48 protein-coding genes and 2 riboswitches (2 of these 50 only partly in view) are annotated in these 57,671 nt (G+C 70.2%); of the genes, 23 read left to right on the top strand and 25 right to left on the bottom strand.

Annotated features, from left to right (window positions below):
* The 3 genes from V6V47_RS01000 to V6V47_RS00990 all read right to left on the bottom strand — a co-directional run.
* Positions 1–1,138: the 5' end (the start) of a glycoside hydrolase family 97 catalytic domain-containing protein gene (locus V6V47_RS01000; protein ID WP_334625986.1), read on the bottom strand. 2,129 nt of this gene lie to the left of the window's left edge; the window shows 1,138 of its 3,267 coding nt (coding positions 1–1,138); it begins with the start codon at positions 1,136–1,138; its stop codon lies beyond the left edge, outside the window.
* A 176-nt stretch (positions 1,139–1,314) separates the two neighbouring features.
* A complete protein-coding gene (locus V6V47_RS00995; RefSeq protein WP_334625985.1) occupies positions 1,315–2,676 on the bottom strand; it encodes a carbohydrate-binding domain-containing protein in 1,362 nt (453 codons plus the stop codon).
* 111 nt (positions 2,677–2,787) lie between these two features.
* Positions 2,788–3,552, bottom strand: coding sequence for a FadR/GntR family transcriptional regulator (locus V6V47_RS00990; RefSeq protein WP_334625984.1), 765 nt, complete (start codon positions 3,550–3,552; stop codon positions 2,788–2,790).
* Positions 3,553–3,690: 138 nt separating this feature from the next.
* On the opposite strand from V6V47_RS00990, the gene V6V47_RS00985 reads away from it, so the two are divergent.
* The 10 genes from V6V47_RS00985 to V6V47_RS00940 all read left to right on the top strand — a co-directional run bounded on the left by V6V47_RS00985 (position 3,691) and on the right by V6V47_RS00940 (position 12,737).
* Entirely contained in the window at positions 3,691–4,980 is a 1,290-nt protein-coding gene (locus tag V6V47_RS00985; RefSeq protein ID WP_334625983.1) for an ABC transporter substrate-binding protein, read from the top strand.
* Between the two features lie 72 nt (positions 4,981–5,052).
* On the top strand, positions 5,053–6,003 hold the full coding sequence (locus V6V47_RS00980; RefSeq protein ID WP_334625982.1) for a carbohydrate ABC transporter permease: 951 nt from the start codon (positions 5,053–5,055) through the stop codon (positions 6,001–6,003).
* Complete coding sequence (locus tag V6V47_RS00975) at positions 6,000–6,815, top strand: carbohydrate ABC transporter permease (RefSeq protein WP_334625981.1); 816 nt, start codon at positions 6,000–6,002, stop codon at positions 6,813–6,815. The genes V6V47_RS00980 and V6V47_RS00975 overlap by 4 nt, the downstream gene beginning before the upstream one ends.
* A gap of 1 nt (position 6,816) precedes the next feature.
* Positions 6,817–7,965: a galactonate dehydratase gene (dgoD, locus tag V6V47_RS00970; RefSeq protein ID WP_334625980.1), complete on the top strand. Its 1,149-nt coding sequence runs from the start codon at positions 6,817–6,819 to the stop codon at positions 7,963–7,965.
* A gap of 47 nt (positions 7,966–8,012) precedes the next feature.
* Positions 8,013–9,242 carry a D-mannonate dehydratase ManD gene (gene manD, locus V6V47_RS00965; protein WP_334625979.1) on the top strand — a complete coding sequence of 410 codons (1,230 nt, stop codon included), beginning with the start codon at positions 8,013–8,015 and terminating at the stop codon, positions 9,240–9,242.
* Positions 9,232–9,771: a gluconokinase gene (locus V6V47_RS00960; protein WP_334625978.1), complete on the top strand. Its 540-nt coding sequence runs from the start codon at positions 9,232–9,234 to the stop codon at positions 9,769–9,771. Before manD ends, V6V47_RS00960 begins: the two co-directional genes overlap by 11 nt.
* Positions 9,772–10,448: 677 nt before the next feature.
* Entirely contained in the window at positions 10,449–10,880 is a 432-nt protein-coding gene (locus tag V6V47_RS00955; RefSeq protein ID WP_334625977.1) for a hypothetical protein, read from the top strand.
* 47 nt (positions 10,881–10,927) lie between these two features.
* A complete protein-coding gene (locus V6V47_RS00950; protein WP_334625976.1) occupies positions 10,928–11,278 on the top strand; it encodes a hypothetical protein in 351 nt (116 codons plus the stop codon).
* Positions 11,279–11,297: 19 nt separating this feature from the next.
* Positions 11,298–11,693 (top strand): hypothetical protein, encoded by a 396-nt coding sequence (locus V6V47_RS00945; RefSeq protein WP_334625975.1) that lies wholly within the window; start codon positions 11,298–11,300, stop codon positions 11,691–11,693.
* Between the two features lie 108 nt (positions 11,694–11,801).
* Positions 11,802–12,737: a hypothetical protein gene (locus V6V47_RS00940; RefSeq protein ID WP_334625974.1), complete on the top strand. Its 936-nt coding sequence runs from the start codon at positions 11,802–11,804 to the stop codon at positions 12,735–12,737.
* A 48-nt stretch (positions 12,738–12,785) separates the two neighbouring features.
* On the opposite strand, the gene V6V47_RS00935 is transcribed toward V6V47_RS00940, so the two are convergent.
* From V6V47_RS00935 to V6V47_RS00925, 3 genes are all read right to left on the bottom strand, one after another.
* Positions 12,786–14,732 carry a S8 family peptidase gene (locus V6V47_RS00935; protein WP_334625973.1) on the bottom strand — a complete coding sequence of 649 codons (1,947 nt, stop codon included), beginning with the start codon at positions 14,730–14,732 and terminating at the stop codon, positions 12,786–12,788.
* 151 nt (positions 14,733–14,883) lie between these two features.
* Positions 14,884–15,309 (bottom strand): nucleoside deaminase, encoded by a 426-nt coding sequence (locus tag V6V47_RS00930; RefSeq protein ID WP_334625972.1) that lies wholly within the window; start codon positions 15,307–15,309, stop codon positions 14,884–14,886.
* The gene (locus V6V47_RS00925; RefSeq protein WP_334625971.1) at positions 15,306–16,157 is read right to left on the bottom strand and encodes an LLM class flavin-dependent oxidoreductase; all 852 of its coding nucleotides are present in this window, start codon (positions 16,155–16,157) and stop codon (positions 15,306–15,308) included. Before V6V47_RS00925 ends, V6V47_RS00930 begins: the two co-directional genes overlap by 4 nt.
* 93 nt (positions 16,158–16,250) lie before the next feature.
* Between V6V47_RS00925 and V6V47_RS00920 the strand changes: the two genes are divergently transcribed.
* The 3 genes from V6V47_RS00920 (at position 16,251) to V6V47_RS00910 (ending at position 21,138) form a co-directional block, all read left to right on the top strand.
* The gene (locus V6V47_RS00920; protein ID WP_334625970.1) at positions 16,251–16,700 is read left to right on the top strand and encodes an Lrp/AsnC family transcriptional regulator; all 450 of its coding nucleotides are present in this window, start codon (positions 16,251–16,253) and stop codon (positions 16,698–16,700) included.
* 75 nt (positions 16,701–16,775) lie between these two features.
* Positions 16,776–20,549: an nSTAND1 domain-containing NTPase gene (locus V6V47_RS00915; RefSeq protein ID WP_334625969.1), complete on the top strand. Its 3,774-nt coding sequence runs from the start codon at positions 16,776–16,778 to the stop codon at positions 20,547–20,549.
* A gap of 22 nt (positions 20,550–20,571) precedes the next feature.
* Positions 20,572–21,138, top strand: a complete 567-nt coding sequence (locus tag V6V47_RS00910) for a hypothetical protein (protein WP_334625968.1) — start codon at positions 20,572–20,574, stop codon at positions 21,136–21,138.
* 25 nt (positions 21,139–21,163) lie between these two features.
* On the opposite strand, the gene V6V47_RS00905 is transcribed toward V6V47_RS00910, so the two are convergent.
* Positions 21,164–21,718 carry a VanZ family protein gene (locus V6V47_RS00905; RefSeq protein ID WP_334625967.1) on the bottom strand — a complete coding sequence of 185 codons (555 nt, stop codon included), beginning with the start codon at positions 21,716–21,718 and terminating at the stop codon, positions 21,164–21,166.
* Between the two features lie 126 nt (positions 21,719–21,844).
* Here V6V47_RS00905 and V6V47_RS00900 point away from each other — a divergent pair, with 126 nt between their 5' ends.
* Positions 21,845–22,810 (top strand): hypothetical protein, encoded by a 966-nt coding sequence (locus V6V47_RS00900; RefSeq protein WP_334625966.1) that lies wholly within the window; start codon positions 21,845–21,847, stop codon positions 22,808–22,810.
* Between the two features lie 60 nt (positions 22,811–22,870).
* On the opposite strand, the gene V6V47_RS00895 is transcribed toward V6V47_RS00900, so the two are convergent.
* The 8 genes from V6V47_RS00895 to V6V47_RS00860 all read right to left on the bottom strand — a co-directional run bounded on the left by V6V47_RS00895 (position 22,871) and on the right by V6V47_RS00860 (position 36,916).
* Positions 22,871–28,336, bottom strand: coding sequence for an ATP-binding protein (locus V6V47_RS00895; protein ID WP_334625965.1), 5,466 nt, complete (start codon positions 28,334–28,336; stop codon positions 22,871–22,873).
* A gap of 671 nt (positions 28,337–29,007) precedes the next feature.
* A complete protein-coding gene (locus V6V47_RS00890) occupies positions 29,008–29,349 on the bottom strand; it encodes a hypothetical protein (protein WP_334625964.1) in 342 nt (113 codons plus the stop codon).
* Positions 29,346–30,539, bottom strand: a complete 1,194-nt coding sequence (locus V6V47_RS00885) for a WXG100-like domain-containing protein (RefSeq protein WP_334625963.1) — start codon at positions 30,537–30,539, stop codon at positions 29,346–29,348. Before V6V47_RS00885 ends, V6V47_RS00890 begins: the two co-directional genes overlap by 4 nt.
* Positions 30,536–30,877: a type VII secretion target gene (locus V6V47_RS00880; protein WP_334625962.1), complete on the bottom strand. Its 342-nt coding sequence runs from the start codon at positions 30,875–30,877 to the stop codon at positions 30,536–30,538. The genes V6V47_RS00885 and V6V47_RS00880 overlap by 4 nt, the downstream gene beginning before the upstream one ends.
* 166 nt (positions 30,878–31,043) lie before the next feature.
* Positions 31,044–31,895 (bottom strand): carbohydrate ABC transporter permease, encoded by an 852-nt coding sequence (locus V6V47_RS00875; RefSeq protein WP_334625961.1) that lies wholly within the window; start codon positions 31,893–31,895, stop codon positions 31,044–31,046.
* Positions 31,892–32,818 carry a carbohydrate ABC transporter permease gene (locus tag V6V47_RS00870; protein WP_334625960.1) on the bottom strand — a complete coding sequence of 309 codons (927 nt, stop codon included), beginning with the start codon at positions 32,816–32,818 and terminating at the stop codon, positions 31,892–31,894. Before V6V47_RS00870 ends, V6V47_RS00875 begins: the two co-directional genes overlap by 4 nt.
* A gap of 5 nt (positions 32,819–32,823) precedes the next feature.
* Positions 32,824–34,134 (bottom strand): ABC transporter substrate-binding protein, encoded by a 1,311-nt coding sequence (locus tag V6V47_RS00865; RefSeq protein WP_334625959.1) that lies wholly within the window; start codon positions 34,132–34,134, stop codon positions 32,824–32,826.
* 28 nt (positions 34,135–34,162) lie between these two features.
* Entirely contained in the window at positions 34,163–36,916 is a 2,754-nt protein-coding gene (locus V6V47_RS00860) for a family 78 glycoside hydrolase catalytic domain (protein ID WP_334625958.1), read from the bottom strand.
* A gap of 180 nt (positions 36,917–37,096) precedes the next feature.
* On the opposite strand from V6V47_RS00860, the gene V6V47_RS00855 reads away from it, so the two are divergent.
* Positions 37,097–38,110 (top strand): AraC family transcriptional regulator, encoded by a 1,014-nt coding sequence (locus tag V6V47_RS00855; RefSeq protein WP_334625957.1) that lies wholly within the window; start codon positions 37,097–37,099, stop codon positions 38,108–38,110.
* Here V6V47_RS00855 and V6V47_RS00850 read toward each other — a convergent pair.
* Both V6V47_RS00850 and V6V47_RS00845 read right to left on the bottom strand, forming a co-directional pair.
* Positions 38,107–39,261, bottom strand: a complete 1,155-nt coding sequence (locus V6V47_RS00850; RefSeq protein ID WP_334625956.1) for a S8 family serine peptidase — start codon at positions 39,259–39,261, stop codon at positions 38,107–38,109. The genes V6V47_RS00855 and V6V47_RS00850 overlap by 4 nt on opposite strands.
* A gap of 17 nt (positions 39,262–39,278) precedes the next feature.
* Positions 39,279–39,968, bottom strand: a complete 690-nt coding sequence (locus V6V47_RS00845) for a hypothetical protein (protein ID WP_334625955.1) — start codon at positions 39,966–39,968, stop codon at positions 39,279–39,281.
* Positions 39,969–40,256: 288 nt separating this feature from the next.
* On the opposite strand from V6V47_RS00845, the gene V6V47_RS00840 reads away from it, so the two are divergent.
* Both V6V47_RS00840 and V6V47_RS00835 read left to right on the top strand, forming a co-directional pair.
* Positions 40,257–43,103: an AfsR/SARP family transcriptional regulator gene (locus V6V47_RS00840; protein WP_334625954.1), complete on the top strand. Its 2,847-nt coding sequence runs from the start codon at positions 40,257–40,259 to the stop codon at positions 43,101–43,103.
* A 132-nt stretch (positions 43,104–43,235) separates the two neighbouring features.
* Positions 43,236–44,126 (top strand): peptidoglycan DD-metalloendopeptidase family protein, encoded by an 891-nt coding sequence (locus V6V47_RS00835; protein ID WP_334625953.1) that lies wholly within the window; start codon positions 43,236–43,238, stop codon positions 44,124–44,126.
* Between the two features lie 12 nt (positions 44,127–44,138).
* On the opposite strand, the gene V6V47_RS00830 is transcribed toward V6V47_RS00835, so the two are convergent.
* From V6V47_RS00830 to V6V47_RS00820, 3 genes are read right to left on the bottom strand one after another with little or no spacing between them, the layout of a single operon-like run.
* A complete protein-coding gene (locus V6V47_RS00830) occupies positions 44,139–44,717 on the bottom strand; it encodes a histidine phosphatase family protein (RefSeq protein ID WP_334625952.1) in 579 nt (192 codons plus the stop codon).
* On the bottom strand, positions 44,714–45,523 hold the full coding sequence (locus V6V47_RS00825) for a CbtA family protein (protein WP_334625951.1): 810 nt from the start codon (positions 45,521–45,523) through the stop codon (positions 44,714–44,716). The genes V6V47_RS00830 and V6V47_RS00825 overlap by 4 nt, the downstream gene beginning before the upstream one ends.
* Positions 45,514–45,717: a CbtB domain-containing protein gene (locus tag V6V47_RS00820; protein ID WP_334625950.1), complete on the bottom strand. Its 204-nt coding sequence runs from the start codon at positions 45,715–45,717 to the stop codon at positions 45,514–45,516. The genes V6V47_RS00825 and V6V47_RS00820 overlap by 10 nt, the downstream gene beginning before the upstream one ends.
* A gap of 32 nt (positions 45,718–45,749) precedes the next feature.
* Positions 45,750–45,887: riboswitch (cobalamin riboswitch) on the bottom strand.
* 96 nt (positions 45,888–45,983) lie between these two features.
* Positions 45,984–46,200, top strand: a riboswitch (cobalamin riboswitch).
* Between the two features lie 137 nt (positions 46,201–46,337).
* On the opposite strand from V6V47_RS00820, the gene V6V47_RS00815 reads away from it, so the two are divergent.
* Positions 46,338–48,728 carry a ribonucleoside-diphosphate reductase subunit alpha gene (locus V6V47_RS00815; RefSeq protein ID WP_442934171.1) on the top strand — a complete coding sequence of 797 codons (2,391 nt, stop codon included), beginning with the start codon at positions 46,338–46,340 and terminating at the stop codon, positions 48,726–48,728.
* A gap of 38 nt (positions 48,729–48,766) precedes the next feature.
* Entirely contained in the window at positions 48,767–49,762 is a 996-nt protein-coding gene (locus V6V47_RS00810; RefSeq protein WP_334626230.1) for a ribonucleotide-diphosphate reductase subunit beta, read from the top strand.
* Here V6V47_RS00810 and V6V47_RS00805 read toward each other — a convergent pair.
* Positions 49,759–51,174 (bottom strand): PepSY-associated TM helix domain-containing protein, encoded by a 1,416-nt coding sequence (locus V6V47_RS00805; RefSeq protein ID WP_334625948.1) that lies wholly within the window; start codon positions 51,172–51,174, stop codon positions 49,759–49,761. The genes V6V47_RS00810 and V6V47_RS00805 overlap by 4 nt on opposite strands.
* Before the next feature lie 207 nt (positions 51,175–51,381).
* On the opposite strand from V6V47_RS00805, the gene V6V47_RS00800 reads away from it, so the two are divergent.
* Both V6V47_RS00800 and V6V47_RS00795 read left to right on the top strand, forming a co-directional pair.
* Positions 51,382–52,080, top strand: a complete 699-nt coding sequence (locus V6V47_RS00800; RefSeq protein ID WP_334625947.1) for a YcnI family protein — start codon at positions 51,382–51,384, stop codon at positions 52,078–52,080.
* Positions 52,081–52,087: 7 nt separating this feature from the next.
* Complete coding sequence (locus V6V47_RS00795) at positions 52,088–52,663, top strand: sigma-70 family RNA polymerase sigma factor (RefSeq protein ID WP_334626229.1); 576 nt, start codon at positions 52,088–52,090, stop codon at positions 52,661–52,663.
* 12 nt (positions 52,664–52,675) lie between these two features.
* Here the strand turns inward: V6V47_RS00795 and V6V47_RS00790 are convergent, their stop codons facing one another.
* Positions 52,676–53,473 (bottom strand): siderophore-interacting protein, encoded by a 798-nt coding sequence (locus tag V6V47_RS00790; protein ID WP_334625946.1) that lies wholly within the window; start codon positions 53,471–53,473, stop codon positions 52,676–52,678.
* Positions 53,474–53,567: 94 nt separating this feature from the next.
* Between V6V47_RS00790 and V6V47_RS00785 the strand changes: the two genes are divergently transcribed.
* Positions 53,568–54,368, top strand: coding sequence for a TIGR02452 family protein (locus V6V47_RS00785; protein WP_334625945.1), 801 nt, complete (start codon positions 53,568–53,570; stop codon positions 54,366–54,368).
* A gap of 23 nt (positions 54,369–54,391) precedes the next feature.
* Here V6V47_RS00785 and V6V47_RS00780 read toward each other — a convergent pair whose 3' ends face one another.
* Positions 54,392–55,207 (bottom strand): alpha/beta fold hydrolase, encoded by an 816-nt coding sequence (locus tag V6V47_RS00780; RefSeq protein WP_334625944.1) that lies wholly within the window; start codon positions 55,205–55,207, stop codon positions 54,392–54,394.
* A gap of 29 nt (positions 55,208–55,236) precedes the next feature.
* Positions 55,237–55,899 (bottom strand): DUF4097 family beta strand repeat-containing protein, encoded by a 663-nt coding sequence (locus V6V47_RS00775; RefSeq protein WP_334625943.1) that lies wholly within the window; start codon positions 55,897–55,899, stop codon positions 55,237–55,239.
* Between the two features lie 234 nt (positions 55,900–56,133).
* Here V6V47_RS00775 and V6V47_RS32655 point away from each other — a divergent pair, with 234 nt between their 5' ends.
* Positions 56,134–56,850 (top strand): helix-turn-helix domain-containing protein, encoded by a 717-nt coding sequence (locus tag V6V47_RS32655; RefSeq protein ID WP_442934170.1) that lies wholly within the window; start codon positions 56,134–56,136, stop codon positions 56,848–56,850.
* A 26-nt stretch (positions 56,851–56,876) separates the two neighbouring features.
* Here V6V47_RS32655 and V6V47_RS00760 read toward each other — a convergent pair whose 3' ends face one another.
* Positions 56,877–57,671 carry the 3' portion of an ABC transporter ATP-binding protein gene (locus tag V6V47_RS00760; protein WP_334625942.1) on the bottom strand. The gene runs 282 nt beyond the window's last position, so only the last 795 of its 1,077 coding nucleotides appear in the window; the start codon falls outside the window, past its right edge — the gene reads right to left on this strand; it ends in the stop codon at positions 56,877–56,879.

Here is a 57,671-nt window from a genome sequence, read left to right as displayed (position 1 = left end):
GCACTGCGGGGAGGTCGAAGTCGGGCTGCGGGGTGAGGAAGTCCTGGTTCGCCCAGGCGCCGCCGGAGTTCGTGTTCCAACCCTCGGCCAGCACGAACTTCGAGCCCGCCTTCTTCGCCAGGTCGATGTACTGCTTCAGGCGAGCGGTGGTGGCGCCGTGGTTGGGCCCGGACGTCCAGGTCGTCTGGCGACGCTGAAGCTCCCACCACACGCCGACGTACGTGGCCGGCTTGATCCACGACGTGCCGCCCGCGCAGATCGCGCACGGGTCGTTGAGGTTCTCGATCAGGTGGGACTCGGCCAGGTCGCCGGGCCGCTCGCCGACGGTGAGGGTGCGCCACGGGGTGGAGAACTCGCCGCGCAGCTTCGCCTTCGTGCCGTCCGGCAGGCTGATCAGATCGCTGGAGAACCGCCCCGGCTGACCCGCCACGGCCTTCAGCCGCATGCTCGGGTAGTCGGTCAGGTCGGCCTCGTGCACGACGACGTAGCTCTTGCCGGTCGCCAACGTCATGGGCGTCTGTGCCGTCGGCACGGCCGAGAGGGGCAGGTCGCGGTAGTGCTGCTCGTCGGCGTTCCAGTCGGTGCCCGACGAGATGGACCAGCTCCTCGACGCCGGGTCCAGGGTGAACTCGGTACGCTCCGCGGTCACCGTGTAGGCGTCCAGGCCCGGCTGGGTCGGGATGTGGTAGCGAATCCCGACGCCGTCGTCGAAGACCCGGACGACGACGTCGAGTCGGAACCCGGTGTCCGCCTGCACGGCGTGGACCGTGAGCTCGGAGGCGTGGTTGCGGACCGTGCTGTCGGTGCCCCAGACCGGCTTCCACGTCTCGTCGATGGTGCGGCGCTGGACGGACTCGATGCTCATCGCCTCGGTCAGGCTGGGCTGTCCCGCCAGGTCGAGACCGAGCCCGGAGGCGCCGACGACCACCGTGCCGCGGTTCGTGAGGGAGTACGTGAGCCGACCGCCGTCGGCGTTGACCGTGACGCGCAGCGAGCCGTCGGGGGACTTCACGAGCTGCCCGCCGGTCTCGGGCACCGCGGCCAGCGCGGTGTTCGTCGGCCGAGCCACCGGCTCGCTGGCCTGGGCCGGTGCCACGAAGAGGCCGGTGGAGATCGCGAGGGCTGCGGTTGTCAGCACTCCGATCCTCAGCGTCAGTCTTCGACCATCACTGTTCATCGTTCGTCCCATCCTTGCCCGGTGCGGCCGTAACCCGGCCGAAACACGTCAGGCACCCTAGGGACGGGGTGCGACTTTGGTCAAGATCCAAAAGCCGGGGTGTGCGACCACCCGAGTGGTCGCACACCCCGCTGGGCTCAGCGGACCACGCCGATGCCGGTGAACGACCGGTCGTACTCGGTGAACGACTGGTTGTTGTACGGCCCGTAGATCCAGGTCCGCAGCGAGTTGGCGGCGGTGTCGATCTCGACGAGGCGTACCGGGTTGGTGGTGTTGGAGTGGAATGTCTGGAGGAACGAGTAGATCTTGTTCCCGTTGACGCCGGTGTCCACCCGGTTCGCGGCGATGCCGACGTGACCGGAGAAGACGAACCGGATGTTCGCGTACTGCTTGACCAGGTTGTCGAACAGGTACTGCGGGCTGGTCGCGCCGTACGAGGCGCTCTGCTCGATGTTGCCGCTGCCGTCGATGTAGTCGTGCGTGACGACGATGACGTTGTGCCGGGGGTTGGCGGCGACGACGTTCTTGGCCCAGTTCACGGCCGCGACCCGCGGCCACAGCTCCAGGGTCAGCACCAGCCACTGCGCGCCGCCGGCCTCGAAGGTGGAGTACGAGTTGTCGACCTTGCCGGCCTCGAACTGTCCCCGGACCGCGCGGTACTGGCCGGCGGTGAAGTACTGGTTGAAGACGGTCGTGTCGCGGACGAGTTCCCGGGTGTGGGCGGGATCGCGGGCCGACCCGCCGACGCCGGTGGCCTGGGTGTCGTGGTTGCCGATCGCCAGCGAGTACGGGATGGCGGCGTTCTCGATCGGGCGCATCGCGTTGCGGGCGATGACGTACTGCGAGTGGTCGGGGGTGTCCCAGTTGACCACGTCACCCGAGGAGGCCACGAAGCGGAGATCCAGCGCGGACCGGTTCTGCACCAGCCAGTTGGTGCGGTTGAGGAACCGCGTGTCGCTGCTGTTCAGCACCTCCTGCTGGGTGTCCGGCAGGACGGCGAAGCTGAACTTCGTGTCGGTCGCGCCGGTGGTCTCCATCCGCGCGGACGCGATGTGCACGTTGCGGTCGCAGGCGTCCGACCGGAAGTCGTTGATGAACTGGATCTGCACGGCGTGCTGACCGGCGCCGACCGCCGTGCCGACCGGGTACGAGCCGTAGTTGGTGGCGCTGACGATGGTGGTCTGGCCGACGTTGACCCCGTCGACCGTCACCCGTACGGTCGGCCAGCCCTCGCAGTTGTCGCCGATGGCGCCGATCACCACCCGGCCGGAGCCGGCGATGCTGGTCGTGGCGTAACTGGTGTTGCCCCAGAGCGACGCGTGCGTCCCGGAGGCGGGTACGGGAGTGCCGGTCGCCGTCCGGATCGCCCCACCGACGACGGTGAACTGCGAAGGCTCCGCGGCGTTCGCCGTACCGCCGACGAGCATGCCCCCGGTCACCGCGACGACCGCGGTCACGGCCACCGCGACGAACGCGGATCTGGATCTTCTGTTACGCACGCTGATCCTCCCTTGACGACAATTGCCCATCAGCCGGGCAGATGCATCGTAAGGACGATCAGTGTGAAAGATGTGAATGCCTGAAGGACACTTCGGGTACCCGGGCTGTACTCAACTCACCATCTCGGGTGACCCGGTCTGCTCCCACAGCGACTTCATCTCGTCGAACGCCTGCTCCATGAGCTGCACCATCGCCCGGTGGGCGCCCACGCCGTCGTGTCGCTGAATGGCTTGGGCGACTTCCGCGTGCAGTTGAAGGGCCTGCTCGTGCGGGTGGTGCGGCATGAGGTGGTGCTTGTGTCGGCCGGTGAGCACCTCGGCGACCAGATTCTGCAGTCGGACGAACATCTCGTTGCCGGAGGCGAGCAGCACCCGCCGATGGAACTCGATGTCGAGGTGCAGGAAGCGGTCCTCGTCACCGGCTTTGCCGGCGGCCCACATCTTCGCCGCGAGCCCGACGAGGTCGCTCGCCTCTTCGTGCCCGGCCCGCGTCGCGGCCAGCAGGGCCGCGTGCGGCTCGACGGCGGTACGTAGCTCGGTGATCGACCTGAGCTGGGCCGTGCGACCGGCCGACGCGAGACGCCAGCGGATCACCTGCGGGTCGAAGACGTTCCAGGCGCTCGCCGGTCGGATCATCACGCCCACCCGGCGCCGGGTCTCGATGAACCCGATCGACGCCAGGACCCGCAGGACCTCGCGGATGACGGATCGGGAGACCGCGTACCGCTCGACCAGCTCGTCGATGTTGAGGACCGACCCGGGAGCCGGTTCACCAGCGCAGATGGCAGTGCCGAGGTGTTCGAGGACGCGCGCGTGCAGCCCGGTCTCCACAGGGGTGGCCCGCGCGGCTGCGTCCCCTGGGGAGGATCGTTCCACGCGTCGGATCATATCAGTTAGATCAAACCCTTGAATAAATCCGCTTATTCGGCCTAGCATCCCGTCGTTAAGCGGATGTAACAACGACGTAGCGCCTTCCCGTCCGGGACGGCGACCGCGACAGAAGGAGAGACACGCGTGCGACGTCGATCGATAATCGGCACTTCTCTGGCCGTGGTCACCGCCCTCGGGCTGGCCGCCTGCGGCGGCGGCGAGGACGGCGACAGCGGGTCCAAGACCCTCCGGGTGACGCTGGTCAACCACGTCTGGACGGAGAACATCAAGAAGGCCCTGCCCGAGTTCGAGAAGCAGTCCGGCCTCAAGATCGAGGTCACTCAGCTCGGCGAGGACCAGCTCTCCGACCAGTACAACGTCAAGTTGAACGCCGGGTCCAGCGACCTCGACGTGATGATGTACCGGCCCCTGCAGGAGGGGAAGCTGTTCGCCAAGAACAAGTACCTCGCCGACCTGAGCAAGAAGGCCAAGTCGGACAGCGCGTTCGAGCTCAGCGACTTCCAGGCCGGTCCGGTGCAGGCCACCACCTACGACGACAAGGTCGTCGGGGTGCCGATCATCACCGAGCAGGAGGTCCTCTACTACCGTAAGGACCTGCTGCAGAAGTCCGGCTTCACCGCACCGCCGAAGACCCTCGACGAGCTCAAGGCGCAGGCCGCGAAGGTCGAGGCCGACAACCCCGGGGTCGCCGGGTTCGTCGCCCGCACCGGCAAGGCCGCGGCCGTCACCCAGTTCTCCAGCTTCCTGTTCAGCTTCGGCGGCGACTTCGTGGACACCAGCGGAAAGGCCACGGTCAACAGCGAGCAGGCCAAGCAGGCGTACGCCTACTACGGCGGGCTGCTCCGCGACCACGGCCCGGAGAACATCAGCACCGACATGAGCTGGTCCGAGGCCATGGCGATCTTCACCCAGGGCAAGGCGGCCTTCTACACCGAGGCCAACTCGCTCTACAAGAACGCCACCGACCCGACCAAGTCCAAGGTCGTCGACACCGTCGGCTTCGCGGCCTTCCCGGCCGGCCCGGCCGGTTCGAAGCCGTACAACATCCCGTCCTGGGCGCTCGGCGTGAACGACGGCTCGGAGAACAAGGACAACGCCTGGAAGTTCATCCAGTGGGCCGCCGGCAAGGAGCAGGCGCTGGCGCAGCAGAAGGCCGGCGTACCCGGTGCCCGTGCCTCGGTCTGGGCGAACCCGGAGAGCACCTCGACCCTGCCGAAGGACCTCGCCGAAGCCAACACGGTCAGCGCCACCAACGGCGTCGGCCACGACCGGCCGCTGGTGGAGAAGGTGGCCCAGGCGCGGGAGATCGTCGGCCAGCCGATCGTCGACACGATCACCGGCAAGGACGCCGCCGGCTCGGCCGACGCGGCCAACGAGGCGTTCCAGAAGTTCCTCGACGACGAAGCGAAGTAACCCGAACCGCTGGGCGGCGGCGCCGACGGCTCCGCCGCCCGCTGGGACCTGGCCCCCGAACCCGGAGATCTCATGTCAGCCGTCACCACACCAGTCACCAGAGGGCCGAAGACCCCCGCGGCGTACGCGGAGACGTCGGCCTGGTCGCGCTGGGCCAACGAGCACCGCAAGTGGCTCTTCGCGGCCCCCGCCATGGCGTTCGTCGCCGTGCTGATCATTTTTCCGGTGGCGTGGACCGGATACCTCAGCCTCACCGACGCCGAGGGCTCGGTACGCGCCGAGTCCGAGTTCATCGGCTTCCAGAACTACCTCGACGTGCTCACCGACACCGACCGGTTCTGGCCGGCGGCCGGGCGTACGGTGCTCTTCACCGGCGTCGTCCTGTTCTTCGAGGTCGTCCTCGGCATGGCGATGGCCCTGCTGCTGTGGCGGCCCTTCCGCGGTGAGAAATGGGTCCGCGTCGCCATCCTGTTGCCGCTGGTGGCGACCCCGGTCGCGGTCGGCATGATGTGGCGCCTGATCTTCGACCCCAACATCGGGATGGCGAACCAGCTGCTCGGCTGGATCGGAATCGGTCCCCAACCCTGGCTGGCCGGTGAGAGCTCGGCCCTGCCGACGACGATGTTCATCGACATCTGGCAGTGGACGCCGATGGTCGTGCTGATCCTGCTCGCCGGGCTCACCTCGCTCTCCGACGAGCCCCAGGAGGCGGCCCGGATCGACGGCGCCAGCAGCTGGCAGCGGTTCCGGCACGTCACCCTGCCGCTGCTGATGCCCACGGTGATCGTCGCCATCCTGCTGCGCGGCATCGACGCGCTCAAGACCTTCGACATCCTCTACGCCACCAAGGGGCGCGGCGGTGGGTCCTTCCACGAGGTGGAGACCCTCAACGTGTACGCCTACGGCCTCAGCTTCGACTACAACGAGTACGGCGTCTCGTCGACCGTGCTCATCCTCTTCTTCCTGATCATCATCGGGGTGATGTGGGCCCTCACCTACCGCAAGAAGGGGCTGGACCGATGAAGCCGAGCAAGCCGTACCAGGTGTTCCGGGCGGTGGCTCTCGTCGCCGTGGTGGTCGCCCTGATGGGCCCGCTGCTCTGGATGATCGCCGCGTCGTTCAAGACCAATGTCGACATCTACGACACCGCCAAGTCTTTCGTCTTCTCGCCAACCCTGAAGAACTACGACACGGTCTTCCAGCAGGCGAACTACGTCCAGTTCATCGGCAACAGCCTCTGGGTGGCGTTCGCGGCCACGGTGCTCTCGCTCATCCTCGGGGTGCCCGCCGCGTACTCGATGAGCCGTTTCACCATGAAGAAGTCCGCGCTCGTCGTGCTCATGGCCCGGGTGATCCCCGGCGTCTCGCTGCTGGTGCCCTGGTACTACGTCTTCTCGAACCTGAAGATGGTCGGCGGGTTCAGCGTGCTGATCCTGAGTCACATGTTCGTGTCGCTGCCGCTCATCGTCTACATCATGATGGGCTACTTCGACGGCCTACCGGCCGAGCTGGAAGAGGCCGCTCTCGTCGACGGGCTGACCCACATCGGCGCCTTCCGGCGGATCACCCTGCCGCTGTCGGTGCCCGGCCTCGCCACCGCCGGCATCCTCTCGTTCATCTTCTCCTGGAACAACTTCATGTTCGCCCTGGTGCTGTCCGGGGCCGACACGAAGACGCTCCCCGTGGCCATCTTCGACTTCGTCGGCTACGCCAGCATCGACTGGGGTGGCCTGATGGCCGCCGCCACCGTGGTCACCCTGCCGATCATGCTGATCGCCCTGTTCGTGCAGAAGTACGTCGTCTCCGGCCTCACCGCCGGCGCCACGAAGGGCTGACATGACCACGATCGCACGGGTGGAGACCTTCCTCGTCGCACCGCGCTGGCTCTTCGTCCGGATCGAGACCGAGTCCGGCATCGTCGGCTGGGGCGAGGCGAGCTGCGAGGGCCGTTCCGAGACCGTCCGCACCGCCGTCGAGCAGCTCAGCGAGCTGCTGATCGGCCGGGACGCGCTGCGCATCGAGGACCACTGGCAGGTGATGACCAAGGGCTCCTTCTACCGGGGCGGCCCGATCCTGGGCAGCGCGGTGTCCGGCCTCGACCAGGCGCTCTGGGACATCGCCGGCAAGCACTACGGAGCGCCGGTGCACCAACTGCTCGGCGGGCCCGTCCGGGACCGGATCCGGGTCTACGGCTGGGTCGGTGGCGACGAGCCCGCCGAGATCCGCGACCACATCAGCGCGCAGGTCGAGGCGGGCCTGACCGCGGTGAAGATGAACGCCTCCGGGCGGATGGGCCCGATCGCGTCGGTCGCCGACCTCGACGGGGTGGTCCAACGGGTCGCCGCCGCCCGCGAGGTGCTCGGCGCCGACCGGGACGTCGCGGTCGACTTCCACGGTCGGTTCACCCTCGCCAACGCCCGCCGGGTCGCCCCGCTGCTGGAGCCGTACCGGCCGTTCTTCCTCGAAGAGCCGGTGGTGCCGGAGAACTCGCACCTGATCGGTGAGTTCGTCCGCTGCACGACCACCCCGGTGTCGACCGGCGAGCGGCTCTACAGCCGGCAGGAGTTCCTGCCCGTGCTGCAGGCCGGCATCGCCGTTGCGCAGCCGGACCTGTCGCACGCCGGCGGCATCACCGAGGTCCGCAAGATCGCCACCCTGGCCGAGGTCTACGACGTGCAACTCGCCCCGCACTGTCCGCTCGGGCCGATCGCCCTCGCCGCCTGCCTCCAGGTCGGCTTCGCCACACCCAACTACCTGATCCAGGAACAGAGCATCGGGATCCACTACAACCTCGGCGCCGAGGTGCTCGACTACTGCCTCGACCGGACGCCACTCACCTTCGTGGACGGGTACGTGTCCCGGCTCACCGCGCCCGGGCTCGGCATCGAGATCGACGAGCACGCGGTGCGGACCGCCGACAAGCGGGGGCACGCCTGGCGCAGTCCGACCTGGCGGCACCCCGACGGCTCCTACGCGGAGTGGTGAAAAGCCCGCGAACCGCCCCGCGCTCCGGAAAAGTAAGGAAACCCCTCGTGAAGATCGTCGCAGCGGACGTCATCGTGTCCAGCCCCGACCGGAACTTCGTCACCCTGAAGATCACCACCGATGAGGGCCTCACCGGCCTGGGCGACGCCACGCTCAACGGTCGTGAGCTGTCCGTCGCCTCGTACCTGCGCGACCACGTCGCCGCGCTGCTGATCGGGCGCGACCCGCACCGCATCGAGGACACCTGGCAGTTCCTCTACCGCTCGGCGTACTGGCGGCGCGGGCCGGTCACCATGGCGGCCATCGCCGCGGTGGACGTCGCGCTGTGGGACATCAAGGCCAAAGCCGCCGGCATGCCGCTGTACCAACTGCTGGGCGGCGCGTCGCGCACCGGCATCATGGCGTACGGCCACGCCTCGGGCCGGGACATCCCGGAGCTGTTCGACTCGATCCGCCGACACCTCGACGAGGGCTTCCGGTCGATCCGCGTGCAGACCTCGGTGCCCGGCATCAACGCCGTGTACGGCGTGGCCGCGCAGCCCAGCGCCGACGGCAAGCGGTACGACTACGAACCCGCGCAGCGCACCCCGCTGCCAGCCGAGGAGGACTGGGACACCCGCGCGTACCTTCGCCACCTGCCCGAGGTCTTCGAGGCGGTCCGTGGTGAGTTCGGCCCGGAGCTGCCGCTGCTGCACGACGGTCACCACCGGATGACCCCGATCCAGGCCGCCAAGCTCGGCAAGGCCCTCGAACCGTACGACCTGTTCTGGCTGGAGGACTGCACCCCGGCCGAGAACCAGGAGGCGCTGCGGCTGGTCCGGCACCACACGACCACCCCGCTGGCCATCGGCGAGGTCTTCAACACGGTCTGGGACTACCAGACCCTGATCCGGGAACAGCTGATCGACTACGTCCGGTCCGCGGTCACCCACACCGGCGGCATCACCGCCATGCGCAAGCTGCTCGACTTCGCCGCCCAATACCAGATCAAGTCCGGCATCCACGGCCCGACCGACATCTCCCCGGTCGGGATGGCCGCGGCGCTGCACCTGGACCTGGCGATCCACAACTTCGGGATCCAGGAGTACATGAAGCACAGCCCCCTGGCCAACGAGGTGTTCCAGCAGTCGTTCACCTTCACCGACGGCTACCTGCACCCGGGCGACCAGCCGGGGCTCGGGGTGGAGCTCGACGAGAAGGCCGCGGCCCGGTTCCCGTACGAGGCGGCCTACCTGCCGTTCAACCGGCTCAAGGACGGCACGGTCCATGACTGGTGAGCGGCGTACCCGGCACGTCGTGGTGATGGGCGTCTCCGGCGCGGGCAAGACCACGGTGGCGCGCGGGATCGGCGCGGCGACCGGGCTGACGTTCGCCGAGGCGGACGAGTTCCACTCGACCGAGAACGTGGAGCGGATGCGCTCCGGCGTACCGCTGGACGACACCATGCGCTGGCCCTGGCTGCGGGACATCGCCGCCTGGATGGCCGACCGTGCCGCCGAGGGCCGGTCGACGGTGCTGGCCTGTTCGGCGTTGAAGCGGTCGTACCGGGACGTGCTGCGGCAGGGGCCGCCGTCGGTGGACTTCGTGCACCTGGACGGGTCGGCCGAGGTCATCCGGGCCCGGCTGGCCCTCCGTACGGGGCACTACATGCCGGCCAGCCTGCTCGAATCGCAGATCGCCACGCTGGAACCGCCCGAGCCGGACGAGTCGGTGCTCGTACTCGACGTGGCACTCGCCCCGGACGACCTCGTCGCCGCGGCCCTCGACGGCCTCGGCCTGCCCGCCACGGCGGCGACGCGCCGCTAGCGGCGGCCCGTCGTCAACACGACAACGCACGCAGGTTGATCCACTCCAGATCGCCGATGTCGGGGTATCCAACCGCGAGGACACCCCAACATCGCTGACCTGGAGTGGATCAACCTGCCCCCGCCGGCCCCGCCCGCGCCGGCCCCGCCCGCGCTGGCCCCTGCCGCGCCGGCCCCGCCGGCCCCGCCGCGCCGATCTTGCACTTTCGGTCGCCGAAATGCGCGAGATGTTCTCTATGTCGAGGCCGCAAGTGCAAGATCGCGGAGGTGAGGGCGGATCGAGAAACTCAACCCCGTCGATCTTGGGGTTGTGGTGTCCACTTTGGTTCTGCCTAGTCATTTTATCCCCCGGAGCAACCCCATGATCGACGAGGCAGGACAGGCCAGGGGACGGGACGAGGCGGGACAGGCCAGGGGACGGGACGAGGCGGGACAGGCCAGAGGACGGGACGAGGCGGGACAGGCCAGGGGACGGGGCTTCGAACGGATGCGGCGGACTCCGGAGTCGGAGACCCGTCGGCAGGTAGGGCGGGGATTGATCGACGCTGCAAGCGGGTTGCAGGGGACCTGCAGGACGGCCGTCGGATAGTCGGTGTCCTGGCGAGCGACTGCTCGTCGGTACACCGCGTCAGGCTTGGCGCGGGTGATCGATGGGGGGAAGTTGTGAAGCTTCGGCGGATGGCCACGGTGCTCATGGCCGTCACCATGGCGCTTTTCGGAACGGTCATGGTTGCCAGCCCAGCGCAGGCGTATGCCGGTCCGCACTACTGGATGTACACCAATGACGGGACGCCGGGCGGACGTGTCGACTTCTGGCCCGACGGCGACATCGTCCAGGTGTGCGACATCCAGGCGGACGGCGCGCACGTGAAGGTGGTGCTGACGCACATCTTCACGGGTACCGGCTTCAGTGCCCAGGCGTCCGGAAACGGCAACTGCACCACGCGCCGGGCAAGCATGGGTGGCGAGTACGACCTCGTCGAGCGTGGGTCTGCTAAGGGCTGCTACCGGTTCAACATCAGGCTGTGGGACGACATCCACTATGTCCAGGGCAGTGAGGACATTGCCGCGTGGTGGAACGACAACAACACAAAGGTCACGGACTGTTGAGGAGTGTGTTGAGAACAAAGCGCTGGCTCGCCGCGGCGGGCATGTCGATGGCACTGGTCACCGGGTCGGTCCTCTTTGCCACACCGGCAATGGCGGACACCTTCATCAGTACCTCGGACGACGACCCCGGCGGCAACCTGCTGTTCGAGGCATACGGCGACATCGTCGAGATCTGTGACGTCCAGGCCGACGGATTCTATGCCGATGGCCGGGTGTACTACGGCACGAAGTTGATCTACACGGTTCAGGCCCACGGGAACGACAACTGCACGATGGCGCGGGCCAGCCAGGGCGGGTCACATGACCTCGTCGAAGGCCGGGAGTACCGGATCGTGGTGTGTCTCGACAACGCCGACGGTGGGCTGCGGTTCTGCCGCAGCGTCAACCAGACCGCGTAGGTCGAGGAGAGGAGTGCAGATGAGATTGCGTCGTACCCTGACCAGCCTCGGCATGTCCGGTGCCGCCGTCCTGGCGGTACTGGCGGTGGCGGTGCCCGCCCAGGCGAGCTTCGGTCCGATCTGGACGCGGAACGGCGACGGCGGCTCGATGACCTTCACCAGCAACGGGGACGTGCTCACCGTCTGCGATGAGGAGGCGGACGGCCGCTACGCCGACCTGCGGGTCTACACCGCCAGCACCCTTATCCACCGCTACACCATCCAGGCCAAGAGCAACGGGAGTTGTGTCACCCGGTCGGCCGCCAATGGCGGGGTCTACGACCTCGTGGAGGGCGTCACCTACAAGTTCGAGATCTGCCTCGACTGGGCCGGCGGGGATCGGTACAACTGCGACACCGAGTACGACCAGGCCTGATCGGCTCGTGCACGAGGGCGCGGCGGCGGTCACCGGACCGTCGCCGCGCTCGGCGTCCGGGTTGACAGCGCTGGCGTAACAGCGGCCGGATGACAATACTCAGCGGGCATGGAGAAGGCCCGTACCGAGTTGGGGCGGGACTTGGCGCACGCGCTGCGGACCGGCCCGTTCTCGGCGGCGCTCCACCTCGCCATCGAGGACCGTGGAATTCGGCTCGAAGAGATCCAGGAGCGGCTGTCGGGGGCCGGCGTCAGCGTCAGCCTCACCACGCTGAGCTACTGGCGACGCGGCCGCAGCCGGCCGGAACGGCCAGAGTCGATCAAGGCGGTCCGTCTGCTCGAAGAGATCCTGTCGCTACCGGCGGAGTCGTTGATCGTCCAGCTCGGACCCCGCCGACCCCGGGGTCGCTGGTTGAGCCAGCCACCGGGGACCATCGAGATCGACCGGCTCTTCAGCGACGGCACCAGCGTGGCCAAGATGGTCGCCGAGGTCGACCGCTGGCTGTACCACGAACTGACCCGCCTCAGCCTGCACGATCTCTATCTGGTGGGCGATGGACGGCAGGAGATCAGTCTGACCTGCCGGCAGGTGCTCCGGGCCAACACCGACCGGGTCTCCCGCACGGTGGGCATCTTTCGCTCCGACGACCTGACGGCCTCGACCCGGATCAACGCGGTACGCAACTGCCGGGTCGGGCGGGTGCGCTGGGACCACGGATCGGGGCTGCTCGTCGCCGAGATCATCTTCGACCGCATGCTGGCCCAGGGCGACACCGTGGTGATCGAGTACGAGTTTCTCAGCGACTCGCAGGCGTCGACCGACAACTACTACCGGGGCTTCTCCACCCCGGTCAGCGAGTACGTCCTGCAGGTGCAGTTCGACCACGACGCCGTACCGGCCCGCTGTCACCGCTTCGAGCGACGGGGGCTCAACGCGCCCGACCAGGGCGTGTGGGAGGCGTGGATCGGCTCCACCCACGGCGCCCACCTGATCGCCTCGGACGTACCGCCGGGGATTGTGGGCATGCGCTGGGAGTGGGAGTGAGCGGTCGCCGGTCCCGGGCAGCCGCTCACTCCAGTTCTCTTGCGCCGATCAGCTCGCGTTGATCGTCACGTCGTCGATCACGAAGCTGGTCTGGTACGACCAGTCCTCCACCCCGTTGAAGGTCAACGTGGCGGTCTGCCCGGCGAACTGGCCGACGTTGAACACCTTCTCGACGTAGCCGGTGGTCCTGTCCAGGTTCGAGTAGCTGACCACGGTGGTGTTGCCCAGCGTGACGGTCAGCTTGTCGTAGGCCAGGTTCTCGTACTCCGCCGTGGTGATCCGGATCCAGAACCGCAACGTCGCGTTGCTGCATCCGGCCGGGATCGTCACCGACTGCGAGACGGTGTCGGTCTGCACCTGGCCGCCGCCGTTCAGCCAGGCGTTACGGCTGCCGGACCGCGCCGGGTACTGCGACCAGGTGCCGATCACGTTCGCCGTCGCGGTCCACGGTGAGGTGCCGCTCTCGAAGCCCGGGTTGCCGACGACCTGCACGGGCGTACAGCCACCGCCACCGCTGGTCACCGTCCAGGCGAAGGTCGCCTGGGCCGTCCGGCTCGCCGCGTCGGTGAGGGTCACCGTCACGTTCGAGGTGCCCGCCGTGGTGGCGCTGCCGGTGATCCGCCCGGTGGAAGCGCCGATGGCGAGGCCGGCCGGCAACCCCGAGGCGCTCCAGGTGTACGGGGTGGTGCCGCCGCTGCCCTGCACCTGGACGTCGACGGCCTGGCCGATCACCGAGGTCCGGTTGCCCGGGTTGGTCACCGACGGGTTACCCGGACCGGGGTCGGTGCCACCGATGAAGCCGGTGTAGAGCAGCACGTTCGGCGAACCGGTGCCCGGACTGGTGATCTTGCCGGTGGTGCCGTTGGTCACCAGCGCGTTGCGGACCTGGGCCGGCGTCGCGTTGGGGTTGGCACCCAGATAGAGCGCCGCCGCGCCGGCCGTGTGCGGCGAGGCCATCGAGGTTCCCGTCATCGTGGCGCTGCCGTTGTTGCTCGAGTAGGAAGCCGACACGATGCTGGTGCCCGGGGCGAAGATGTCCAGGCACGAGCCGTAGTTGCTGCTGCTGTTGCGGCCGTCGGAGCTGTTGCTGTTGCCGACCGTGATGGCTGCGGCGACGGCCTGCGGGCTGTAGTAGCAGGCGTCGTCGGAGGAGTTGCCGGCCGCCTGCACGAACTGCACGCCCGAGTTGATGAGGCTGGTGACGGCGCTGTCCATCGCCTGGCTGGTGCACCGGCTGCCGCAGCCGATGCTGTAGTTGACGACCGCGGGTTTCTGCGCGTTGGTGCGGACCCAGTTGATCCCCGCGATCAGGTCGTCGTTGGTGCCGCTGCCCTGGCAGTTGAGCACCCGTACGGACACCACGCTGGCCTTCTTGGCGATGCCGTAGGTGGTGCCCACCGCGGTGCCGGCGACGTGCGTACCGTGCCCGTGGCAGTCCTGCGGGGTGCTGTCGTTGTCGACCATGTCGGTGCCCGGCTTCACCCGACCGGTGAACTCGTTGTGGTTGGCGTTGATGCCGGTGTCCAGCACGTAGACGGTGACCCCCTGGCCCGGGTTGGCCGGGTAGGTGAAGGTCTGGTTCAGCGGCAGGTTCCGCTGGTCGACGCGGTCGTCACCCCAGTTCGGCGGGTTGGTCTGGGTGTCCAGCACCCCGATCCGCTGGACCTGCTCGACCGATGCCACGGACGGGTCGGCGGCCAGCCGCTGCGCCTGCTTCGCCGACATGGTCGCCGAGAAGCCGGGCAGAGCCGAGCCGTAGACGTGGCGGGTCTGGCCGCCGAAGCGACCGGTCAACTCACGGGCCTTGGTGTCGACGGCGGTCGCCGCCAGCGCGGTGGACGTGAGCGTGACGATGTAGCGGTCGGCCACCGCGTTCGGGCTGTCCGCGTACCGGATGTCGCCGGTGGGTTCGGCCTGGGCCGGACCACCGACGCCGATGGCCCCGGCCAGCGCCAGTACGAGCGCGAAGCCAGCGGCTGGGAGTCGTTGCAACACGGGTCATCTCCTCCAGGGTGCCGACTCCGCGATCGCGTCCCGATGACGACGAACTCGGAGGGCTGCGCCGAAACGTAGGAGGAAGCGCGACCACAAGGACAGAGCGGTTAACACTCATCGATGATTCGTAACATCAAAACTGTTTATGAACTCAGTAGTAGTTGTCGATCGGCGTGCGCGCCTCGGCGAACAGCGCCGGTCCCTCGTACCGGACCGGCGCCAGCGGCGGAGTGGCCGGTTTGACGGCCTCGAACTGCTCGCCGGACAGGCCGAACACGATCCGTCCCAGGCCGGAGCGGGAGATGGCGGTCGCGCACATGGGGCACGGCTCACAACTGGTGTACATGGTGGTGCCGGCCGCGACCTCGGGGGCGAGCTCGCGGGCCGCCCAGCGGGCCAGCTTCAGCTCCGGGTGGGCCGTGATGTCGGCGTCCGAGACCACCGTGTTGTGCTCCTCGACCAGGACGTCGCCGTCCGGGCCGACCAGCAGTGAGCCGAACGGTCGCTCGCCGGCCGCTCCGGCCCGGCTGGCGATGTCGATCGCCTGTCGAAGGAACCTCTCGTCGGCCGGGGTCATCGGGTCTCCTGACTCTTACGGTGGGCGGCGATCGCGGCCAGCGCTCGCCAGGCCCGCTCGGGCTGGCGGATCTCGGTCAGGTCGTCGTTGAAGGGGTCGAGCACCACGGTCTGCGCGCCGAGCAGTCGGAGCCGGTCCAGGTCGGCGGTGATCTGCTCGATCGTGCCGACACCGGCGAGCCGCTCAGGGTCGGTGACCGGCTGCTCGGTCATCCGGAGCGCGATCCGTGGCATCAGCGCGGGCACGGGCCGGCCCAGATCGTCGGCCGTGGCCTTCAGGCGGCTGGCCGCGTCGGTCAACCAGTCGGGCGTGTTGCGCAGCGGATGCCACGCGTCACCGAGGCGGACCGCCCGGCGCAGGGCGGCGTCGCTGTTGCCGCCGACCCAGATCGGGATTTCCGGGGTGTCGTAGTCGGCGGTGTCCCGCCAGGCCTCCCGGATGGTGCTCAAATATTCGTCGGTCAGCGCGCCGCGCTGCCGGAACGGCACCCCGAGCGCTTCGAACTCCTGTCGGAACCCACCGACCCCGACGCCGAGGATGAGCCGGTTGCCGCTGAGCCGGTTGAGGTTCGCCGCCATCCGCGCGGTGAGCAGGGGATGGCGGTACGGCAGGACGAGCACCGTCGTGCCGAGCTTCACCCGGTGGGTCACCCCGGCCAGCCACGAGAGGGTGGTGAACGGCTCATAGAACGGCGTCGGATACTGCTCGGCCACGTCCGGCGTCACGACGATGTGGTCGGAGACCATCAACAGGTCGAAGCCCAGGCCCTCCACGGTCTGCGCCCATTGCCGCAGCACGTCGGGGTCGGTGCCCGGAGCGAAGTTCGGTACGTTCACACCAATCTGCACGGATCAAAGGCTAGCGAGCTGCAAACCCCGTGTGAACCGCTTCCTACCGGCGTTGGGTGGCAACCGCCGGGGATCTACCGGTAAATTCGCCGGATGGCCGAGAATCTTGATCTCGTCGACTGGTCCATCGTCGGCGAGCTGCAGAATGACGGCCGGATCCCGCTGACTGAGCTGGCTCGACGGGTGAACCTCAGCGCCTCGGCCACGACCGAGCGGGTGCGGCGACTGGAGGCCACCGGGGTCATCACCGGCTACCGCGCGGAGGTCGACCTGACGGCCGTCGGGTTTCCCGTGCTCGCCGTGGTACGCCTCAAGTACCCCGGAAGCCGGCACGAGCCGCTGCGGCACCTGCTCGACGAGCGGTCCGAGATCCTGGAGTGTCTGCGCACCACCGGCGACGACTGCTACGTCCTCAAGGTGGCCGCGACGTCGATGGCCCATCTCGAAAAGGTCATCAACGACCTGGCGGCGCTCGGCAGCACCACCACCAATGTCGTCTACAGCGCGACCCTGCCCTACCGGGGGCCGCGGTCGGGGGTGTGACGAGGGTGTTCGGTGCCCGCCGCCCCTGGTAGGTTGCCGCATCCGTTGTGGACAGTGGACTCGGAGGTGGGGGCGTTGGGTCGTCCCGAGAAGCCGGTGGATCCCGCGTCGGGGCCGATCCAGAAGCTCGCCTGGCAGTTGCGCCAGCTCCGCGAACGGGCCGGCAACCCCAGCTACCGCGTCCTCGCGAAGCGCGCACACTATTCGGCCAGCACCCTGGCGGAGGCGGCCAAGGGCGACCGGCTCGCCTCCCTGGACGTCACCCTGGCGTACGTCGCCGCGTGCGGTGGTGACGTCGAGGAATGGCGCTCCAGGTGGTCGGCCATCCTGGCGGCAACGAGTACGTCGGACGGCCCCGCCGAGGTGGAGGAGCGCTGCCCGTACCAGGGTCTCGCACCGTTCCAGCCCGAGCAGGCCGAGTGGTTCTTCGGCCGGACCCACCTGATCGACCGGCTGCTGCGGCAGATCGAGCGGAGGCCGCTGATCGGCGTGTTCGGTGCGTCCGGCAGCGGCAAGTCGTCGCTGCTGCGCGCTGGACTGCTCGGCGCGATCGCCGCCGACCCGCAGGCGGCGCGACGGTGGCGGGTCATGTTGATGACACCGACCGACCACCCGCTCAGGGCGATGTCCGAGCAGGTCGCGAAGCTGTCCGGCAGGGATGTCCACCTCATCGGCGAGGACCTGACCGCCGAGCCGGCCGCCCTGGACCTCGCGATCCGCAACGCGTTGGCGGCCGGGCCCTCCGACGCGCGGGTACTGCTGGTGGTCGACCAGTTCGAGGAGTTGTTCACGCTCTGCGCCGACGAACGAGAACGCGGCCGGTTCATCGCGGCCCTGCTGGACGCGAGCCGCGGCGAGGACCGCCGCGCCACGGTCGTGATCGGTCTGCGTGCCGACTTCCTGGCCCACGTCATTCACCATCCGGGGCTGGCGGACGCCTTGGCCGAGGACGCCCAGGTGCTGGTGGGGCCGGTGACGGCCACCGACCTGCGCGAGATCGTCCTCCGCCCGGCGGCGCAGGTCGGCATGAGCGTCGAACCGGACCTGCTCGCCACGATCCTCGCCGAGGCGGCCGGAGAGCCGGGCGGGCTGCCCCTCGTCTCGCACGTGTTGCAGGAAGTCTGGCACCGCCGCAGCGCGGCGACGCTCAGCTTGGCCGCCTACCAGGCGAGCGGCGGCGTACGCGGGGCGATCGCCCAGACCGCCGAGCGGGTGTACGACGAGCTCGGGCCGCAGGAACGGCAGGCCGTACGCCGCATGTTCCTTCGGCTCACCGCGCTCGGTGAGGGCACCGACGACACCCGACGGCCCATCTCCCGGATCGAGCTGGACGGCATCGCCGACGAGGGCGTCATCGACGCGGTCCTCGACCGGTTGGCCGAGACCCGGCTCGTCGTCCTCGGCGACGGCACCGTGCAGGTGGCCCACGAGGCCCTGATCCGAGGTTGGCCCCGGCTGCACCGCTGGCTCACCGACGATCGGGCGAACCTGTTCATCCACCGGCGCCTCACCGACGCGGCCCACACGTGGGCGTCGCTGCAACGCGACACCGGCGCTCTGTACCGGGGAGCGCAACTGCTGGCCGCGCGGGCCTGGGCCGAGGACCACCCGGCGGAGCTCAACCAGCTCGAAGCCTCTTACCTGCGGGCCAGCAAGGACATGGCGGCGGCCGAGGACGACCGCGTCCGCCGGCACAGCCGCGTCCTGAAGCGACTCGTCGTGGGCGTGTCCGTGCTGCTGCTCGTCGCCGTACTCGCCGGCGGCCAGGCGGTCCGAGAGCGCCAGGACGCCCGCCACCAACAGCAGGTCACGCTCTCCGGCGAGCTGGCGCTGCGCGCCCGGTCGTTGCTCGTCACCGATCCCGACCTGGCCGGGCTCCTGGCCATCGAGGCGCACGAGCTGCACCGGGACGCCGACACCCGCGGGGCCGTCCTGAGCGCCTCCACGGCACCCCGACGCAGCGCGTTCAACGTCGGCGGACCGTCCATCTACTCGGTCGCGTTCAGCCCCGACCGGTCCCTGCTGGCCGCTGCCGCCGGCGACGGCACGATTGGCCTGTGGGACCCGGCGCAGGGCCGGCGCATCGCCACGCTGTCCGGTCACGCCGGCCGCGCCGCGAAGGTCGCCTTCGCCGGCGACGGGAAGCTGCTCGTCTCGCTCGGCCTCGACGGCGCCAAGGGCTCGGTCATCGTCTGGGACACCCGCACCCAGCAGCAGACCGCCCGCTTCGATGAGAAGAGCGCCGCAGCCGGCCTTGCCGTCGACACCGCGGGCACCAAGCTCGCCGTCGCGCTCGGCCCGGACCCGAAGAGCGCTGGCACCGCAGCCGGTGACGTCGCGCTCTACGACCTGCGGACCGGATCGCGGACACTGCTGCGGGGCCACCGCGTCCCGGTCACGTCCCTGACCTTCAGCCACGACGGTGGCCTCCTCGTCTCCACGAACGCCGAGGAACACCCGATCGTCTGGGACGTGGTCACCGCCCGGCCGAAGGCCCACCTCAAGGGCGAGGGCGTGGCCTCGGTCGCCTTCGGATCCTCCGGGCGCGTCCTCGCAGGCGCCGCCGACGGCCACGGCGCGTACCTCTGGGATCTCGACGGCGACCGGACCGACGCCGGCACGCCGTTGCCGCTGTCGGGGCGCTACGCCTGGGCCGTCTCGGCTCCGGCCGGCGGCCGGCTGGCCGTGGCCGACGAGAACGGCACGGTCACGGTCTGGGACCTGCACCGTCGGGAGCCGGTCCAGACGTACCAGGACCGCGGCCGCACCGAGACGGTCGCCGTCGCACTCAGTACGGACGGCACGATGCTCGCATCCGTCGGCTTCAACGGCACGATCGTCGTACACGACATGCGGGACACGGCGTTCGGTGGCTTCGCCGCGCCGGTGAAGGATGTCCGGGTCAGCCCGGACGGCACCATGGTGGCCTCCGCACACGAGGACCGGGCGGTCCGACTGTGGGACCGGCGTGGGCAGTGGACCGCCACGTTGGGCGGGCACCCGGACCAGGTCGAGGCCATCGCCTTCAGCCTGGACGGCCGCCTGCTCGCAGCGGTGACCCGCAACAACATGGTGGTCGTCTGGGACATCCAGCGTCGGCAACAGGCGATGCGGCCCCTACGATCGAGGGCCAACGCCGCCTCGACGGACGTCGCGTTCGACCCCGGTGGGCGCCTCGTCGCGACCGCCGCGCTGCGCCCGTACGTCTGGAACGTGCAGGACGCGGCGCGACCGACGGAGACGACATCGAAGTACCCATCCCGCATCGTCACCTCGCTGGTCTTCACGCCGGACGGCCGCCGGCTCCTCGGGGCGAGCGTCGGCGGCTTCCTCAACGTCTGGGACGTCGCCACGGGCGAACTGCTGGAGCGGATCGACACGGAACAGGGCGCGATCCAGGATGTCGCCAACAGTGCCGACGGCCGCCTGCTCGCCACGGCGGGGGACAGCCGCACCGTCAAGGTGTGGGACGCCGGCACGTACCGTCAGACCGCGCTCTTCGACGGCCACACCGCGCCCGTCCAGGTCCTCGCCTTCAGCGGTGACGGCCGCACCCTCGCCTCGGCGGGCGACGACCACACGATCGCACTCTGGGACGTCGTCGACCGGCAGCGGATCGCCACCCTCACCGGACACACCGCCCGGGTCCGTGGCCTCGCATTCCTCTCGGCCGACACGCTCATCTCGGGTGCGGAGGACGGCCGGATCGTCACCTGGCCGCTGGACGTCGGCGCGGCCACCGAGCACGTCTGTGGGACGGTGGGCCGCAACCTGACCAGGCAGGAGTGGACGACCAACCTGCCGTCGGTGCCGTACCGGCAGTCGTGCGCCCCGCTCTCGCCGCGCTGAGGCAGGTGGTGCTCCAGTCGCGGTGCACCTGCGGCTGCCCGATGACGAGCCGGTGACCGTCGGGCGCTATGGCGCCCGACCGCGCGAGGTCACCGCCGCACAGGCGATCGCCGAGGTACGCGGACTCGAGGATCCACGGGGCCACGAGGTGTTCGTGCCGCGCGCGATCACGGCCGCCGAGGTACGACGGACCCGTGACGTCCCGCAGGGGGTCGGTTGGCGTTACCTGCCGGCAGCCCACGGCCGTCGACCCTGCACGTGTCCCGCCTGTTTCCAGCGCGGAACGTACAAGGTGGCGAAGCTGCGCCATCGGTTCCCGTACGACGAGCCACCCAAGCCGAAGACCGAGCTGATGGCGCGGTTAAGGACCGCGACCACCGCCGACGAGATCATCGACGTGCTCTACGAGCTGGGCCGTGGTCGGCGCGGCGGGGCCGAGGAGTTGGCATACCTGGCCGATCATCCCGACCTGGACGTCCGCGACACCCTCGAAAGCGTCCTGCGGGCGTACCGCGGTCGCGAAGCGCGGCAGCTACGCGCGCGGTTACAGTCCAGTGATCCGTCGGCGGCCGACCCCGATAACCGCTGAAGCCGGTCCGCGTAACGCGGTCGACTCAGCGTGCCGGTACCGAGACCGATCGAAGTTGGTCTGACGACGCCTCGCCGATAGCGCGCCACCAGCGGCGCGATGCCAGCGCGGCCAGCCCCGCGCCCGCCGCGTTGAGCAGTACGTCGTCCACCGAGGACACCCGATCCAGCCGCAGGAGGTACTGCGCGGCCTCGACCAGGACCGAGCAACCCGCCGCGAGCGCCAAGATCCGCGATACCGACGCCAGCGCCGCGAACCGCTGCGGGGCGAAAAATCCCAGCGCCGCGAAGACCAGCAGGTTGCCGACGATCTGGCCCGTCGCCGTCAGCGGCCCGGCGGCGGCGATCGCGAGCAGGTCCCGCAGCGGCACCAGGCTCACCCGACCAGAGACGGCCCCGGCCTGGTCGCCCGGCAACATGATCATCCACACCCACGGCGCCGTCCCGTAGACGATGCCGACCTCGGCCAGCGACATCCGCCACGCCCACGCCGGCCTGGTGCCGGTAACCGTCCGACGATGCGCCAGAGCCCACACCGCCAGCGCGGCCAACGGCAGTGCGGCCACCGTGATGGATACCACGCCAGTGAACGTACCGATCCAGCCGTGCCACCCCTTGACCATGCCACCTCCGCTTCCGTCGGAACAAGGAATCTACCCAGGCGAAACATAGGTGCGCGCCAAGTGGCCGTCGCGAATGATGGCGGCGTGACGGAATACGAGAGCGTGGCCGCCGAACAGCGCCTGTACGAGGCGGTGACGCGCTGGGACGCCGGCGCGTGGTACGGCTCGGCGGAGATAATCGACGCTGCTTGTCGGGCGTTGGTCGAGGGATTGGACTCGCCGGCCCTGTGTGAACTCGCCGGCGCATCCGCGCGGGACTCCCAGTGGGACCTACGGGAGCTGGTCTCCCAGGCGTTGGCGGAGCTGCGGATTCCGTACCCCGGCACTGTTCCCACTGGTTCGGCCGTTGCCAAAGGAGGGGGTATCACTCGCCGGCTCGACGTTGACTCGCTGCGGTTGGCGGTGACTCCAGCGCCCGCTGGCGGCTTCCAAGTGCAGGTCTACGTCAACGACGTGGAGATGACCGAGGCGGGCGCAGGCCTGGGGATGGACCCGTACCAGCTGCTCGTGCCCACCAACCGTCTGCTGGCCACGTCCGAGCCACGGACGATCCCAATCGCCCGATGCGAGTGCGGAACGTACGGCTGTGGTTCCACCGACGTCACCATCCGCCGTGACGGTGACCGGGTGCACTGGGACTGGTCGATCGAGGTGCCGGCGGACCAGGGGGCAACGTTCCCAGCGGCCGGCTATGACGCCGAGGTGGCGCGGGCGGCTGCCGATCACTCGTGGGAGACGCCGGAGCGGACTGCGGGCCGACTGATCCTGACGGAGGCTGACCGGCACCGACTGCTCGCCCACGGCTTGGCACTGAGCTGGGTGGGCAATCACTACCGCGATCGTCGGCTGTTCCTGGTTGCCCTGCGCGACGCCACGTACCAGGTGTTCGTCCACATCCCTTGGCAGGACCGTACGCCACAAGAAGTGGCGCGCTCGGCCTGCGACCTCCTGGCGTCTTCTCCCGGCCAGTGGTCCGCCACCTGGCAATCAATGTACCCGGCAGTGACCGCCCCGCCCGCAATCGCCGGGCCATCCTGGCGACGGGCATAGCCCGTAACGGCGGCGTGTGTTGCCCCGCCCGGTGTCCTGGGCGGGGCAACACACGATCAACTAGCGCAGCCGAGCCTCGATGGCGTCGATGATGCGCGGACGCAGCTCCGCGGCGCTGACGACGGCGTCCACCGAGCCGACCTCGACCGCACGGTGGATGTTGTGCACCCGGTCGAACTCCGTGGCCACCTCGCCGACCTTCTCCGCGCGTACCGCCGAGCGCAGCTCGTCGAGCTCCGCGGTCAGGGCGGCGCGTTCGGTGCCGGCCGAGGCCGCGACCTGGGCTTCCAGCTCGCGCACCCGCGGGTCGGCGGCCGTGCGGGCGTTGACGTCGGCCGTGAAGACCACCGCGGCGGCCGGCGCGCCGCCGAGCACCGAGGCGTACGAGCCTTCCAACGCGAGCACCGTCATGTTCGGGTTCAACGCCTTCGAGAACACCACGAACGCGCCGCCGTGGTAGCGCGAGATCACGCAGAAGACGATGGGCCCTTGGAAGTTGACGATGGCCCGACCGATCTCGGCGCCGTACTCCAATTGCAGTTTGCGCATCGACTCCGGTGAGCCGTCGAAGCCCGACAGGTTGGCCAGCACGACGAGGGGCCGGTTGCCGCTGGCCGCGTTGATCGCCCGCGCGGCCTTCTTCGACGACATCGGGAACAGGGTGCCCGCCGTGTACGTGTCCGGGCCGTCGGTGGGCGGGAAGCCGCGCCGCGGCACCGACCGTGACTCGATGCCGAGCAGGCACACCGGGATGCCACCGAGGTGGACGTCCTGCACGACCGAGGTCTCCGCGTCGGCCATGCCCGCCCAGCGCTCCAGCACCGGGTGGTCCTGATCGGACAGCGCTCGCATCACCGTCCGGATGTCGAACGGCTTCTTCCGGTCGGGGTTGGCCTCGGCCGAGAAGATCTCGCCGACGGTGTTGAAGACGCTGCCCGCCACGTCGTGCGGGAAGGCGGAGATGTCGCGGTCCGCGGGGTCGGTGGTGACGGCCCGTCGCGGCGCGTCCTCACCGGGCGCGACGTACGTGTGGTCGTAGTGCGACATCAACACGTCCTGGGCGGCGTTCAGGTTCGGCGCCCAGTACTGCGCCTGCCCGTTCGGCCCCATCACCCGGTCGTAGCCGCCGATGCCGAAGTTGTCCTCGGCGGACACCCCACCGGAGAAGTCGAGCGCCTGCTTGCCGGTGAGCACCATCGTCGAATCCGGTGTCATCACCAGGACGCCCTTGGTGTGCATGAGCATCGTCGCCTCGGCGTTCCAGTACGGCTGAGCGCCGACGTTGATGCCCGCGACCACGATGTTGATCTCACCGCCGGCCTGGGTGAACTCGACGATCCGCTTGAGCGCCGCGGCCACCCAGTCCATGTTCTCGGTGCCCGTGGTCATGGAGATCCGGGCTCCGGAGGACAGCGACCACCACTCCAGCGGCACCCGCATCTGCTCCGCCAGGTCCAGCGCGGCGATCACGCGCCGGCACTCCGGCTCGGACAGGGCGCCCAGCGACTTCGTCGGATCGCCCAGCAGAACGACCCGGGTGACACCCTGCGGATGCCGCTCGGTCGGCGTGGTCACCAACCCGGCGACGATCGCGGCGCGGTTGCGCCCCTTCGGCCGCTCCACCGGCACCAGCGCGTGCGCGTCGTCGAGGTCGTGCTCGACGAAGTCACCCAGCCGGTCGCTCAGCTCGTACGGGTACGTCGTGTTGCGGCTGCTCGCGCGCAGCACCTTCAGCCGGTACTCGTCGAGCGGCTCGACCGGCTCCACCGGCGGCGCGCCGATGGTCATCTGCTCGGCGCCGCCCGCGGCGTCGAAGGAGATCCGCAGAGCCATCTTGGTCAGCTCGCCGGTCCGGCGGTCACGCTGCCGGGCGATGAACAGGATCTCCTCCAGCCCGGCGCCCGCGGTCGTCGGGCGCACGCGCCCGGCGATCATCCCCATCTCCTCGCGGGTGAGCTCGCTCGGCGGCCAGACGTAGACCACGATCCGGTTGGTGTTGAAGCGCGTCTTCGACGGTCGCCGCGACTGGGCGCGCCGGATCGAGTCGAGGCAGGCCGCGATCGCATCCTCGGTCGTCGGCAGCGCGACCAGCCGGCCGTCGTGCTCCCGCAGCTCGGTCAGGTCACGCACCTGCGTGAACGCGACGAGCCGCTCGTCCGACGGGTTGTCCCGTGCCACGCCCTGGAAGAGGTAGACCTCCTCGTCCGACGACGGCAGGCGGGTCAGGTCGAACTTGTGCAGCCGCTCCAACTGCATCCGCTGCGCGATGTACGGGTGCAGCCCGCGGATCAGCCGGTCCTCGGTCATCCCCGAGTCCGACGGGCGGAAGGTGAAGTGGTGGTGCATGACCGCCCCGCCGCGACCGGCGACGGTGGCGGTGAGCCGGCGGACCTGGGACGGCAGCGGGTGCGCGGCGACGACCTCCAGCAGCGCGGCCGCCAGCGCGTCGAAGTCCTCCGGCTGGTTCTCCCAGCCGAGGTAGATGTCGGCGTCGACGGCGTCCTCACCACTCGCCAGCTCGGCGAGCCCCCGCAGGGCGCTGCCCAGCGCGTCGAAGCTCACCGCGGTGGAGACCACGCTCGAGTCCGCGCCGCGCTCGGCGACCAGGAACGTGCAGCCCGTGACGTCACGGGTACGGACGCGGGTGAGTGCCTTGTTGCCGTAGTACCGCCGGGTCAGCACCTCCAACATGACCGCGTTGTCGAGGTGGTCCCGGACGAGCCGCTGACCGAGCAGACGGACCAGAGGCTCGGTGCTGCGTACCATCTCCTCGATGCGCTCGGCGCGGTCCGCCGCGTCCGGATGCGCGTCCAGGTGGCGCAGGTGCCCGCGGATCTCGGCGTAGACGCGGGCCCGATTGCGGCGCAGCAGCGGCTGGGCGAACCAGGCGAACACCACGCCGCGAGCGAGATCGGCGACCACGGGGAAGCGGACCTGCGTCGCGGCCACCAACCGCTCCAGCGCGAGACCGGCGGGCTCGCGCAGCGCCTCGTCCGGCGGGGTCTCCCGCAGCCACACGCGCAGCAGCGCGGCGATGACCGCGGCGTCGGCGGACGCGTGCTGCTGGGCCAGGAAGATCCGGAACACGGCACCTTCGAGCTCAGGGGAGCGCTCCAGGTCGGTGACACCGTAGTGGCCGAGCGCCTTGGCGAGCTTGGCCTGGAAGGCGTCCGACAATCCGGCCCGCTCGACGTCGAGGCTCTGCAGGTACTTGTGGAAGTACTCGCGGGCGCTGTGCAGGTGGGCGCCACTGTCCTCGCCCGTCGGTCGGTTGCGGCTCAGCTCGGCGAGGTCGGCGAACACCTCGACGAGGTCGAGCTCCGCGGCCAGCGGCCGCTGGCCGTCCTCGGCGGCCGCCCGGCGCGCCGTGAGGTAGTCGTCCAGCACCCGACGCTCGTCGTGCGGGTCGACGTCGAAGCCGAGCAGCAGGCCGCGCAGATCCTCCTGGCCGCGCCTGCTGCGCTCGTACGCCGGCATGTCCTCGTCGGCGACCGGCAGGTCCAGTTCGACGCCGACGGCGGCCGGGCCGTCCACGGCCTCGGCGGCGTCATCGGCGAGCGGCTCCAGGCGCAGCAGCGGCGCACCGGCCTCCACCTGGCTGCCCACCGAGACGGCGCACTCCTTCAACCGCGCCTTGAACGGCGCCCGCAGCACCGTCTCCATCTTCATGGCTTCCAGCACCAGCACCGGCGCACCGGCCTCGACCTCCGCGCCGACCTCCAGCGGAGTGGCGACGACCAGCGCGGGCATGGGGGAGCGGACCACACCGCCCTCGTCGCGGCTGACCCGGTGCGTCACGCCGTCCACCTCGACCAGGTGCGTCGGCCCGTGCGTGCTGGTGAGCAGACGGAACCGGACACCGTTGACGACGATCTGGCCGGTGTGCCGGTCGAAACGGTCGAGGTCGACGTCGGCGGTGCGCACGGTGTCGCCCACCTCGATACCGACCCGGAACCGGTGTGCGCCGACCCGCGCCACGCGCATCCGGTAGTCGACGCCGCGCAGCTTCAGGTCCAGCGGTCGACCGCTCTTGTGCTGCACCTGCGGGCGTCCGCCGAACGCCGTCGACAGCAGCCGCTGCCGCTCGACGCGCTCCTCCTCCTCGTACGCCTCGATGGCGGCGGCCGCCAACGCGACCGCGGAGTGCCGGTGTGTGACCAACCTGCCCTCGCCACGAACGCGGTCGATCCAGCCGGTGTCCGCGCTGGCGTCGATCACCTCGGGCTGGTCCAGGAGGTCGAGCACGAAGCTCTTGTTCGTCGCGCCACCCTCGATGACCACCGTGGTGTTCGCGAGCGCCCGACGCAGCTTGCCGAGCGCCTCGTGGCGAGTGCGGCCGTACGCGATGATCTTCGCGATCATTGAGTCGAAGTCGGCCGGGATGGTGTCGCCCTCACTCACGCCGGTGTCCACCCGGACGCCCGGGCCAGCGGGCAGGTCCAGCCGCGCGATACGGCCCGGCGACGGCGCGAAGTCGCGGTCCGGGTCCTCCGCGTTCAGCCGGGCCTCGATGGCGTGCCCGCGCTCCACCGGCGGCTCGCCCTCCAGCCGCCCGCCCCCGGCGACGTGCAGCTGCGCCTTGACCAGGTCGAACCCGGTGGTCAGCTCGGTGATCGGGTGCTCGACCTGCAGACGGGTGTTGACCTCGAGGAACGCGAAGAGCTGATCGCCAGGGTGGTAGAGGAACTCGACCGTTGCCGCGCCGCGGTAGCCGACCGCCACGGCCAGCCGCTCGGCGGACGCCTTGAGCTCGGCCGTCTGTGCCGGGCTGAGCACCGGCGACGCCGACTCCTCGATGACCTTTTGGTTGCGCCGCTGCACCGAGCAGTCGCGGACACCGAGCGCCCACGCGGTGCCCTGGCCGTCGGCGATCACCTGCACCTCGACGTGCCGGGCCCCGGTGACCAGGCGCTCCAGGAACACGATGCCGCTGCCGAACGCCCGCGCCGCCTCCTGGCTGGTGCGCTCGTACGCGTCGGAGAGCTCGGCCTCGTTCCGGATCACGCGGATGCCGCGCCCGCCACCGCCCGCGGTCGCCTTCAGCATCAGCGGGTAGCCGATCTCGGCCGCCGACGCACGCGCGGCATCCAGAGTCTCGACGGCACCGCGGCTCCACGGCGCAACCGGTACGCCGACCTCCTCGGCGATCAGCTTCGAGCCGATCTTGTCACCGAGCTGGCGCATCGCGTCCGGGCTCGGGCCGACGAAGGTGACTCCGATCTTCTCGCACAGCTCCGCGAAGGCCGGGTCCTCGGCGACGAAACCCCAACCGACCCAGGCGGCGTCCGCCCCGGTCTCGATCAAGGCGCGCTCCAGCGTCACCAGATTGAGGTACGGGCGGGTGGACGCGGGACCGAGGTCGTAGGCGATGTCCGCTTCGCGCACGAAAGTGGCGGTACGGTCGACGTCGGTGTACAGAGCGACGGTCTCGATCCGGACGCCGGTCTCCGCAGCCAACTCCCGGACCGCGTGGATGAGCCGCATCGCGGCTTCACCTCGGTTGACGATGGCAATACGGTTGAACACCCGACTGACCCCTTCGGTAGACCATGATCTGCACGCCAAGAGACGACTCCCGGCAGTGATCACTTTTCCGCCTGCCAGCGGGCAGCGCCATGGCGCTATGGCCGAACCATCCGGCCCTCAGTTGTAGGAACCGAACAAAAGTTTTTGGCGATCGCGCGCTGCCGGGGTGAGGGTGCATGTACGACGATGCCAAGTCACGCATAGCGTCCATGGCGTCACGCGGGGTGGGCAGAGCTTAGGTCGTCAGGGGTCTCACCCTGCGAAGGGCGTCGGCACGTCGGTGCGGTCAGACCTCGACGATCGGCCAGTCGTCGCCGAGTACCTTTCGCACTTGATCGGCCCGAGACGTGATGAGGCCGGCAGCGTTGCTGATCGCGACGAAGGGCCAGCTCCGAGGCGGCCGGCCTGTCGGGCCATACCTCCGACGACGGGGCAGTCGTCGGCCCGGTCGACGTGCAGGGCCGGTGTGATGACCCGTACGGCTGGATTGCGACGCAGCATCGACAGGTACTCGTGCTCGGTGTGGTCGAGCAGACTGTATGCCTCGACCCGCCGACAAGCCGGTGTCCCGGCACCACTGATCCGAGGGTGCTGTGGACAGGATCCCAGCGTGTGAAGCTCAACTGTGGCTGGGCTGCGGAGAGAGCCGGCTGCTGAAAGGGCGACATCGCCTACCCGGGATCGCTCGGTCCGGGCATTCCGGCTGAATAGGTCGCATCCACCAGTTCTTGAAGGTGGCGAACGACGTCGACTTTGTGTGCCGTCTCCGGGAGTTGCCGCTCGCCGGCCGCAACCAGGCCGTCCCTCCAGTGGCCGACGATCTCCTGCCGAGCTGCGGGCGGCAGCTCGTCGATCCACAGGGAGCCGAGGTTGTTGTCGACGATCTCCTGGAGGTGAGTGGCCGCCTGCCGGTCGGAAAGGCGTGCGATCAGGAACTCCAGTGTCCAGTCGAACAGCCCTCCGGTCGCGGTCCAATCGACTCCGGGCTTAAGCACGATCAGACCAGCCATCATTTCCCCACGATGAAGACTCGCGGACCGAGGTTCCGGTCCGTTATGAACTGTTCAATCCGGGCGACCTGCTCAGGAGAGAACCTCGATACGTCCACCGGCACAAGGTCGGCCTTGTCTAGGTGGCGCTCGATTTGATACTGCAGTTGGGGCCATTGCCGATCGAAGAACTGCCTCGGAAAGTTACCCACCGCATCATAGGTTCGTCCGGCGTCGTCGACCCAGTCGGCGGAGGAGTCACCAGGTGCGCGACTCAACCGCACCCCTCGTTCCTGCTCCAACCGGACCGCGGTCTCCGCCTCTCCAGGTCGGAACCTTCCGGTCGCCGGATCCATACCGAGATCGTGAATCCGTTGCTCCTCCGCCCCCATGTGGGATGGAGGCTCGCGAGGTCGCTCAGGCTCTGGAGTGCTCCGGCTCGGTGGTGATCCACCTTTCAGGAGTCGGGCGAGTGCCTGTCTCAGCCTGCCGATGAGGTCGCCGAGTCGGCGGATCAGCGGTATCAACCGCCGCAGGCTGGCCAGCAGACCCCGTAGCAGCCGAGCGATCCGCGCCGCCCAGGACGCCACGGTCGTCGTGACCTGCTCCACCACCAGCGGTGCGGCGAATCCGCCGGTGATGACGAGTTCGCCCGCGTACACGATGAGGCGGGAGACGCAGGTGGCGATGGCGTCGCGGACCAGGAGCCGGACGGCGGCGACCAGACCGGCCGCGCCTTCGGTGATTGCGGCGAGGGTGTCGGCGCCCTGCGCGAGCCCGGTGATGGCTTGCTGCTGTTCGGCGGCCCAGCCCCGGTACGCGGGTCCGGCGCTGCCGCCCCAGCCGGAGACGTCGGTGCGGACGGCGCCGGCCAGGTCGGCGGCTTCCTCGCGGAGTGATGCCGCGACGTTTCGCCAGGTCTGCGCGTGGGCGGTGATCTCCGCGGGATTGCCGGCGAGCCAGTCCAGGGCCTCGCTGAGGGGTTTGACGTGCTCGATGAGCCAGGCGATGCCGTACTGGAGCAGCGCGCCGACCGGGTCGGAGACGAAGGCGAGGGCGTCGAGGCCGGCGCTGACCACACCGAGGCTGCCGTCGATCCAACTGCCGTTCTGCACACCCTGGGCGATGAGTTCGATGTCTTCGCAGATCCAGATGCCGGCCCAGGCGCTGGGCCCGCTGTCGGAGGCGGTGGCGACGAGCGGGTTGCCTGTCACCGGTTGCCCCGCGTCGCGCGCAGGATCTGCTCGGCGTGCGCGTCGGAGGCCCGGTAGCGGTCGGCGCTGGTGCGGAGCCGCACGGCGGTGTCGCGTACCGAACTGGCCGCGGTGCCGATGCCGTCGACCAGGGTACGTTGCAGCCCGTCCAGCAGGGTCGGCATGATCGCGCAGAGCTGCCCGTACGCGTCGGTGCCCAACCGGACGTGCTGGCCGGCCTGACGGGCGGTGTCGAGGTTGTCGGCGCTGCGCTCGATGCGTGCGGCGTGGGCGGTCAGGTCCGCCGGGTCGACATGGATGCCATCATCGCTGGGCATCGAGCCGGTGCCCCGCCGCATCCAGAGCAGCCTCGTCCGCCCGCATGTCGACCCTCCCCAGGGCATCGGCGGTCACCACCGTCGACTCTGGCGTCACGTTACCAATCGATAGCGCTCCGTGTTGCCCGACCAGTTGGCGACGGTGGCGGGGCGGGTGGGCGCCTCAGGACGCGAGGCGCCCACCGGGTCAGCCCTTGACGGCGCCGGAGGTCATGCCCGCCACGATCTGGCGGTTGAAGAACAGGAACATGATCAGCGGTGGGACGGTGATGAGCAGGATGTTCATGAAGAGCAGGTTGTACTGGGTGCTGAACTGACTGGAGAAGTTGAACAGCGTGAGCTGCACGGTCGCGTTCTGGTCACCGGGCAGGAAGTACAGCGGGTACGTGAAGTCGTTGAACACGAAGACCGACTGGACCACGACGGCCGTCACGACGACCGGCTTGAGTAACGGGAGGATCACCCGGAAGAACAGGCGCAGCGGCCCGGCGCCGTCGATGATCGCGGCTTCGTCGAGTTCACGCGGGATCGTCGCGATGAACGCCCGGAACAGCAGCACGCAGAACGACAGGCCGAAGGCGATCTCGACGAGGATCAGCCCGGGCATGGTGCGGAACAGGCCGAGCTTCTGCAGCACCCAGATCGTCGGCACCACCGCGGGCGGGATGATCAGGCCGGACAGCACCAGCATGGTGACGAGGCCGTTCCACCGGCTCCGCCTGCGTTGCAGCACGAAGGCGACCATGGCGGCGAGGATGACCATCCCGGCCACGCTGCACACCGTGAGGATGGTGCTGTTGATGAACGCGATGATCAGCATGTAGTCGCGGGCCTCGACCACGTCGATGAAGTTCTGTACGACCTGGAAGTCGCGCGGCCAGGAGAAGTCGAGCAGCGAGGCCTGTTGCTGATCCTTGACCGCGGTGAGCACGACGAATGCGAACGGCACGACGAAGACGACCGTGGACAGCAGGATCGCGATGATGCTCAGCGCGTGGTTCTTCCGGGGCTTGCGCCGGACGGCGGGCGCGGCGCTCACAGTTCGACCTCCTTGCGGTTGAGGAAGCGCGACAGCGGCAACACGATCGCGGTCACCACGAGGAACAGCACCACGTTGCCGGCGGTCGACAGGCCGTAGAACCCGGCCTGGTACTGCTTGTAGATGACCGAGGCGATGACGTCGGTGGTGAAGCCCGGCCCTCCACGGGTCATCGCCCAGATCAGGTCGAACGAGCGCAGCCCGCCGATCAGCGACAGCAGGATCACGGTCGCCGTCGCGGGTCGGGCCAACGGGAGCACGATCCGCCGGAAGGTGTCCCACGCGCTCGCGCCGTCGACCTTGGCGGCCTCGAAATATTCCTGCGGGATGGACACGATGCCGGCGATGTAGATGAGGGTGGCCAGGCCGACTCCCTTCCAGACGTCGACCAGCGCGACCGAGAGCAGCGCGTACCGGGGGTCGGTCAGCCAGCCGGGCCCGTCGACGCCGAGCACGCTCAACGCCTGGTTGATGAGGCCCCGCTCGGGGTTCATCAGCACGGTGAAGGTGAGGCCGACACCGATGGTGCTGACCAGCACCGGAAAGAAGACCACCGACCGCAGGTAGCCGCGGGCGACGATCTGCGAGGTCAGCAGCACGGCCAGGAGCAGGCCGAGTACGACCTTGAGCCCCGAGGTGACCACCGCGTAGATCAACGTGTGGGTGAGGCCCGAGAGCAGCGCCGGCTCGCGGAAGAACGTCACGTAGTTGTCCAGGCCGATGAACCGCGAGTCGAAGATGCTCCACCGGGTGAGGCTGAAGTAGAACGACGTAACGGTCGGGAGGGCGAAGAGAACGCCGTAGATCAGTGCGGCCGGAAGGTAGAACCAGTTCGAGTACGGGCTGGGGGCCCGGCGCCCGGCGGCGGTTGCCGCCGGGGCCGTGCCCTTGCGGGCCGGGGCGCGGACCGAGGTCGTGGCCACTGCGCCTACCAGCCTTCGAGGCCGAGCTGCTGGGCCTGCTTCTTGACGTCCTCGTCGTAGAGGGCGGCGGCGGGGCCGGCCTTGCGGATGCCGGAGCCCACCTCGACGCAGATCTGCTCGAGCGCCGGGCCCTTGACCGGGGACAGGAATTCGAGCGCCAGGCTGGACTTTCCGCCGTCGATGTAGGTCTGCATGTCCTTGACCGCCTGCGGCACGGTGGCCGGCAGCGTGCAGCCCTTGACCGCGTACGGTCCGGTCGGGGTGGAGGCGGTGGTCTGCGAGGCGCAGCCGTCGGGACTGGCGATGAACGCCACGAACTTCTTGGCCGCGTCCAGCTTCGCGCCGGTGGTGGTGGTCGGGATGTAGACCCCGGCCGGCGACCACACGGTCAGGCCGTTCTTGGCGGCGTCGGTGCCCGGGATGGCGAACAGGCCGATGTCGTTCTCCTTGCCCGGGTTGTCGGCGAGCAGTTGGGCGAGCGACGACGACAGGTTCGGGTACTGCGCGCCCGTGCCCTGCGCGAGCTGACGCAGGCCGTCGGTCAGCTTCGCCGAGGCGAAGTCCTTGTTGAGGTAACCGGCGTCGTGGATCGCCTGAAGGTGCTCGAAGCCCTGCCGGGCGGCCGGCGAGGTGGCGTACTTGACCTGGTTCTTCGTGTACTTTTCGGCGAAGTCCGGCTCGGCCGCCGAGACGTTGTGGAAGTCGGCGAGGATGAGGAGCTGCGAGGTCCAGGTCTCCTGATAGGTCTGGATCACCGGGTCGGTGCCGGCTGCTCTGATCTTGGCGTTGTTCGCCATGAACTCGTTCCAGGTCTTCGGCACCTGGAGGTTGAGCTTGCTGTAGACGGGTCGGTTGTAGAGCACACCGCCGCCCATGAAGCCGCCCCACGGCGCGCCGTAGACCTTGTCGGCGGAGGTCACCGTCGTGACGAAGTTCTGGTCCAGCTGACCGATGTACGGCTGGTCACTGAGCGGGACCAGGTTCTTCTGCGGCGCGATCGCCTGGAACAGCGAGCCGGTGTTGTACATGAACACGTCGGTCATGTCGCCGGTGGAGAGCCGCGTCTTGACGATGTTGTCGCCGTCGGTGCCCGCCGGTCGGATCTCCACCTTGACCGTGATGCCCGGGTTCTTGGCGGCGAAGTCCTTGGCCAACTGCTCGCCGGTCTTGACCGTCTGCGGTGTGTTGTCGACCAGGAACGACAGGGCGACCTTGCCGTCGGAATCGTCGCTGGAGCCCAGGCTGCCGGCGCTGCAGCCAGCGAGCAGGAGCACGGCGGTGGCCAGGGCGGCCGGGGCTATCGACAGTTTTCGCATCGGGAAACTCCTTGTGTCGGGGGGATCATCAGAGGGCGGGGAGTTGGGCGCGTAGCGCTTCGGCGCCCGGGACGAAACCACCGGCGGTGGCAGCGTCGACGAGCTGGCTCGCCGGTGCGTCCAGGTACCGTTCGAGGCGGGCGGCGAAGTCTGCCTCGTCGGCCACGACGCCCGCGTTCCGGCCGGCGGCCACGATCGAGTCCCAGGTGGGCTGGTGGTCCATCAGCTGCCGGATGGTGGGCTCGGCGGGGAGTTGGGCCTCCTGGGCGTACGCGTCGTCCACCGTCCACACGTGTCGCCCGTGGCGTACCTCGATGGGTGCGTCGCCGCCCGGCACGTGCACGACGGCCGTGGCACCGACCGGCACCCGGACCTCCAGGCGCAGCCGGCCGTCAGCTCTCTCCCAGGCCACCGAGGCCTGGCCGTACGGGGTGTCGTGCCGGGCGGCGGCGCGGGTGAGTCGGGCGTTCGGCAGCGGTCGGACCTCGATGCGCCGGTAGGCCGGCTCGGCCGGTGCCAGTCCGGCGACCCGCCGATGCAGCCAGTCGGCGACCGCGCCCAGCGCGTAGTGGTTGAACGAGGTCATCTCGCCGGGGTTGATCGTCCCGTCGGGCAGCATGCTGTCCCAGCGCTCCCAGACCGTGGTGGCGCCCATCGTCACCGGGTAGAGCCAGGACGGGCAGCCGGTCTGCAGCAGCAGTCGGTACGCCAGGTCGGGTTCGCCGGCGTCGGTGAGCGCGTCGGTCATCAGCGGCGTACCGACGAAGCCGGTGCTGATCCGGAAGCCCGCGACGCGGACCAGGTCGGCCAGTCGCTGCCCGGCCCGTCGTCGCTGCTCCGCCTCGGGCAGCAACGCCCACTGCAGGGCGAGGGCGTACGTGGTGGCCGCGTCGCCGAGCACCCGCCCGCCCGGGGTCGTGTACTCCCGGGCGAACGCCGCGCGGACGCGCTCGGCGAGGTCGGCGTACTCCCGTGCGAGCTCGTCCTCGCCGACCACCTCGGCGGCCCGGGCGACGATCTCCGCCGAACGGGCCAGGTGCGCGGTGGCGATGACATCCGGGTCGGCCTTGGCCCGGAACGGGTCCTCGGGCGGTGCCGCCGGGTCGAGCCAGTCGCCGAACTGGAAGCCACCCGACCAGAGCAGATCGTCGCCGGCGAGGGCGGCCATCCGGTCCACCCAGGCTCGCATGCTGGGCAGCTGGCGGTGGAGCAGACCCCGGTCGCCGAACCGTTGGTAGAGCACCCACGGGACGACGGTGGCGGCGTCCCCCCAGGCGGCGGTCGCCGGTCCGGGCTGGCGGAGCACGTCCGGGATGACGTACGGCACGGACCCGTCCTTCTGCTGCTCCGCGGCGAGGTCGGCGAGCCAGCCGGTGAGCAGACCTGCGCTGTCGAACAGGAAGCTCGCGGTCGGCGAGAAGACCTGGATGTCGCCGGTCCAGCCGAGTCGTTCGTCGCGCTGCGGGCAGTCGGTCGGCACGTCGACGAAGTTGCCCCGCATGCCCCAGACGACGTTCTCGTGGAACTGGTCGAGCAGCGGATGCGAGGACTCGAACCAGCCGGTCCGGCGCAGGTCGGAGCCGAGCACCACGGCCTCGAGATCCTCGGCCCGCAGGTCCGGTACGCCGGTGACCTCCGCGTACCGGAAGCCGTGGAAGGTCAGCTCCGGCTCCAGCGTCACGTCGTCCGGTCCGGCCAGCACGTACGCGTCGGTGGCCTTTGCCGTGCGCAGCGGGCGTACGCCCAGCTCGCCGTCCTCCAGCACCTCGGCGTGGCGGACCACCACCTCGTCGCCCGCCGTGGCGCCCCGGACCCGCAGTCGGACCCGGCCGACCAGGTTCTGCCCGAAGTCCACCAGGGTCCGGCCCGACGGCGAGGTCGTCACGGCCACGGCGGGCAGGACGTCGGTCACCCGCACCGGCGGCCCGTCCGGCGCGACCAGCAGGCCCAGGTCGGCGTCGAGCACGTCGACCGGGGTCTGCGCCCCGGGGGAGCGGCGCAGGTCGGTGCGTTGCCCGTCGTAGAGGTCGTCGGCGACGATCCCGCTCTCCCGGGCGGTCCAGGAGCCGTCGGTGGCGAGGACGTGGCTCGTCCCGTCGGCGGTCGTCACCTCGAGCTGGGCGAGCGCAGCCAGCCGGTCGCCGTACACCGCGTGCTGCCCCTGGAAGCCCAGCCGCCCGCGGTGCCACCCGTTGCCGAGCAGGATCTCCAGCCGGTTCTCGCCGGCCACCAGCAGGTCGCTCACGTCGTGCGCCTGGTAGCGCAGTCGGTGCCGGTACGCCGTCCAGCCGGGCGCGAGTTGTTCGGTGCCGACCCGCCGGCCGTTGAGGTACGCGACGTAGATCCCGTGCGCGGTGGTGTAGAGGCGGGCGCGGGCCGCGTCGGCCGGTAGGTCGATCGTGCCGCCGAGCAGCGGGGCCGGGTCGCCGTAGCCGCCGATGTCGCGTGGGCTGACGAAGCGGGCCGTCCAGTCCTCGGGGGCGAGCAGTCCCGCCTCGACCACCGCCGGGCCGCTCCACGGACTCCACTCGTCACCGCGTACGCGCACCCGTACGGTGCCGCGCTGCCGGGACACCAGCGGGGCCGCCGGCCAGGGCACCAGGATCTGCTCGGACGACTCGGCGGTCACCACCTCCCCGTCGACCTCGACCTGGTAGGCCGACTGTTCGAAGTCCGGGTCGGCGTCGGGCACCTGCCAGGAGACGCGCGGGTTGGGGACACCGATGCCGAAGGCAGGGCCGTGCTCGAAGCGGAGGCCGGTGGGTGCGGCGGCGCGGGGCATGACACTCCTGTTCGTGAAACGATTCAAAGGCGGGGGTGAACACAGGCCGGGACTCTTGTTACCGAGTGGTGGCCAGAAGGTTTCGCCTGTCCCCCCGATCCTGCGGCCGGCGCAGGTCAGGCCATAGCCCGACGTGCACACGTGCTAGCACGAAATTCACTTCGGCCCTAGGGTGAGCCGATGCTCGAGCTGCCGGTCGAGAACACTCGGGAACTGTTCCACTTCGCCGACGGCGTGGTCGCCTTCGCCGGCCACTACCTGCACGAGGGCGTCCATCTGGCACACACGCACAGCTTCGTCGAGGTCGCGGTAATGTGCGGCGGCGCCGGGGTGCACCACAGCCTCGCCGGCCGGCAGCAGCTCAGCGTGGGTGACGTGGTGCTGCTACGGCCCGGGGTGTGGCACGGCTACGAGGACTGCCGCCGACTGGACATGTACAACTGCTGCTTCGCCACCGAGTTGCTGCAGAACGAGCTGGGCTGGACCCGGGAGGATCCGCTGCTAGGCTACCTGCTCTGGTCCGGCCCGTACGCCCAGCAGCGGCGCGGGATCCTGACCGCGCACCTCGACCCGGAGGCGCTCGCCGAGTGCACCGGCCACCTCGACGAGTTGGAGGCGCTGCGACACCGGCCGGTCAGCACCCATCACGGCGACATCGTCGGCCGGCTCGCGCTGTTCCTCAGCAGCCTGGCCCGGGCCGTCGTCCAGCAGACCGCACCCGGCCAGGGTCAGACGCACGCGGCCGTGTTGAACGCGATGCGGATGATGGAGGCTCGCCCGGAACACCAGTGGAATCTCACCGAACTGGCGGCCGCCCTGCACCTCGCACCCGGGTACCTGATCCGGCTGTTCAAGAACGCGACCGGGCTGCCGCCGATGGCCTACCTGTCCCGGCACCGCGTCGAGGTCGCCGCGGCCCGGCTACTGCACACCGACGATCCGATCCACCGGATCGGCGAGTCGGTCGGCTGGCCGGACCAGAACTACTTCGCCCGACGGTTCAAGGCCCACTACGGGCTCAGCGCGTCGGCGTACCGGTCCCAGTTCCGGCACCGATCGTTCCGCATCCGGGGGGCCGGAGCGAGCGGTGCCGCCGCATCGATCGACTGCTCGACCACGCGCGCTCCCATGGCCGCCGCTCCGAACCGCCGGCACCCCGGTCCGGAGCGCGGCCCGCTCCAGCCCGACCGCTAACTGTCCGTGGTGGAGGTCGCCGCGGCACGGCGGCCGCCGACCACGAGGCGCCACCCGCCCACGATCATCGTCACCGCGATCAACCCGAGGACGCCGGCCACCACCAGCAGAATCACGTCCAGCGGCTGGCCGACGCGCCGCGGCGTGCCATCGTCACCCGGCCCGAAGTGCCCGCCGGCGCCCTGCGCGCCCACCGGCAGGACGTACGGCTCGGGTGCCACCGGCGCCGCGGCCCGCAACGCCTTCGCGGCGTCGATGACCCCGTACCCCGTTCGGGGATCGTGCCGGTCCGGATGCCCAGCGGTGCGCTCGAGCACCGCCGCGACCTGCCGTGCCGACAGCTTCGGATACCTGGCCACGATCAGCGCGGCGACGCCCGCGGTCAGGGCGCCCGCCGATGAGGTGCCCTGCGTGGATGCGCGCCCCTTCGAGGCGATCGTCGCGCCCCAGATCGACACCCCGGGTGCGGCGACGTCGACGTACGAGTGCACGGTCGAGAACCTTGCCCGCTCCTTCGACGGCGTGCTCGCGGCCACGGCGATCACCCCGGGGTACGCGGCCGGATAGCTGACCAGGTTGTCCCCGTCGCCGTCGTTGCCGGCGGCGGCGATCACCACGATCCCCTTGGACAACGCGTACTGGACGGCCTGCGCCTCACGCGTGTCGTAGGCGGCGAAGGGGCTCTCCGAGCCCAGTGAGAGCGAGATGACCCGGACCCCGGCGTCCGCCGCGTACCGGATGGCATCGGCCAACGCCCGCGCGTCCTGGGGCCTCGGCTTCGCCAGCGCCTGCTCCCAGGACACGAAGTCGGGATCCGTGCGGTCGCGGACCGCCCGCAGGCCCAGCACCTTCGCCTCCGGCGCGACGTCCAACACGCTGGAGGCCATCGACGTCCCGTGGTCGCCGTACCACGACTCCTGCTGATCGGTCTCGTGCAGGAAGTCCGGCCCCTCGGCGGCCCGGCCGGCCAGGACGGGGTGCGCGGTGCGGACACCGCTGTCGATCACCGCGACGGTCACCCCGGCGCCACGGCTGATCTTGTGCGCGGCCGGCACCGACAGCGCGCTCAACTCCCAGCCCTTGTCGGCCGCCTGGGCCGGTGCCGCAGCGAGGAGGAGGACCGCACCGACGGCCACGGCGGACGCTGTCACTCGATAGAAGCCGTTCATCAGGACCCTGCCGCCTGGTCGAAGGAACGCGCGAAGGCACCGAGAAGGTCGCCGGCAACGCTCTGGTAGGTCGTTCGCTCGCTGCGACCGTAGAGCTGCCACTCGTCGGGCAGCCGGCCGTACTGGCGGCGGGCGTCCAAGGGGCCGACCGTGATGGCCACGAAGTACGGCGGTGAGTTGGTTGGCAGGCCCACCTGCTGCGTCCCGCCGGCGTACACCAGCTTCCCGGTCCACTCCGCGGCCGCCGTCCCCGGCACCGCCACCGGGTACACCATGGGCTTCGGCGCCGACCCGAGGCCGAACTGCCGCACGACCGCCCCTGCCTGCTCGTACGAGCCGACCACGCAGAGCGCGATGGTCGCGGCCATCTCACCGCCGACGTCCACGTAGGTGGCTCGCAACGCGGTCGTGCAACCCTGCGCGACCGCGATCTGGGCGAGTTCCTTCGTCAGCGCCGTCGGGCAGTCGCTCTCCTCGGCGATACCCTGCCGGGACCACCCCTGCGGCTGCTTCTCGACCATTGACGTGTCCCGCAGGAAGTCGGGAAAGACCTCGTCGCTGCGCAGGTTGTGCCAGGCGACCGGTGCGAACGCGTCGTTGCCGATCTGGATTCCGTGGTTCCGCACCGACGCGAAGGTCAGACCCCCGGCGGCCAGCAGCGGCAGCACCCCGAGCGCAATGAAGAGCATCCCGAGCAGTCGACGCTTGCGTCCGAGCCGGAAGCGTGGATCAATCGGTGCCACGACCGGGGGAGGCTCGGGCACCTGGCCGGAGGAGGATTGGCCGTACGGGTGGTACGACGACGGCGACTGTGACAAGGCGTTCCTTTCCCGCCCGCCCGACAACGGGGCGCGCTGGGCGTAGTTTTCGGATCTTGCGGACCCTGGCAGCCCTCCCTTGCCATCCGCTTGCCATCTGCTTGCCACCCGGCCGCCCACCGCAGCAGCCGCCACATCTATTGCAATAGGATCCGCGCCGTGAGGTTTCGGCTGCTCGGCGCGGTGGAGATGGACACCGACGACGGCGAGCCGGTCCGGCTCCGGCGACGCCAGGAACGACTGGCCCTGGCGGTGTTGCTGCTCGACCCGGGGCGCGTGGTCAGCGGTGACCGACTCGTCGACGTGCTCTGGGGGCAGGCGCCACCCGCCGCGGCCAAGGCGACCCTGCAGACGTTGATGTCCCGCGTACGCGCGGCGGTGCGGCTGGCGGCCGGGCAGGACCCCGACGGGCCGGCGCTCCTGGTGGCGAACGGAGCGGGCTACCGGCTGCGGGTGCCGCCCGAGTCGGTGGACCTGCACCGTTTCCAGACGATGGTCGACACGGCCCGCACCATCGGTGACCCGCGTCTGCGCTCGGCCCACCTCGCCGGCGCGCTCGCCCTGTGGCGAGGGCCGGCCCTGGCCGATGCCGCGACCGGGCCCGAACGGCTGCGGCTCTGCAATGGTCTGGAGGAGTCCCGGTTCACCGCCCTGCTGGACCGGATCGACGCCGACCTCGCGGCCGGCCGGCACACCGAACTGGTGCCGGAACTGGCCGACCTCGTCGTCGACCATGGACTGCAGGAGCGGCTGCGCGGCCAGCTCATGCTGGCGCTCTACCGCAGCGGACGCCGCGCGGACGCCCTGGCGACCTATCGGCACGCCCGCCGGCTGCTCGTCGCCGAACTCGGGTTGGAACCCGGGCCGTCGCTGCGCCGCCTGGAAGCGGCGATGATCGCGGACAGCCCGACGCTCGCCGCGGTCACCGTGGTTCCACAACGGAGTCCCGCTCGACCTGGGCCAGACAGCACGCCGCCGCCCTTGACCGTGGTTCCGGCGCAGCTACCCGCCGGGGTGGCGGCCTTCGTCGGTCGGACGGCCTACCTGTCCCGGCTCGACGCGTTGCTCCCGACCGAGCAGGGCGACCGTCGGCAGCCCGCAGCGATCGTGACGATCACCGGCACCGCGGGCGTCGGCAAGACCTCACTCGCGCTGCACTGGGCCCACCGGGCCCGCGGTGCGTTCCCGGACGGGCAGTTGTACGTGAACCTGCACGGTTTCGACGCCGATGGGGAATCGACGAGCGCGGCGGAGGTGCTGCGCGCCTTCCTGGAGGCGTTGCAGGTGCCGACGCACCGGATCCCGGCGAACCTGCCCGCGCTGACCAACCTCTACCGCAGCCTGCTCGCCGACCGCCGGATGCTGGTCGTGCTCGACAACGCGCAGGACGCCGACCAGGTCCGGCCGCTGCTGCCGGCCGCACCGGGTTGCCTGGCCGTGGTCAGCAGCCGCAACCGCCTCACCAGCCTGGTGGTGACCGAGGGCGCCCACCCGGTGCACGTCGAGCTGCTCACCGTGCCACAGGCCGTCGAGCTGCTGATCAGTCGGGTCGGAGCGGACCGGGTGGCCGCCGAGCCGGACGCGGTCGCCGAGATCGTCGCCCTCTGCACCCGGCTACCCCTCGCGCTGTCCATTGTGGCTGCCCGTGCTGCCGCCAACCCCGGCTTCCCGCTCTCCGCGATCGCGGATGAGCTGTGCGCGACCCGAGGTGGCCTGGACGCGTTCGACGGCGAGGACGAGGTCAGCAGCCTGCGGGCAGTGCTGTCCTGGTCGTACCGCACCCTGAACCCGGACGCCGCCCGGTTGTTCCGGCTGCTGGGTCTGCACCCCGGACCGCACCTCGCCGCTCCCGCCGCAGCCAGCCTGGTCGGTGTGCCGGTGCACCGGGTCCGCCCGATGCTGGCCGCGCTCACCGGTGCCCACCTGCTCTTCGAGCAGGACCCGGGGCGCTACAGCTTCCATGACCTGCTGCGGGCGTACGCCGTCGAACTGGTGCGGAAACAGGAGACCGGGAGGGACCGATCCGACGCCCTGCACCGGCTGTTCGACCACTACCTGCACACCGCGGACCTCGCCAACCGCCTGCTCTACCCGGGCCGCCACCTGGTGACCCTGTCCGCACCTCGGCTCGGCGTCGCCGTGTCCGAACTGCGCGACCTGCGGCAGGCCGTAGCCTGGTTCGACACCGAACATCAGGTGCTGCTCGCGGCGATCAACCACGCGGTCGAGCACGGCTTCGACACGCACACCTGGCAGCTCGCCCGGATCCTGACCACCTTCTTCCACCGGTACGGGCTCTGGCACGGTCTGGCGGCCGCGCAGCACACCGTGTCGAGGGCGGTGAGCCGCAGCACCGACCCGGCCGGAAGGGCTCACCTGCACCGCAGTCTCGCCGTCGCGATCGCCGCGCTGGGCCGCGACGAAGACGCGCAGTCCCATCTGGAGTACGCTCTCGACCGATTCCGAGAGCTGGGCGACTCGACGTATCAGGCGGACACCCACATGGCTCTGGTCTGGGTGCACGGGCGGCTGGGACACCCCGAGAAGGGCCTGCACCACGCGGAACAGGGCCTGGCCCTGTGGCGTCAGACGGACCAGCGCACCGGGCAGGGGAACGCGCTCAACAACATCGGCTGGTGGCTCGCCCACCTGCACCGCTACGACGAGGCTCTCGCGTACTGTCAGCAGGCGCTCGACCTGCACCGAGAGGTCGGCGACGCCCACAGCGAGGCCGTCGTCCTGGACAGCCTCGGCTTCATCCACCACCACCTCGGTCACCACGAGCGGGCCGTCGCGCTGTACGAGCAGGCCCTCGCGCGTTACCGCGAGGTCGGCAGCCGCTACTTCGAGACCCGGACGCTGACCCGACTCGGTGAGCTGCACCGTACGGCCGGCGACCTGGCCGCCGCCAGCCGTACGTGGCGGGAGGCGCTGGCCATCCTCGACGAGCTGACGCACCCCGACGCGGAGCCTCTCCGCGACCGGCTCGCCGCGCTGCGCGCCTGACCGGTGACTCACGAATCGGCGACCCGCGTAGTCGCGCAACCGTCACTGGGCACCCACGCATTGATATCGACGAACCTCTAGGGCTACCCTCTGCTCGCCCATGGTCATCTACGACCGTACGGAGGACCGAGCATGAACCACGAACACCCGTCGGGCTGCTGCGGCGGCGAAGGGGAACAGCCACAGGTCGGGCTCAGCCGTCGTACGCTGCTGCGCGGCACCGCCCTGACCACCGGCGCACTCGCCGTCGGTGGTGTCGTGGGCCTGCCCGGGACAGCCCACGCCGCGCCCTCGATCTACAACCCGTTTGCCGGCTACCGGATCACCGGGACCTGGCAGGACCATCTCAACAGCGGCTCGTTGGGCGGCATCGACTTCGGGATGGGTGTCGGCACCAACCTGCCGGCGTGCGGTGCCGGCACGATCCAGAACATCCCGAACAACGGTACGGGCGGCCACACCGTCACGATCTACCACGCGGACGGGTATCGCAGCCAGTACCTGCACCTGTCCCAGTTCCTGCTGTCGAACGGTGCCGCGGTCGGCGCCGGTGGCATCGTGGGTCGGTCGGGTGGCGCGGTCGGTGCCCCCGGTTCCGGCAGCTCCACCGGCCCGCACCTGCACTGGCACATGATCAACCCGAGCGGTGTCCGCATCAATCCGCTGACCTACATCAGCGAGCACCCGGGCGGCGGCGGTGGCCTGCCCAAGTCCTCGACCGAGCAGGACGGCATCCCGGGCACCATCTTCTACCAGCGGATGCAGAACTGGCTGCGGATCACCTCCGGCTACACCGGCCCGATCGACGGCGTTCCCGGTGCGGCGACCTACTCCGCCCTGCAACGGGCCATGCGCGGCTACGGCTACACCGGCCCGATCGACGGTGTGCCGGGGACGAACACGTGGAAGGCCGTGCAGCGACTCGCGTCGGGCTGGGGCTACACCGGCCCGATCGACGGGGTGATGGGCGCGAACTCGTGGCGGGGCTTCGCCCGGTTCCTCAACCAGAACCAGTGGGACTGACACCGCCCAGCACTAGAGCCGTAGCTGCCACCGAGCGCCGTTGCTGGTGAGCTGGACCATTGCCAGCGGCCCGACGTCGAGCTGCCGGAACGTTGCCAGCGGCAGGTCGAGGGCGTGCACGACCGCGACCCGGATCACGATCGGATGGGTGACGGCGGTGACCCGTTGGCCGCGTCCGCGCTGCCCGTCCAGCCAGCGGCCGACCCGGTCCCGCAACTCCAGGACCGATTCGCCTCGAGGTGGCGCGGCGTCCGATGTGGACAGCCAGGCCCTTAGCGCATCGGCCTGCTCGAGACCGACCTCCGCCAGCGAGCGTCCGGTCCAGTCGCCGTGGTCGCAGTCGGCCAGCGCGGATTCCAGGACCGGTGTCAGGCCGAGGGCGTGCGCGGTCTGGGTGGCCGCCGTGGCCGGGCTGGAGAGGCAGACGTCGGTGCTGCGCAGGGGGCCTCGCCGGTCGGCGCCGGCGGGGGACAGGGCGAGGGCGGCCCGGAGGCCGCCCTCGTCCAGGCTGTCGCTCCCGCCGCCGAACCGCGCCCCCCGGATGGCGGCGGTGTGCGCGTGGGCGACCAGCCGCAGGCTGGTGGCGGTCACGAGCCGACGGGTACGCCGACGTTCGTTCCCGCGTTGTCGGCGCTGCCGCGAACGCGCCGGCGCCGCTGCTCGTGGTGCAGCAGGGCGGCGAACAGCAGGCCGATGCCGGTCCAGAGCACCACCTGGGTGCCGAGCGAGGCCAGCCGGAAGTCCCACAACAGGGTCGCGGGGAAGTCGGCTGGGACCTCCTGGAACGACGGCAGGACCACGTAGGACACCGTGGTGACGAGCAGGAAGCCGCCGGCCGTCGCGGTGGCGCGCAGCCAGCTGGGGGCGCCGTCGCCGACCGACCGGTAGCCGAGCGAGCCGGACCAGACCGCCACCAGGCCGAGCACCACCATCAGCAGGTAGCAGCCGGTGCGCTGGTTGATGGTGGCCGGGTCACCGACGGCCGGTGGGTTCGCCGGATACTTGAGGAACGGCACGATCACCGCACCGAGCAGCGCAGCCCCGGCCAGCAACAGGCCCGACCGTCCGTCGTCGTAGACGCGCCGCCGGCGGCTCAACAGGACGTACGCGGTGGCCAGCAGGCCGCCCATCGCCGCGCCGAACAGGCCGGTGGCCAGGAACAGGCCGCCGCGCTGACCGTCCCTGCTGACCAGCGCGTCCTCGTGGTCGTGCCCGCCGTCGGTGGCCTCGGCGTGCGACGCGGCCTCCTCGATGGCGATGGCCGCGTCGACGTGTGGTTCACCGACGACGTAGGCGAACGTCCCCGCGAGCAGGCCGGCGACCAGGCCGGCGAGCAGCCCGCGGAGAAGAACGGCGACGAACGAGGGTGGTGCGGTGCTGGTGGCGGTCAGTGGCACGGAACACCGAGCAGGTGCCGACCATCGTGCATCAGCTCGTGCAGGTACGTCCCACTTTGCGACACCGCCCCCTGGTCGAAGGCGACGAGATAGGTCAGCAGGGCGAGCGCGGCGACGGTGGCCAGCACCGCCCACAGCAGGCGGGCGGAGTTGGCGGGGTGCACCAGCGGCTGGCTGGAAGTGGAACTCGACATGGACACAACCTCCTCGGGGATGACGCGTCCCCATCGCAAGGCTGCGGACAACCGAGTGTCCTGGCTCGCGGCCCCCGGTCGAGAAGGGGAACCGCTCACAGTGGCGCGACCGCGCCGGACTCTCACCGGCTTCCCTCGCGTCGCCGCAGATTGTGCGTCGACCGTATCGATGTCGATGCGGTCGGTCAACCATGGCCGTCACTGCTGCGACCGAAGACACGCCCGGAAACGACATGTGGGGTGTGACAACGGCAGCGTCCCTATATATGGTGTCGAACGCAGCTGGTTCGACCGCTCATCCAGAGTTGTCGAGGCAAGAGGGAACCTGGTGAAAATCCGGGACTGCCCCGCAGCGGTGAGTGGGAACGACCGCCGTCATCAGCACTGGACCACCACACGGTCTGGGAAGCGACGGCCAGTAGGAGACCGGCGAGTCCGGTCCTGCCCGCGAGTCCGAAGACCTGCCAGCGCGCCGTACACCCGCACCCGGGTGGGCGGCGGTCCGAGGCCGCGTGGGACGGCCGACGCCATCTGACCCACGGCCCGTCGCCGTGGCGTCCGCCGGTGTCCGCCCCCTCGTGTCCGAAGCCATCAGGTCTCGAACTCGCGAGGAGTGAGTGGTGACAGTCACCCAGGTAGTCCCTGCCAGCGGCGACACGGCTGCCGAGCAGCCGGTCCGGCGGCGGACCCAGATGCACGTCCGCAAGCGTGACGGCGCTACCGAGCCGGTGGATGTGAACAAGATCGTCCGGGCGGTCGAGCGGTGGACCGACGACCTGACCGACGTCGACCCGCTGCGGGTGGCGACCCGGACGATCAGCGGCCTGTACGACGGCGCGACGACAGCCGAGCTCGACCGGCTGTCCATCCAGACCGCGGCCGAGATGATCGGCGAGGAGCCGCAGTACTCCCGCCTGGCCGCTCGGCTGCTGGCCGGCTACGTCGAGAAGGAGGTCCGCCGGCAGGGGATCACCTCGTTCAGCGCGGGGATCCGGATCGGCCATGCCGAGGGCCTGATCTCCGACGACACCGCCGCGTTCGTCGCCGCGCACGCCCGAATGCTCGACGACGCCGTCGACACCGGCGGCGACCGGCGCTTCGAGTACTTCGGTCTGCGCACGGTGTACGACCGGTACCTGCTGCGCCACCCGAGCAGCCGGTTGGTGCTGGAGACCCCGCAGTACTGGCTGCTGCGGGTGGCCTGCGGGCTGTCCCAGACACCGGAGGAGGCGGTCGGCTTCTATCGGTTGATGTCCAGTCTGGCCTACCTGCCCAGCTCACCGACGCTGTTCAACTCCGGCACCCGGCACACCCAGATGTCGTCCTGCTATCTGGTCGACTCCCCGCGCGACGAGTTGGACTCGATCTACCAGCGGTACGCGCAGGTGGCGAACCTCTCCAAGTTCGCCGGCGGCATCGGCATCGCGTACTCCCGGGTCCGGTCCCGGGGGTCGTTGATCCGCGGCACGAACGGGCAGTCCAACGGGATCGTGCCGTGGCTGCGCACGCTGGACGCGAGCGTCGCCGCCGTCAACCAGGGCGGTCGACGCAAGGGCGCGGCCTGCGTCTACCTGGAGCCGTGGCACCCGGACATCGAGGAGTTCCTGCAACTGCGGGACAACACCGGCGAGGACGCCCGGCGCACCCACAACCTCAACCTGGCCAACTGGATCCCGGACGAGTTCATGCGCCGGGTCGAGGCCGACGAGGTGTGGTCGCTGTTCGACCCGCACGAGGTGCCGGAGCTGCCCGACCTGTGGGGCGAGCGGTTCGACGCCGCGTACCGGGCGGCCGAGGCGCAGGGCCGTTACGTGCGGCAGGTCCCGGCGCGAGAGCTGTACGGGAAGATGATGCGCACCCTGGCCCAGACCGGCAACGGGTGGATGACCTTCAAGGACGCCGCCAACCGGCTCTGCAACCAGACCGCCGAGCCGGGCAACGTGGTGCACCTCTCCAACCTGTGCACCGAGATCATCGAGGTGTCCAGCGACGCCGAGACCGCCGTCTGCAACCTCGGTTCGGTCAACCTCGCCGCCCACCTGACCGACGACGGTGTGGACTGGGAGCGGCTGCGGGCGACGGTCCGCACCGCGGTGACGTTCCTCGACCGGGTCATCGACATCAACTACTACCCGACCGAGCAGGCCGCGGCGAGCAACCCCCGCTGGCGGCCCGTCGGGCTCGGGCTGATGGGTCTGCAGGACGCGTTCTTCGCGCTGCGGCTGCCGTTCGACTCGCCGGCCGCCCGGGAGCTGTCCACCCGGGTCAGCGAGGAGCTGTACCTGACCGCCCTGGAGACCTCCGCCGATCTGGCGCGGCGCTTCGGCGCGCACCCGGCGTACGGGGAGACCCGGGCGGCGCGGGGGCAGTTGCAGCCCGACCTGTGGGGTGTCGAGGGCACGCAGACCGCGCGGTGGGCTGCCCTGCGGGAGCGGGTCGGCGCCCACGGCCTGCGCAACTCGTTGCTGGTCGCGGTCGCCCCGACCGCCACCATCGCCTCGATCGCGGGCTGTTACGAGTGCGTCGAGCCGCAGGTGTCCAACCTGTTCAAGCGCGAGACCCTGTCGGGGGAGTTCCTCCAGGTCAACACCGCTCTCGTCCGCGAGCTGAAGGCCCGTGGCCTGTGGACCGACCGGGTCCGGTCGGCGATCAAGCGCGCCGAGGGGTCGGTGCAGGACATCGCCGAGCTGCCCGCCACCGTCCGGGAGTTGTTCCGGACCGCGTGGGAGCTGCCGCAGCGGTCGCTGATCGACCTGGCCGCCGCCCGTGCCCCGTTCATCGACCAGTCCCAGTCGCTGAACCTGTTCCTGGCCTCGCCCACCATCGGCAAGCTCTCCTCGATGTACCTGTACGCCTGGAAGGCCGGGCTGAAGACCACGTACTACCTGCGGTCGCGTCCCGCCACCAGGATCCAGCAGGCCACCGTGACGGCTGTCGCGCCGGTGGCGACCGACGCCGAGGCGCTGGCCTGCTCGCTGGAGAACCCCGAGTCGTGCGAGGCCTGCCAGTGACCGCCGCCGACATCACCACCGACACGAGGACCACGCACATGCTGCTCGACCCCGGGATGGACCTCACCCTCCGTCCGATGCGCTACCCGCACTTCTTCGACCGGTTCCGCGACGCCATCCGCAACACCTGGACCGTCGAGGAGGTCGACCTGCACACCGACCTGACCGACCTCGACAAGCTCACCCCGGCCGAACGGCACCTGGTCAGCCGCCTGGTGGCGTTCTTCGCCACCGGCGACACGATCGTCGCCAACAACCTCGTGCTCAACCTCTACCAGCACGTCAACAGCCCCGAGGGCCGCCTCTACCTGTCCCGCCAGCTGTTCGAGGAGGCGGTGCACGTCCAGTTCTATCTCAACCTGCTCGACACGTACGTGCCCGACGAGACCGAGCGGTTCGCCGCCTTCGCCGCCATCGAGAACATCCCCTCGATCCGCCGTAAGGCCGAGTTCTGTTTCCGCTGGATCGACTCCCTGCATGACCTGCGCGAGCTGCGGACGCGAGCCGATCGGCGGACGTTCCTGCTCAACCTGATCTGCTTCGCCGCCTGCATCGAGGGGCTGTTCTTCTACGGCGCGTTCGCCTACGTCTACTTCCTGCGCTCCCGTGGCCTGCTGCACGGCCTGGCCTCCGGCACCAACTGGGTGTTCCGCGACGAGTCCATGCACATGGCCTTCGCGTTCGACGTCGTCGACACCGTGCGCCGCGAGGAGCCCGACCTGTTCGACGACGACCTGGCCGGCGAGGTCCGGCAGATGCTCACCGAAGCCGTCGAGTGCGAGGTTCAGTTCGCCGAGGACCTGCTCGGTCAGGGCGTACCCGGTCTGACGCTGAGCGACATGCGGGAGTACCTCCAGCACGTCGCCGACCGTCGCCTCGCCCAACTCGGCATCGCGCCGCACTACGGGTCGGTCAACCCGTTCGCCTTCATGGAGCTGCAGGACGTGCAGGAGCTGTCCAACTTCTTCGAACGGCGGGTGTCGGCGTACCAGGTCGGGGTCAGCGGCACGGTGGCCTTCGACGACGACTTCTAGGGTCGGCTGGCGCGGGCCCGCCACACACCGGTAGCCAGGTCGAGGGCGAGGAAGGCCAGCAGGGTCAGCCCGAACAGCGGCAGCGCCCACCCCACGGCGAAGACCAGGGGTACGCCGACGGCGATGCCCCAGCCCGGCAGGAGCTGCCAGGCACCTCGCGCCGGGGCGGTGCCGACCGGGGCGCGGCGCCGGTCGGTGCGGGTGGGCCGGCGCTGCCACCACATCCGGTAACCCCACACGATGACGCAGAGCAGCCCGAGGGCGAGGGCCGCGAGCAGGATCTGGTTGACCGGGCCGAACAGCAGACCCATGTGGGCTTGGACGCCGAGGCTGCTCAGCTGCGCCAGCAGTGGCCAGGACGCGAAGTCACTGCGGGCGGTCACCGTGGCGGCGGCGGGGTCGACGGCGACGCGGTCCTTGTGGACCGGCCAGGTGTTGTCGACCTCGGTGACGGTCCACGCCGACCGGGCGTCGGCCGCGGGGGTGATCTCGACCGGACCCTCCAGGCCCGCGCCGCGGGCGATGGCGAGGACCTGGTCGGTGGCGGCGGGGTCGATGGTCGCGGCCGGCCCGCTGCCACCGCCGCCGTGGTGGCCGGCCGGTCCGGTCGGCCCCGCGGCGCCGGGGAGGGCGGTGGACACCTCGGGGGTACGGGAGTTGAGAGCGTCCAGGGCGGCGCCGAAGTTCTCGCCAGCGTGGCGGGACCAGGTCAGGCCGGTGGCGGCGAGGAACAGCAGCCCGACGGCCAGCCACAGGCCCGTCGCCGCGTGCCAGCCCCGGGTCCGCCGGACACCGCGCCGGGCCGCCAGGTCGGGGCCGACGAGCCGCCGCAGCCGACCGACACCGAGGCGCTGGCGGCGCCACCACAACACGACCCCACCGAGTACGAGGACCCACAGCCAGCTCGCGGCGATCTCCGAGTAGTAGCGGCCGACGACGCCGAGGTGCAGGTTGCGGTGCAGGTCGTCCAGCCACGTCGTGACCGGCGTCGACCCGAACCACGTCGTCAGCGTTCCCCGTACCTCGCCGGTGTAGGGGTCGACATAGACGGTGTGCTGCCGGTCCTCGGGGTCGGCGACGTCGAACACGACCCGGGTGGTCGCGGCACCCTCCCCGGGGGCGACGGTGGCGAGAGTGCCGCCCGGGTGCGCGGCGCGGGCGGCGGCGATCTGCTCGGCCAGCGGACGTGTCGTGTCGCCGACCCTGTCGACCGTGAGCTGCTCGGTGTAGATGACCCGGTCCAGCTGCGGGGTGACCGTGTACGCCAGGCCGGTCAGCGCCGCCACGACCAGGAACGGGGCCACCAGGATCCCGGCGTAGAAGTGGATCCGCAGCAGCAGGCCGCCCCACCCGGAGCGGGCCGCCGGTGTCGTGGCGGGAGCGGTCTCGGGCGTCTCAACGATCGTCGTCATTCGGGTTCCGATCACCTCGAAGCGCGGGTTGTCGGAATTGGTGGTCGGTTGGTGGGCAGTGCTGGTTCCGCCGAGATTCGGGCAACCGGGAATTCAGCCGAACGGGGGAGGGCGGGGAACTTTCCCGGACCCGCCGACGACAACCAGGGTGCGCGGCTGACCAGCGGCGCCCGGTCACCGGCAGCCCCAGATTGAGGACCTGACCCGATGAGGCGTCTCCTGCTCGCCCGTACGGCCATCGTCGCCGCGGCTGTAGCGACCTGCACCCTGGCGGTCGCCGGCTCGGCGTCGGCGCACGTCACCGTCAATCCGGGCACCGCCACCCAGGGCGGCTGGACGAAGGTGGCGTTCCGGGTGCCCAACGAGAAGGACACCGCCGACACCACCACGGTCGAAATCAACCTGCCCACGGCGACCCCGATCGCGTCGGTGTCGCTCATGCCCGTCGCCGGCTGGAGCGCCACCACCGAGAAGACCAAATTGGCCACCCCGATCAAGACCGACGACGGGGAGCTCACCGAGGCCGTCACCAGGATCACCTGGACCGCGACGCCCGGTGCCGCGATCAAACCCGGTCAGTTCCAGGAGTTCGACGTCTCCCTCGGCCCGCTCCCGGCGGCCGACCAGGTCGTGTTCAAGGCCCTGCAGACCTACTCCGACGGCGAGGTCGTCCGGTGGATCGACGAGCCGGCACCCGGCGCCGAGGCCGACCACCCGGCGCCGGTGCTGGCGCTCGCCGCCGAGACCGACACCGTCGCGTCCGTCCAGCCGGTCGCCGTCGCGTCGATCGACGAGGGCGCGGGCGGCGGCGACGGCACGAGATACGGGGTCGCCGGAATCGCGCTCGGTCTCGCGGGTCTCGTCGCCGGGCTGCTCGCCTACCGGCGCGCCGGCCAGGGCCGCTGATCAGGTGCTGAGCGGCGACGTGGACGACGACCAGGTGACCCGGTGGGCGCGGGAGGCCGGCCAGGGCGATCGACAGGCCGCGTCGGCGTTCATCCGGGCCCTGCAGGGACAGGTCCGGCGGTTCCTGTCGCACCTCGCCGGGCCGGGCGAGGCCGACGACCTGACCCAGGAGACGTTCCTGCGGGCGCTGCGCAGCCTGCCCGGCTTCGCAGGCCGCTCGTCGGCCCGCACCTGGGTGTTCACGATCGCCCGGCGCGTGGCCGTGGACCACGTCCGGTCGGCGGTGACCCGGCCGAGGTTGGCGTCCGCACCGGACTGGCAGGCAGCGGCCGAGGCGGCCGGAGCGGTGACCGGCAGCGCCGAGGACGGCGTGACGTTGCAGCACCTGATCGCCGGTCTGACCCGGGAGCGCCGCGAGGCGTTCGTCGCCACCCAGGTGCTGGGCCTGTCCTACGCCGAGGCGGCGCAGGTGTGCCAGTGTCCCGTCGGCACGATCCGCTCCCGCGTCGCCCGCGCCCGCGAGGACCTCGTCGCGGCGTGGCAGACCGACAACCGCCCCACCCCCGGGCGGCGGGTCGGCTGACGGTCCCCCGTCTCAGTGCGCGGTGTGCTTCCAGTAGCCGCAGAAGTAGACGCGGTCCTTGGCGATGCCGCGATCGGTGCAGAGGTGCCGGCGGACGGTCGTGACCATGGTGGACTCGCCCGCGACGAAGGCGTACGGCGTGCCGGCCGGCAGCGCCAGCTCGCGCAGCGTACGGATCACCACGTCACTGCCGCCCGCCGGTGCGCCGTCGCGGTGCAGCCAGGTGAGCGTGACGCCGACCGGCGTACGCACCTCGATCTCGTGTTCCGCGGAGCCCACCTCGAGCAGCACGATCGCCCGCGCGTCCGGCGGCAGCGCCTCGACAGCCGCGGTGATCGCCGGCATGGCGGTCTCGTCACCGACGAGCAACTGCCAGTCGGTGTCGACGGGTGGGGCGTACTCGGCGCCGTCACTGAGCACGCCGATCCGGTCGCCGGGCGCGGCCGTGTACGCCCAGGCGGAGGCCGGCCCGCCGTCGCCGTGGAGCACGAAGTCGATGTCCAGTTCGCGCCGTGCGGCGTCGAGGCGTCGGACCGTGTAGTTGCGGACGATCGGGCGCACCTCGTCGGGCATGGCCTGCACGGCGGGCCACCACTGCTCGGAGTGCGGCAGGTGCAGCTCGGCGCCGGGTGCGGGGGCGAGGAAGATCCGCGCCAGTTGATCCGGGCCCTCGTAGGCGAACCGGTCGAGCTCCTCGCCGGTCAGGGTGATGCGCCGCAGGTGGGGAGTGAGGGGCCGGTTCGCGACGACCTCGGCGAACATCGGACGCTTGATCAGCCCGGCCTCGACCGGCATGGTGCTGACGGACATGATGTCGCTCCTTAGCGGGATCGCGCGTCGATTCCGACTTAGGTTAGCCTAGCCTGATGAAGCCCTGTCACCGCACTGCGCGCCGGGCCTACCGGTGAGCGGCCGCCTTCGTGAGATCGCCCGCCAGACCGTGGCGATCGCCGAGTCCGGCCGGTACCACAACGACGCCGGCGACGAGGTCGTCCTCGACGAGGCGGTGCGCGCGGCGGTCGCCGGCACTCGTCACCACGGTCCGGACGAGGTGCTCGAGGTGGGCGGCGCGGCGGTCGGGGCCGGCGCCGTCGAGGTGACGCACGAGTCGACGCTGCAGGCGGCCCACCGGCTCGGGCCCGATGCGGCGTGTCTGGTGTTCGCGTCGGCCAAGAACCCGGGTGGTGGGTTCCTCGGCGGGGCCAAGGCGCAGGAGGAGAGCATCGCACGCTCGTCGGCGTTGTACCCCTGCCTGCTCGCGGCACCCGAGTTCTACGCGTTCCACCGGGCGCAGCGGGATCTGCGCTACAGCGACCGCGTCATCTACTCCCCGCGGGTGCCGGTCTTCCGCGACGACAAGGGTCGGCTGCTCGACCAGCCGTACCGCACGTCGTTCCTCACCGCCGCTGCGCCGAACCTCGGTGCGATCGTCCGTAACCAGCCCGAGGCCACCCACGAGGTGCCAACGGTGCTGGTCCGGCGTGCGCGGCGGGTCCTGGAGGTCGCCGCCGCGCACGGGCATCGAACGGTCGTGCTGGGCGCGTGGGGGTGTGGAGTTTTCCGCAACGATCCCGCGACGGTGGCGGGGGCCTTCGCGGATGCGCTGCGTACGGTCGATTGTTTTGATCGGGTGGTGTTCGCCATCCACGACAACCTGCCGGGGGCACCCGTGTACGCGGCCTTCCTGGCCCGTTTCGCAAACTAGTCACCGTCTGCGGCCGGTTGTCCTCAGCGCTCCCCGCGGTCGATCGCGGCGACCTCGCGCACCGCCTCGGCGACGGCCGCGAAGTCCTTCTTGAGGATCGCGCCGTGGTTGCTCGTGACCTTCGCGGCGATCTGGATGTTGGGGTTGCGGGCGGTCACGCCGTCGAGGCCCGTACGGATCTTCTCCTGCTCCTCACCCTTGCTCCCGAAGGACGTCCCCGAGGCGACGACGTACCGCGTCGGAACGGTGATGGCGTCCAGCACCGGGCCCAACTCGCTCTCGCGGGAGAGTTTGCCGAGCTCGATGTTGCTCTCCGCCTGCTGTTCGGCGCTCATCCGTGGCGCCAGGCCGGTCGGGCGCAGCAGCGGCAGGAACCAGCCCAGCCGCCGGAACAGCTTCCGGATCCGCTGCTCCATGGCCTCGTCGAGCCAGTCGTACGGGAAGGCGCCGTCGACCAGGACCGCCCCCATGGCACGTGCCGGATTCCGGTTGGCCCAGTGTGCCCCGACGACAGCCCCGTAGGACCAGCCCACCAGCACCGCACGGTCCACGCCGCGGGCCGCGAGTACGGCATCGACGTCCCGGACGGCGACCTCGAAGGAGTAGTCCGACGAGCGCTTCGACTTGCCGCGGGCCCGCTCGTCGTAGGTGATGTGCCGCCATCCCGTCCCCAGTTCGGTTATGACCCGCCGCCAGTACCCCTGGGTGGCGAACTGGCCATTGAGGTAGACCACGGGGATGCCGGGACCACCGGTGTCGGTGACGGCCAGGGCCGTGTCGTCGACCGGCACCATGCCGGTCCACGGTGAACTGGTCGAGGAGGTGCTGTTCTTCGTCATGGGTTCCACTCCTGATTGCGCGAGGGGTTTCAGAGGCTGCGTGCGGTGATGTCGCCGTGGGAGGTGGTGGCGCGAATGTCGAGCTCGACGGTGCCGTCGTTCTTCAGGGAGTTGCTGACGCGGCCGTAGCCGGTGCCGGCGTCCAGGGCGGCCGACACGCCAGCGGCGGCGGTGACCGAGATGTCGCCGGACTGGGTGCGGAGCACGACCGTGCCGCGCACGGCCTCGGTGATCCGGATGTCGCCCCGTGCGGTGCTGATCTCGGCGGGGCCGGTGAGCCGGCCGACCTCGACGTCGCCGTCGATCGCGGTGAGGCGGACGCTCGCGGCCTCGTCGATCTTGATCTGCCGGTACGCGCCGTCGAAGGCGACGTCGCCGAGGCGTCCGACACCGCGCAGCTCGGCGCTGGCGGTCTTCGCCTCGATGCGCGAGCCGGCGGGCAGTTGCACGGTGATCTCCAGGGCTCCGGCGGGGCCGATGAGCTGGTTGGCGGTCGAGGTCGTGATCCGCAGGACGCCGTCGGTGTGGTCGACGGTGGTCCGCTCAGCGGTCTTGGTGTCGCGGCTCTTGGAGGGGTCGGCCGGCCGGACCTCGACGGTGGTGTCGGTGCGGTCCGCCGCGATGAACTGGATGCGTCCGGCGGGGATGTTCAGGACGGCGGAGATCGGGGTGGGGGTGTCGAACTTCTGCATCATGCTCTCCCGTGTTCGTTGTTTCCGACATGGGAAAAGCTACGTTGCTTTCTAGTTCTCGACAACAAGCTTGTTGCGCTGAAGCGCAGTGATTGCAGGTAGACGCGGCAAAATTGTTGCAACGGGCTCGAAGGTAACGCAACGATCGGTTCTCCGATCATTGCAATGGACCAGAGGTGAACGCTATGGTGGGGGCGTCAGCAAGCGTTGTGCAGGATCACCGAGGAGATCGCGATGCCAGGAGGCAGGCTCAGCCAGCAGGAACGCCAGCAGATCGCGCTGGGGTTGGCCGACAGCCTCCCCTACGCCGAGATCGCGCGACGCCTCGACCGTCCCACCTCGACGATCACGCGCGAGGTGATGCGCAACGGCGGTGCCACCGCCTACCGCGCCGACCTGGCCCACCGTGCCACCGAACGCCGCGCGCACCGGCGCGGGTCCGCCACCTCGCGAGGCGCGGAGTCAGCCCCTCAGCCGCACGGGCGAGACGCCGAAGCTGTGGCCGACTACGAGGAGACGTTCACCACCGTCCTCATGGCCTCGGGCCTGCCCAAGATGATGGCCCGGGTGCTGACCTGCCTGTTCACCACCGATGCGGGCAGCCTCACCGCCGCCGAGCTCGCCCAGCGCCTCCAGGTCAGCCCGGCGTCCATCTCCAAGGCGATCACCTTCCTGGAGGGCCAGAGCCTCGTCCGTCGGGAACGCGCCGAACGCCGCCGCGACCGCTACGTCGTCGACAACGAGCTCTTCTACCAGGCCACGATCGCCAGCGCCCGAGCCAACGACCAGCTCGTCGAGACCGCACGTCAGGGCGTCGCCATCCTCGGCTCGCACACCCCTGCCGCCAACCGCCTGGAGAACATCGCCCGCTTCCTCGACTTCATGAGTGAGAGCATCACCCGCGCCGCCGAGCAGGCCCGCGACGTCCTCCACACCAGAGCGGAAACGTAGGCAGCCGCCTCGGTCGGCACGGCCACCTACGGAGCGCTCGCGGGGTAGACGCGGGTCTCGGTGGCCTTCACCGCGGCCCAGACCGGTTGTCCGGGTGCGAGGTGAAGCTGGGCGGCGGCGAGCGGGGTGATGTCCGCGGCCACCCCGATCGGGCCGTCGAGTTGCACGCGCAGGTTGTCACCGTGGCGTTGGATGCCGCTGATGGTCGCCGGCCAGGTGTTGCGAGGGCTGCCGTCGGGCCGGGTCGGATACAGGGCCACGGCCGACGGTGGGAAGGCGACGAAGACGTCACCGTGGTGCTGGTCGGCGGTGGCGAGCGGGAAAGCGCCCTCAACCAGCACGGTCAGCCCGTCGGCGGTGCCCCGGTAGAGGTTGAGCCCGACCAGGCGGGCGACGTAGTCCGTCCGCGGTCGAGCGGTGATGGTGGCGGCATCGCCCTCCTGCACGACCCGGCCGGCCTCGACGATGACCAGCCGGTCGGCGAGGACCAACGCGTCGAGCGGGTCGTGGGTGACCAGCAGGGTGGCACCGGTGTGCGCGCCGAGGTGGCGTTGCAACTCGGCGCGGGTGTCCAGTCGGGTGCGGGCGTCGAGCGCGGCGAGGGGTTCGTCGAGCAGCAGCAGCGCGGGGTGGACCGCGAGCGCGCGGGCGAGCGCGACCCGTTGGGCCTGGCCGCCGGAGAGTTGCCGTGGTCTGCACCGGGCCTGGTCGGCCAGCCCCATCCGGTCGAGCCAGCCGGTGGCCTGGTCCCGGGCGGCACGCCGGTCGATGCCGTGCCGGCGGAGACCGAACGCCACGTTGTCCAGTGCGCTGAGGTGCGG

This window comes from Micromonospora sp. CPCC 205539 (genome assembly GCF_036906815.1).
In the GTDB taxonomy this organism is placed as follows: domain Bacteria; phylum Actinomycetota; class Actinomycetes; order Mycobacteriales; family Micromonosporaceae; genus Micromonospora.
The sequence above is the reverse complement of the archived record's forward strand: the minus strand, read 5'-3'. Positions and strand labels throughout refer to the sequence as shown.

Excerpts from the sequence above, each read along its gene's own strand:
- V6V47_RS00955 (WP_334625977.1), top strand. The coding sequence starts at position 10,449 with ATGGCCACGGTGCTCATGGCCGTCACCATGGCGCTTTTCGGAACGGTC.
- V6V47_RS00835 (WP_334625953.1), top strand. The coding sequence starts at position 43,236 with ATGAACCACGAACACCCGTCGGGCTGCTGCGGCGGCGAAGGGGAACAG.
- V6V47_RS00860 (WP_334625958.1), bottom strand. The coding sequence starts at position 36,916 with ATGCCCCGCGCCGCCGCACCCACCGGCCTCCGCTTCGAGCACGGCCCT.
- V6V47_RS00940 (WP_334625974.1), top strand. The coding sequence starts at position 11,802 with ATGGAGAAGGCCCGTACCGAGTTGGGGCGGGACTTGGCGCACGCGCTG.
- V6V47_RS00855 (WP_334625957.1), top strand. The coding sequence starts at position 37,097 with ATGCTCGAGCTGCCGGTCGAGAACACTCGGGAACTGTTCCACTTCGCC.
- V6V47_RS00975 (WP_334625981.1), top strand. The coding sequence starts at position 6,000 with ATGAAGCCGAGCAAGCCGTACCAGGTGTTCCGGGCGGTGGCTCTCGTC.
- V6V47_RS00820 (WP_334625950.1), bottom strand. The coding sequence starts at position 45,717 with ATGTCGAGTTCCACTTCCAGCCAGCCGCTGGTGCACCCCGCCAACTCC.
- V6V47_RS00845 (WP_334625955.1), bottom strand. The coding sequence starts at position 39,968 with ATGCTCTTCATTGCGCTCGGGGTGCTGCCGCTGCTGGCCGCCGGGGGT.
- V6V47_RS00950 (WP_334625976.1), top strand. The coding sequence starts at position 10,928 with ATGGCACTGGTCACCGGGTCGGTCCTCTTTGCCACACCGGCAATGGCG.
- V6V47_RS00800 (WP_334625947.1), top strand. The coding sequence starts at position 51,382 with ATGAGGCGTCTCCTGCTCGCCCGTACGGCCATCGTCGCCGCGGCTGTA.
- V6V47_RS00890 (WP_334625964.1), bottom strand. The coding sequence starts at position 29,349 with ATGATGGCTGGTCTGATCGTGCTTAAGCCCGGAGTCGATTGGACCGCG.
- V6V47_RS00810 (WP_334626230.1), top strand. The coding sequence starts at position 48,767 with ATGCTGCTCGACCCCGGGATGGACCTCACCCTCCGTCCGATGCGCTAC.
- V6V47_RS00920 (WP_334625970.1), top strand. The coding sequence starts at position 16,251 with ATGGCCGAGAATCTTGATCTCGTCGACTGGTCCATCGTCGGCGAGCTG.
- dgoD (WP_334625980.1), top strand. The coding sequence starts at position 6,817 with ATGACCACGATCGCACGGGTGGAGACCTTCCTCGTCGCACCGCGCTGG.
- V6V47_RS32655 (WP_442934170.1), top strand. The coding sequence starts at position 56,134 with ATGCCAGGAGGCAGGCTCAGCCAGCAGGAACGCCAGCAGATCGCGCTG.
- V6V47_RS00930 (WP_334625972.1), bottom strand. The coding sequence starts at position 15,309 with ATGACCCCGGCCGACGAGAGGTTCCTTCGACAGGCGATCGACATCGCC.
- V6V47_RS00960 (WP_334625978.1), top strand. The coding sequence starts at position 9,232 with ATGACTGGTGAGCGGCGTACCCGGCACGTCGTGGTGATGGGCGTCTCC.
- V6V47_RS00780 (WP_334625944.1), bottom strand. The coding sequence starts at position 55,207 with ATGACGAAGAACAGCACCTCCTCGACCAGTTCACCGTGGACCGGCATG.
- V6V47_RS00945 (WP_334625975.1), top strand. The coding sequence starts at position 11,298 with ATGAGATTGCGTCGTACCCTGACCAGCCTCGGCATGTCCGGTGCCGCC.
- V6V47_RS00805 (WP_334625948.1), bottom strand. The coding sequence starts at position 51,174 with ATGACGACGATCGTTGAGACGCCCGAGACCGCTCCCGCCACGACACCG.
- V6V47_RS00865 (WP_334625959.1), bottom strand. The coding sequence starts at position 34,134 with ATGCGAAAACTGTCGATAGCCCCGGCCGCCCTGGCCACCGCCGTGCTC.
- V6V47_RS00880 (WP_334625962.1), bottom strand. The coding sequence starts at position 30,877 with ATGCGGCGGGGCACCGGCTCGATGCCCAGCGATGATGGCATCCATGTC.
- V6V47_RS00775 (WP_334625943.1), bottom strand. The coding sequence starts at position 55,899 with ATGCAGAAGTTCGACACCCCCACCCCGATCTCCGCCGTCCTGAACATC.
- V6V47_RS00980 (WP_334625982.1), top strand. The coding sequence starts at position 5,053 with ATGTCAGCCGTCACCACACCAGTCACCAGAGGGCCGAAGACCCCCGCG.
- V6V47_RS00790 (WP_334625946.1), bottom strand. The coding sequence starts at position 53,473 with ATGTCCGTCAGCACCATGCCGGTCGAGGCCGGGCTGATCAAGCGTCCG.